The sequence below is a fragment of the Amycolatopsis thailandensis genome (genome assembly GCF_002234405.1).
GTDB lineage: Bacteria > Actinomycetota > Actinomycetes > Mycobacteriales > Pseudonocardiaceae > Amycolatopsis > Amycolatopsis thailandensis.
This window is the reverse complement of the sequence record NZ_NMQT01000162.1, coordinates 1-46,009: the sequence shown is the minus strand read 5'-3', so window position 1 is coordinate 46,009 and position 46,009 is coordinate 1. Positions and strand designations below refer to the sequence as shown.

At 68.8% G+C, this 46,009-nt stretch carries 52 protein-coding genes; 31 read left to right on the top strand and 21 right to left on the bottom strand.

Annotation, left to right across the window (positions count from 1 at the left end):
* Positions 1–66: 66 nt before the first annotated feature.
* From qcrB to ctaE, 4 genes are read right to left on the bottom strand one after another with little or no spacing between them, the layout of a single operon-like run.
* Positions 67–1,743 carry a cytochrome bc1 complex cytochrome b subunit gene (gene qcrB / locus CFP71_RS38010; RefSeq protein ID WP_093938737.1) on the bottom strand — a complete coding sequence of 559 codons (1,677 nt, stop codon included), beginning with the start codon at positions 1,741–1,743 and terminating at the stop codon, positions 67–69.
* The gene (qcrA, locus tag CFP71_RS38005) at positions 1,740–2,873 is read right to left on the bottom strand and encodes a cytochrome bc1 complex Rieske iron-sulfur subunit (RefSeq protein WP_093938736.1); all 1,134 of its coding nucleotides are present in this window, start codon (positions 2,871–2,873) and stop codon (positions 1,740–1,742) included. The genes qcrB and qcrA overlap by 4 nt, the downstream gene beginning before the upstream one ends.
* Positions 2,870–3,688, bottom strand: a complete 819-nt coding sequence (gene qcrC / locus CFP71_RS38000; RefSeq protein ID WP_093938735.1) for a cytochrome bc1 complex diheme cytochrome c subunit — start codon at positions 3,686–3,688, stop codon at positions 2,870–2,872. Before qcrC ends, qcrA begins: the two co-directional genes overlap by 4 nt.
* Before the next feature lie 55 nt (positions 3,689–3,743).
* Positions 3,744–4,367 (bottom strand): aa3-type cytochrome oxidase subunit III, encoded by a 624-nt coding sequence (ctaE, locus tag CFP71_RS37995; RefSeq protein ID WP_005164165.1) that lies wholly within the window; start codon positions 4,365–4,367, stop codon positions 3,744–3,746.
* A gap of 95 nt (positions 4,368–4,462) precedes the next feature.
* Here ctaE and CFP71_RS37990 point away from each other — a divergent pair, with 95 nt between their 5' ends.
* The 3 genes from CFP71_RS37990 (at position 4,463) to trpD (ending at position 6,381) form a co-directional block, all read left to right on the top strand.
* Positions 4,463–4,879 (top strand): hypothetical protein, encoded by a 417-nt coding sequence (locus tag CFP71_RS37990; protein ID WP_093938734.1) that lies wholly within the window; start codon positions 4,463–4,465, stop codon positions 4,877–4,879.
* Between the two features lie 61 nt (positions 4,880–4,940).
* Positions 4,941–5,351 (top strand): hypothetical protein, encoded by a 411-nt coding sequence (locus CFP71_RS37985; RefSeq protein WP_093938733.1) that lies wholly within the window; start codon positions 4,941–4,943, stop codon positions 5,349–5,351.
* A gap of 4 nt (positions 5,352–5,355) precedes the next feature.
* Complete coding sequence (gene trpD / locus CFP71_RS37980) at positions 5,356–6,381, top strand: anthranilate phosphoribosyltransferase (protein WP_093938732.1); 1,026 nt, start codon at positions 5,356–5,358, stop codon at positions 6,379–6,381.
* 484 nt (positions 6,382–6,865) lie between these two features.
* Here trpD and CFP71_RS37975 read toward each other — a convergent pair whose 3' ends face one another.
* On the bottom strand, positions 6,866–7,831 hold the full coding sequence (locus CFP71_RS37975; RefSeq protein ID WP_093938731.1) for a helix-turn-helix domain-containing protein: 966 nt from the start codon (positions 7,829–7,831) through the stop codon (positions 6,866–6,868).
* Between the two features lie 52 nt (positions 7,832–7,883).
* On the opposite strand from CFP71_RS37975, the gene CFP71_RS37970 reads away from it, so the two are divergent.
* Complete coding sequence (locus CFP71_RS37970; protein ID WP_093938730.1) at positions 7,884–8,279, top strand: cupin domain-containing protein; 396 nt, start codon at positions 7,884–7,886, stop codon at positions 8,277–8,279.
* Here the strand turns inward: CFP71_RS37970 and CFP71_RS37965 are convergent.
* Entirely contained in the window at positions 8,276–9,238 is a 963-nt protein-coding gene (locus tag CFP71_RS37965; RefSeq protein WP_093938729.1) for a GlxA family transcriptional regulator, read from the bottom strand. The two genes, CFP71_RS37970 and CFP71_RS37965, sit on opposite strands and share 4 nt — an antisense overlap.
* 82 nt (positions 9,239–9,320) lie before the next feature.
* Between CFP71_RS37965 and CFP71_RS37960 the strand changes: the two genes are divergently transcribed.
* Positions 9,321–10,208 carry a DMT family transporter gene (locus tag CFP71_RS37960; protein WP_167406417.1) on the top strand — a complete coding sequence of 296 codons (888 nt, stop codon included), beginning with the start codon at positions 9,321–9,323 and terminating at the stop codon, positions 10,206–10,208.
* A 64-nt stretch (positions 10,209–10,272) separates the two neighbouring features.
* On the opposite strand, the gene CFP71_RS37955 is transcribed toward CFP71_RS37960, so the two are convergent.
* Both CFP71_RS37955 and ctaC read right to left on the bottom strand, forming a co-directional pair.
* The gene (locus CFP71_RS37955) at positions 10,273–10,692 is read right to left on the bottom strand and encodes a cytochrome c oxidase subunit 4 (protein ID WP_093938727.1); all 420 of its coding nucleotides are present in this window, start codon (positions 10,690–10,692) and stop codon (positions 10,273–10,275) included.
* Between the two features lie 40 nt (positions 10,693–10,732).
* Complete coding sequence (gene ctaC / locus CFP71_RS37950; protein WP_167406416.1) at positions 10,733–11,671, bottom strand: aa3-type cytochrome oxidase subunit II; 939 nt, start codon at positions 11,669–11,671, stop codon at positions 10,733–10,735.
* Positions 11,672–11,865: 194 nt separating this feature from the next.
* Here ctaC and asnB point away from each other — a divergent pair, with 194 nt between their 5' ends.
* Both asnB and CFP71_RS37940 read left to right on the top strand, forming a co-directional pair.
* Positions 11,866–13,800, top strand: a complete 1,935-nt coding sequence (gene asnB / locus CFP71_RS37945; RefSeq protein ID WP_093938726.1) for an asparagine synthase (glutamine-hydrolyzing) — start codon at positions 11,866–11,868, stop codon at positions 13,798–13,800.
* A gap of 218 nt (positions 13,801–14,018) precedes the next feature.
* Entirely contained in the window at positions 14,019–14,678 is a 660-nt protein-coding gene (locus CFP71_RS37940; protein WP_093938725.1) for an alpha/beta fold hydrolase, read from the top strand.
* Positions 14,679–14,743: 65 nt separating this feature from the next.
* Here the strand turns inward: CFP71_RS37940 and CFP71_RS37935 are convergent, their stop codons facing one another.
* Entirely contained in the window at positions 14,744–15,733 is a 990-nt protein-coding gene (locus CFP71_RS37935; RefSeq protein ID WP_093938724.1) for a carbohydrate kinase family protein, read from the bottom strand.
* Positions 15,734–15,874: 141 nt separating this feature from the next.
* On the opposite strand from CFP71_RS37935, the gene CFP71_RS37930 reads away from it, so the two are divergent.
* On the top strand, positions 15,875–16,063 hold the full coding sequence (locus tag CFP71_RS37930; RefSeq protein WP_005164196.1) for a hypothetical protein: 189 nt from the start codon (positions 15,875–15,877) through the stop codon (positions 16,061–16,063).
* 87 nt (positions 16,064–16,150) lie between these two features.
* Here the strand turns inward: CFP71_RS37930 and CFP71_RS37925 are convergent, their stop codons facing one another.
* Positions 16,151–16,528, bottom strand: coding sequence for a HesB/IscA family protein (locus CFP71_RS37925; protein ID WP_005164197.1), 378 nt, complete (start codon positions 16,526–16,528; stop codon positions 16,151–16,153).
* A 143-nt stretch (positions 16,529–16,671) separates the two neighbouring features.
* Here CFP71_RS37925 and CFP71_RS37920 point away from each other — a divergent pair, with 143 nt between their 5' ends.
* Together CFP71_RS37920 and CFP71_RS37915 are read left to right on the top strand one after the other, a co-directional pair.
* Positions 16,672–17,328, top strand: coding sequence for a DUF3043 domain-containing protein (locus CFP71_RS37920; RefSeq protein WP_093938723.1), 657 nt, complete (start codon positions 16,672–16,674; stop codon positions 17,326–17,328).
* A 55-nt stretch (positions 17,329–17,383) separates the two neighbouring features.
* Complete coding sequence (locus tag CFP71_RS37915) at positions 17,384–18,373, top strand: aldo/keto reductase family protein (protein ID WP_093938722.1); 990 nt, start codon at positions 17,384–17,386, stop codon at positions 18,371–18,373.
* Between the two features lie 79 nt (positions 18,374–18,452).
* Here the strand turns inward: CFP71_RS37915 and CFP71_RS37910 are convergent, their stop codons facing one another.
* The 3 genes from CFP71_RS37910 to CFP71_RS37900 are packed head-to-tail and all read right to left on the bottom strand — an operon-like array spanning position 18,453 to position 20,270.
* On the bottom strand, positions 18,453–18,680 hold the full coding sequence (locus CFP71_RS37910; RefSeq protein WP_039795309.1) for a hypothetical protein: 228 nt from the start codon (positions 18,678–18,680) through the stop codon (positions 18,453–18,455).
* The gene (locus tag CFP71_RS37905) at positions 18,673–19,524 is read right to left on the bottom strand and encodes a phosphoribosylaminoimidazolesuccinocarboxamide synthase (protein WP_093938721.1); all 852 of its coding nucleotides are present in this window, start codon (positions 19,522–19,524) and stop codon (positions 18,673–18,675) included. Before CFP71_RS37905 ends, CFP71_RS37910 begins: the two co-directional genes overlap by 8 nt.
* Positions 19,521–20,270 carry a GntR family transcriptional regulator gene (locus tag CFP71_RS37900; protein ID WP_093938720.1) on the bottom strand — a complete coding sequence of 250 codons (750 nt, stop codon included), beginning with the start codon at positions 20,268–20,270 and terminating at the stop codon, positions 19,521–19,523. The genes CFP71_RS37905 and CFP71_RS37900 overlap by 4 nt, the downstream gene beginning before the upstream one ends.
* A gap of 170 nt (positions 20,271–20,440) precedes the next feature.
* Between CFP71_RS37900 and CFP71_RS37895 the strand changes: the two genes are divergently transcribed.
* Entirely contained in the window at positions 20,441–20,848 is a 408-nt protein-coding gene (locus CFP71_RS37895; protein ID WP_093938719.1) for a hypothetical protein, read from the top strand.
* On the opposite strand, the gene CFP71_RS37890 is transcribed toward CFP71_RS37895, so the two are convergent.
* Positions 20,845–21,513: an IspD/TarI family cytidylyltransferase gene (locus tag CFP71_RS37890; protein ID WP_093938718.1), complete on the bottom strand. Its 669-nt coding sequence runs from the start codon at positions 21,511–21,513 to the stop codon at positions 20,845–20,847. The two genes, CFP71_RS37895 and CFP71_RS37890, sit on opposite strands and share 4 nt — an antisense overlap.
* A 93-nt stretch (positions 21,514–21,606) precedes the next feature.
* Here CFP71_RS37890 and cobT point away from each other — a divergent pair, with 93 nt between their 5' ends.
* Positions 21,607–22,683 carry a nicotinate-nucleotide--dimethylbenzimidazole phosphoribosyltransferase gene (gene cobT / locus CFP71_RS37885; protein WP_093938717.1) on the top strand — a complete coding sequence of 359 codons (1,077 nt, stop codon included), beginning with the start codon at positions 21,607–21,609 and terminating at the stop codon, positions 22,681–22,683.
* Positions 22,684–22,992: 309 nt separating this feature from the next.
* Here the strand turns inward: cobT and CFP71_RS37880 are convergent, their stop codons facing one another.
* Positions 22,993–24,096, bottom strand: a complete 1,104-nt coding sequence (locus CFP71_RS37880; protein WP_093938716.1) for a branched-chain amino acid aminotransferase — start codon at positions 24,094–24,096, stop codon at positions 22,993–22,995.
* Between the two features lie 116 nt (positions 24,097–24,212).
* Here CFP71_RS37880 and CFP71_RS37875 point away from each other — a divergent pair, with 116 nt between their 5' ends.
* Positions 24,213–24,524, top strand: a complete 312-nt coding sequence (locus CFP71_RS37875) for a hypothetical protein (RefSeq protein ID WP_093938715.1) — start codon at positions 24,213–24,215, stop codon at positions 24,522–24,524.
* Between the two features lie 3 nt (positions 24,525–24,527).
* On the opposite strand, the gene CFP71_RS37870 is transcribed toward CFP71_RS37875, so the two are convergent.
* Together CFP71_RS37870 and CFP71_RS37865 are read right to left on the bottom strand one after the other, a co-directional pair.
* Positions 24,528–25,154 (bottom strand): ribonuclease FAU-1 family protein, encoded by a 627-nt coding sequence (locus tag CFP71_RS37870; RefSeq protein ID WP_093938714.1) that lies wholly within the window; start codon positions 25,152–25,154, stop codon positions 24,528–24,530.
* On the bottom strand, positions 25,147–26,001 hold the full coding sequence (locus tag CFP71_RS37865; protein WP_093938713.1) for a hypothetical protein: 855 nt from the start codon (positions 25,999–26,001) through the stop codon (positions 25,147–25,149). Before CFP71_RS37865 ends, CFP71_RS37870 begins: the two co-directional genes overlap by 8 nt.
* Before the next feature lie 133 nt (positions 26,002–26,134).
* On the opposite strand from CFP71_RS37865, the gene CFP71_RS37860 reads away from it, so the two are divergent.
* From CFP71_RS37860 to CFP71_RS37850, 3 genes are all read left to right on the top strand, one after another.
* Positions 26,135–27,637 carry a leucyl aminopeptidase gene (locus tag CFP71_RS37860; RefSeq protein ID WP_093938712.1) on the top strand — a complete coding sequence of 501 codons (1,503 nt, stop codon included), beginning with the start codon at positions 26,135–26,137 and terminating at the stop codon, positions 27,635–27,637.
* A 98-nt stretch (positions 27,638–27,735) separates the two neighbouring features.
* A complete protein-coding gene (locus tag CFP71_RS37855; RefSeq protein ID WP_093938711.1) occupies positions 27,736–28,719 on the top strand; it encodes an SMI1/KNR4 family protein in 984 nt (327 codons plus the stop codon).
* A 33-nt stretch (positions 28,720–28,752) separates the two neighbouring features.
* The gene (locus CFP71_RS37850; RefSeq protein WP_093938710.1) at positions 28,753–29,205 is read left to right on the top strand and encodes a GNAT family N-acetyltransferase; all 453 of its coding nucleotides are present in this window, start codon (positions 28,753–28,755) and stop codon (positions 29,203–29,205) included.
* 7 nt (positions 29,206–29,212) lie between these two features.
* On the opposite strand, the gene CFP71_RS37845 is transcribed toward CFP71_RS37850, so the two are convergent.
* Entirely contained in the window at positions 29,213–29,557 is a 345-nt protein-coding gene (locus CFP71_RS37845; RefSeq protein WP_167406415.1) for an oxidoreductase, read from the bottom strand.
* Positions 29,558–29,771: 214 nt separating this feature from the next.
* Here CFP71_RS37845 and lpdA point away from each other — a divergent pair, with 214 nt between their 5' ends.
* From lpdA to CFP71_RS37805, 8 genes are all read left to right on the top strand, one after another.
* On the top strand, positions 29,772–31,145 hold the full coding sequence (gene lpdA, locus CFP71_RS37840; protein WP_093938708.1) for a dihydrolipoyl dehydrogenase: 1,374 nt from the start codon (positions 29,772–29,774) through the stop codon (positions 31,143–31,145).
* Between the two features lie 59 nt (positions 31,146–31,204).
* A complete protein-coding gene (gene sucB, locus CFP71_RS37835; protein WP_093938707.1) occupies positions 31,205–32,974 on the top strand; it encodes a 2-oxoglutarate dehydrogenase, E2 component, dihydrolipoamide succinyltransferase in 1,770 nt (589 codons plus the stop codon).
* Between the two features lie 197 nt (positions 32,975–33,171).
* Positions 33,172–34,254 (top strand): serine hydrolase, encoded by a 1,083-nt coding sequence (locus CFP71_RS37830; protein WP_093938739.1) that lies wholly within the window; start codon positions 33,172–33,174, stop codon positions 34,252–34,254.
* A gap of 22 nt (positions 34,255–34,276) precedes the next feature.
* Entirely contained in the window at positions 34,277–34,768 is a 492-nt protein-coding gene (locus CFP71_RS37825) for an ArsR/SmtB family transcription factor (protein ID WP_093938706.1), read from the top strand.
* Between the two features lie 14 nt (positions 34,769–34,782).
* Positions 34,783–35,667 carry a TIGR01777 family oxidoreductase gene (locus CFP71_RS37820; RefSeq protein ID WP_093938705.1) on the top strand — a complete coding sequence of 295 codons (885 nt, stop codon included), beginning with the start codon at positions 34,783–34,785 and terminating at the stop codon, positions 35,665–35,667.
* Positions 35,664–36,278 carry a phosphatase PAP2 family protein gene (locus CFP71_RS37815; RefSeq protein WP_093938704.1) on the top strand — a complete coding sequence of 205 codons (615 nt, stop codon included), beginning with the start codon at positions 35,664–35,666 and terminating at the stop codon, positions 36,276–36,278. The genes CFP71_RS37820 and CFP71_RS37815 overlap by 4 nt, the downstream gene beginning before the upstream one ends.
* A 10-nt stretch (positions 36,279–36,288) precedes the next feature.
* The gene (lipB, locus tag CFP71_RS37810) at positions 36,289–37,032 is read left to right on the top strand and encodes a lipoyl(octanoyl) transferase LipB (RefSeq protein WP_093938703.1); all 744 of its coding nucleotides are present in this window, start codon (positions 36,289–36,291) and stop codon (positions 37,030–37,032) included.
* A gap of 58 nt (positions 37,033–37,090) precedes the next feature.
* A complete protein-coding gene (locus CFP71_RS37805; RefSeq protein ID WP_093938702.1) occupies positions 37,091–37,372 on the top strand; it encodes a hypothetical protein in 282 nt (93 codons plus the stop codon).
* A gap of 65 nt (positions 37,373–37,437) precedes the next feature.
* On the opposite strand, the gene CFP71_RS37800 is transcribed toward CFP71_RS37805, so the two are convergent.
* Together CFP71_RS37800 and CFP71_RS37795 are read right to left on the bottom strand one after the other, a co-directional pair.
* Positions 37,438–38,373, bottom strand: a complete 936-nt coding sequence (locus tag CFP71_RS37800) for an LLM class F420-dependent oxidoreductase (protein WP_093938701.1) — start codon at positions 38,371–38,373, stop codon at positions 37,438–37,440.
* 24 nt (positions 38,374–38,397) lie between these two features.
* Positions 38,398–39,015, bottom strand: a complete 618-nt coding sequence (locus CFP71_RS37795; protein WP_093938700.1) for a TetR/AcrR family transcriptional regulator — start codon at positions 39,013–39,015, stop codon at positions 38,398–38,400.
* A 132-nt stretch (positions 39,016–39,147) separates the two neighbouring features.
* On the opposite strand from CFP71_RS37795, the gene CFP71_RS37790 reads away from it, so the two are divergent.
* The 5 genes from CFP71_RS37790 to CFP71_RS37770 all read left to right on the top strand — a co-directional run bounded on the left by CFP71_RS37790 (position 39,148) and on the right by CFP71_RS37770 (position 43,317).
* The gene (locus CFP71_RS37790; protein ID WP_093938699.1) at positions 39,148–39,678 is read left to right on the top strand and encodes a hypothetical protein; all 531 of its coding nucleotides are present in this window, start codon (positions 39,148–39,150) and stop codon (positions 39,676–39,678) included.
* Positions 39,679–39,721: 43 nt separating this feature from the next.
* A complete protein-coding gene (locus tag CFP71_RS37785) occupies positions 39,722–40,678 on the top strand; it encodes an oxidoreductase (protein ID WP_093938738.1) in 957 nt (318 codons plus the stop codon).
* Between the two features lie 37 nt (positions 40,679–40,715).
* Positions 40,716–41,717, top strand: coding sequence for a lipoyl synthase (gene lipA / locus CFP71_RS37780; RefSeq protein ID WP_093938698.1), 1,002 nt, complete (start codon positions 40,716–40,718; stop codon positions 41,715–41,717).
* 61 nt (positions 41,718–41,778) lie between these two features.
* Positions 41,779–42,441, top strand: a complete 663-nt coding sequence (locus CFP71_RS37775) for a DedA family protein (protein WP_005163231.1) — start codon at positions 41,779–41,781, stop codon at positions 42,439–42,441.
* Positions 42,442–42,450: 9 nt separating this feature from the next.
* Positions 42,451–43,317: a patatin-like phospholipase family protein gene (locus CFP71_RS37770; RefSeq protein WP_093938697.1), complete on the top strand. Its 867-nt coding sequence runs from the start codon at positions 42,451–42,453 to the stop codon at positions 43,315–43,317.
* On the opposite strand, the gene CFP71_RS45210 is transcribed toward CFP71_RS37770, so the two are convergent.
* Positions 43,271–43,558 carry a hypothetical protein gene (locus tag CFP71_RS45210; RefSeq protein ID WP_244199983.1) on the bottom strand — a complete coding sequence of 96 codons (288 nt, stop codon included), beginning with the start codon at positions 43,556–43,558 and terminating at the stop codon, positions 43,271–43,273. The genes CFP71_RS37770 and CFP71_RS45210 overlap by 47 nt on opposite strands.
* On the opposite strand from CFP71_RS45210, the gene CFP71_RS37765 reads away from it, so the two are divergent.
* Positions 43,551–44,609 carry a L,D-transpeptidase gene (locus tag CFP71_RS37765; RefSeq protein WP_244199982.1) on the top strand — a complete coding sequence of 353 codons (1,059 nt, stop codon included), beginning with the start codon at positions 43,551–43,553 and terminating at the stop codon, positions 44,607–44,609. The genes CFP71_RS45210 and CFP71_RS37765 overlap by 8 nt on opposite strands.
* A gap of 16 nt (positions 44,610–44,625) precedes the next feature.
* Positions 44,626–45,378, top strand: a complete 753-nt coding sequence (locus tag CFP71_RS37760) for an SIR2 family NAD-dependent protein deacylase (protein WP_093938695.1) — start codon at positions 44,626–44,628, stop codon at positions 45,376–45,378.
* Positions 45,379–46,009: the final 631 nt, after the last annotated feature.

Sequence of the window (46,009 nt, the reverse complement as noted above, 5' to 3'; positions counted from 1 at the left end):
GTACTTGAAGGCCCCCTTCCTTGCGCCTGGCGCAAGGAAGGGGGCCTTCACGTACTTCTTGTCGAGCTAGTGCCCGGAGGTGATCTCCTTGCGCTCCTGCGAGGGCTCACCGCCGATGTCGTCGACCTTGCCGTTGCCGTTGGAGCCGTGCCCGTTGGCCCGGGCGCGCTCCAGCGCGATGGTCTCCTCGACCGGGTCCGGCGACCAGGTCGAACCGGCGACGGCGTGACCGGCCGAGCCGAGCTTGTTCATCTTCTTCGGGACCGACGCGCCCTGGTACTCGAGCGGCAGCGGGTGACCGTGGTCGTCCACCGGGCCGAGCGGCTGGTGGATCTCGATGAACTCACCGTGCGGCAGGCGCTTGATGATGCCGGTCTCGACACCGTGCTCCAGCACCTCGCGGTCGGCCCGCTGGAGACCCAGGCAGATCCGGTAGGTGATGTAGTACGCGATCGGCGGCAGCAGCAGCACGCCGATCCGGCCCGCCCACGTCGTCGCGTTCAGCGAGATGTCGAAGGCGAACGCGATGATGTCGTTGAAGCCCGACAGCATGATGACCGCGAAGAACGTCAGGGCCATGATGCCGAGCGAGGTCCGGACCGGGACGTCGCGCGGACGCTGCAGCAGGTTGTGGTGCGCGGTGTCCTTGGACAGCTTTCGCTCGATCCAGGGATACATCACCAGCAAGCCGATCAGCAGCGGCATCCCGACAGCGCCGGGGAAGAACACCGCCGGGACCGTGTAGTTCCCGAGGTAGAGCTCCCACGCGGGCCAGATCCGCAGCATGCCGTCGGCCCAGGCCATGTACCAGTCGGGCTGGGAACCGGCCGAGACCTGCGCCGCGTTGTACGGGCCGATGTTCCAGATCGGGTTGATCTGGAAGAGCCCCGACATCAGCGCGATGATGCCCGTGACCAGCGCGAAGAACGCGCCGCCCTTGAGCGCGAACACCGGCATGATGCGGACGCCGACGACGTTGGTCTCCTTGCGGCGCACGCCCGGGAACTGCGTGTGCTTCTGGTACCAGACCAGCGCGAGGTGCGCGGCCACCAGGCCGAGCATGATGCCCGGCAGCAGCAGGATGTGGATCGTGTACAGGCGCGGGATGATCTCGTTGCCCGGGAACTCCCCGCCGAACAGCGCCCAGTGGATCCAGGTGCCCATGACCGGCACCGAGAGCACGATGCCCGACAGGGTCGCGCGGATACCGGTACCGGAGAGCAGGTCGTCCGGCAGCGAGTAACCGAAGAAGCCTTCGAACATGCCCAGGACCAGCAGCAGCGCGCCGATGACCCAGTTCGCCTCACGCGGGCGCCGGAACGCGCCGGTGAAGAAGATCCGGAACATGTGCACCATCATCGAAGCCACGAAGATCAGCGCGGCCCAGTGGTGCAGCTGGCGGACGAACAGACCGCCGCGGACGTCGAACGAGATGTCCAGCGTGGTCGCGAAGGCCCGCGACATCTCGACGCCCTGCAGGCCGGTGTAGCTGCCGTTGTAGACGACCTCCTCCATGGAGGGGTCGAAGAACAGCGTGAGGTACACACCCGACAGCAGGAGGATGAGGAAGCTGTAGAGCGCGATCTCGCCGAGCAGGAACGACCAGTGGGTCGGGAACACCTTGTTGATCTGGTGCCGCATGCCCTTGGCCAGGTGATACCGGTCGTCGGCCCACTTCGCACCAGCGCCCACGGCCTTCTCGGCCGGGTTCGTCCCCTTGGTCGGGGTGGTGAGTGAACTCATGACTTACGCTCCCAAAAAGCCGGTCCGACGGCCTCGTTGAAGTCTCCGCGCGCGACCAGGTAGCCGTCCTTGTTCACTGTAATCGGCAATTGGGCCAGCGGCCGGGTAGCCGGTCCGAAAATCGGCTTGGCGTAGTGGAGCGCGTCGAACTGCGACTGGTGGCAAGGGCAGAGGATGCGGTTGGTCCGCTGCTCGTACAGGGAGGTCGGGCAGCCGACGTGGCTGCAGATCTTCGTGTACGCGTAGTAGTCGCCGAAGTTGTAATCCTCCTGGTTCGCCCGCTTGACGACCTTCGCGGCGTCGGTCGGGCGGAGGCGGATCAGCATGACCGGGTTGTCGACGCGCTTGAAGGCGGCCGACAGCGCGTGCTCGTCCTCCCGCTCGGACTCACGGAACGGGAACACCGTCTCCATGGCGCCCGCGTCGAGGTCCTCGACCCTGACCAGGGAAACCTCGTGCGGTCGGCCGGTGTTGCGGCGCAGGAAGACCTCTTCGTCCGGGAAGTTCTTCTTCCAGCCCGAGTGCCACAGCGAGTCGCGGTTCTCGGTGTCCTTCCACGGGTCCTTGATGAAGGACGCGACCGGCAGCGCCGCGACGGCGAGGCCGAGCACACCGGCGCCGGCGCCCGCGGACCGCTTGATCATCGAACGGCGCGCGATGGTGCTGTCGTTGCCCGAGTGGGCCAGCTGGGCGACGATGGTGGCCTTGTCGACCTCCTTGGAACCGCCGTCCCCGCGCTCCTGCACCGCGACCTCGGCCGGGATGAACTTCTTGGTGTAGAGGATCACCCCGATACCGAGGCTGAGCACGGCGAGCCCGAGGGAGACCCCGAGCAGCGGCGTGTACAGCGTGTACTTGGTGTAACCGGTCGTACCCGGCTCCTTGTACTCGAACCAGTGCGGCCACGCGATGAGGACCACGAACGCGAGGCCGGACAGCGCGGCCAGCACGAACCAGAGGGCGACAGTGCGCTCGGCGCGCTTCTCCGCCCGTGTCCCCTCGACCGGCCACGGCTTCGGGTACTCCACGATCTCGACCCCGTCGAGCGCGGTACCCAGCTTGACGAGCTGGTCGCGATCCATGTCCGCCAATTCCGCCTCTGTCGGCGGCTTCGGCCCTTCGGCGCTCATGCCTTCGATCCAATCCACAACGTCACGCCGATCAGCGCGGCGATCCCGACGATCCACGCGATCGCGCCCTCCGAGGCCGGGCCAAGACCGCCGAGCGAGCTACCGCCGGGTGCGTTGTTCCCGTGACTCACGGACTTCACGAACGCGATGATGTCCTTCTTCTCCTCCGGCGACAGCTGCCGGTCGGAGAACTTGGGCATGTTCTGCGGCCCGGTGAGCATCGCGGTGTAGATCTGCTCTTCCGTGGCCGGGTCCAGGTTCGGGGCGAACTTGCCCGACGAGAGCGCGCCGCCGCGGCCGGTGAAGCCGTGGCAGGAGGCGCAGTTGAGGCGGAAGAGTTCGCTGCCGCGCGCGACGTCCTCGCCGCGCAGCGCGTCACCCTTCTCGGCGGGACGCTGCGCGCCGCCACCGTTGGCCTGGATGTAGGCGCCCAGGGCGTTGATCTCGGCCTCGGACAGCTTCGGCGGCTTCCGCTGCGCCTGGGCTTCCTGGCGGACCGCCGGCATGCGGCCGGTCGAGGTCTGGAAGTACACGGCCGCGTCGCCGATGCCGATGAGGCTCGGGCCACGGTCGGTGACGCCTTCGAGCTTCGGCCCGTGACATTCGATACACGTGTTGTTGTAGAGCTTCTCGCCCTCACGCAGGAGGGCGGACTCGCCCTGCGCCTGCGCGGTCTGCGGCTCCGGCGCGAAAACGGCGTACAGCCCGCCCACGCTCAGGAGCGCGATCCCGAGCGCCAGCACGCCGGCGAACCGCCTGCGTGCCTTCGACCGCTTGCGGAAGCGGCGCTCCGTGTCGTTCTTGCTGGAGGTCATCTTGCGGCAACCCTTGCTGTCAGTTCAGGCCGATAGGTCGTGGTGGCGGCTTCGTTCACGGAAGGATGTAGATCACCGCGAACAGGCCCACCCACACGATGTCGACGAAGTGCCAGTAGTACGACACGACGATCGCCGAGGTGGCCTGGGCCGGGGTGAACTTGCTCAGCTTGGTGCGGATGAGCAGGTACACGAACGCGATGAGCCCGCCGATGACGTGCAGGCCGTGGAACCCGGTCGCGAGGAAGAAGACCGTGCCGAACGGGCCGGACGGGATCGTCATCCCCTCGTCGATCAGGTGGAGGTACTCGTAACCCTGGCCGCCGACGAAGATCGCGCCCATGATCAACGTGATGATGTACCAGCGACGCAAGCCGAAGACGTCACCCTTTTCGGCGGCGAACACGCCGAACTGGCAAGTGAACGAGGACGCCACGAGGATCACCGTGAACGGGATCGCCAGGGCGACGTTCAACTCGAAGGGCTCACCGTGCAGGGGCGGCGGCCACTGGCCGGTCGCGTTCTGCGCCTTCACGGTGAAGAACATGGCGAACAGTCCGGCGAAGAACATCAGTTCGCTGGACAGCCACACGATGGTGCCGACACTGACCATGTTCGGCCGGTTCAGCGAGTGGACCCGCTGGCTGATGGTGGGAGCTGCCGTTGTCACGCGTCGCATTATGTCCTCTCACGCACGGGGCCCGCCGGGTGGGTCCACGGCAAGTCGCGTGCGTGTCGGGTCACATCTGAACGAAAGTGGGAACAGGGCTACTCATGGGTTTACTAGATCGGCTTCGTGACCTGGTCAAGAAGCCGAAGATCCCAGGTCTGACCGTCGACACGCCCGGCGTGGAGATCGTCGCGGAGGCCTTCGATCCCGCCGAGGCGGATTCTTCGGTGCTCGCGAGATCACCCGCTTGGGTCGCCGAAGCGCCGGCGATCCTGCGCCACCACTTGAAACTTCCGCCCGAAAAGGTGGCGGAGGCGGCCTCGATCCTCGCCCAGGACGGCTGGGAGCTGCGGGAACAGGGGCCGGACGGCGATCTCACGCTGGCGCACGCCCTGCGCGTCCAGACCCTCGACGCGCTGCACTGCGCGCAGGAAAGGTCGCGGATGGCGGGGCTCGCGCAGCGGCTCGGCGGGGATTCGGTGGGCTGGGACGCGCTCCAGCCGTCGGGGGCGCCCACGTGATGTCGGTCATGGCGGATAACATCGCGGGGTCGACATGACTAGACGAGGCGGAGGCGCGCTCATGGGCGAGCAGGCGATGCGGATCCTGGTGTTCAGCCACAAGGCGGAGGTGCGCGAGGCGATCATCAACGCCGTCGGCCGCAGGCCCGCCGCCGACCTCGGCCGGGTGGACTACACCGAGGCGTCCGGCATCTCCGAGGTGCTCGTCGAGATGGACGCGGGCAACGTGGACCTGGCCATCCTCGACGGCGAGGCGCAGCCGACCGGCGGCATCGGGCTGACCCGCCAGCTGAAGAACGAGATCGAGGATTGCCCGCCGATCGTGGTCGCGGTGCGGCGCAAGGACGACCGCTGGCTCGCGACCTGGTCGCAGGCCGACGCGGTGCTGGTCCACCCGCTCGACCCGCTGACCGCCGCCGAGACCGTCGCCGACGTGCTGCGCGCCCGGCGGGTGCCAGTCGTGCACGGCTGAACCGGTGACAGCCAAGACTTGGCCGTTCCTGCTCAACCAGCTCATCGCGCGCGCGGATCTGTCCGAGGAGGACACCGCGTGGGCGATGGACCAGATCATGAGCGGGGCGGCGACGCCCTCCCAGATCGCCGGGTTCGCCGTCGCGCTGCGCGCGAAGGGTGAGACACCGGCGGAGATCTCCGGGATGGCCGACGCCATGCTGGCGCACGCCAAACGGGTGACCATCGACAGGCCGTCGGTGGACATCGTCGGCACCGGCGGCGACCGGTCCAATTCGGTCAACATCTCCACCATGGCCACGGTGGTGACGGCCGCGGCCGGTGCCCCGGTGGCCAAGCACGGCAACCGGAGCGCGTCGTCGAAGTCCGGCGCGGCCGACGTGCTGGAGGAGCTGGGCGTCACCATCGACCTGCCGCCCGAGACGGTCCAGCGCAGCGTGAACGAACTGGGCATCGGCTTCTGCTTCGCGCCGAAGTTCCACCCCGCGCTGCGCCACGCCGGCCCGACGCGCGGCGAGCTCGGCGTGCCGACGACGTTCAACCTGCTGGGCCCGCTCACCAACCCCGCGCAACCGCGCAGTTCGCTGATCGGCTGCGCGTACGAGGACAAGACGCGCGTGCTGGCCGAAGTGTTCGCGCGGCGCGGGATGACCGTGCTGCTCGTGCGAGGTGACGACGGGCTCGACGAGATCACCACCACGACCACCAGTTCGGTGTGGGTGGTCTCCGGCGGCGAGATCACCGAGCGGAGCTTCGACCCCTCGTCCCTGGGCATCGCCAGGGCGACCGCGGACGACCTGCGCGGCGGCGACGCGGCGCACAACGCCGAGGTATTCCGTCAGGTGATGAACGGGAAGACCGGGCCCGTGCGGGACGCTGTCCTGCTCAACTCGGCGGCCGCGCTGGCGGCTTTCGCCGGGTTCACGGGGTCGCTGGAAGACGATCTCGCGGCTGGACTCACGCGGGCGGCTTCGGCCATCGATTCGGGTGCGGCGGCCGATCTGCTGAACCGGTGGATCGCCTTCGCCTGACGCTCCGTCTCGCCGTTCGCCCTTGTTCCCGCTCGCGCCGCCCTCGTTCCCGCTCGCCCGGCCCTTGTTCCCGCTCGCCCGGCCCTTGTTCCCGCTCGCGCCGCCCTCGTTCCCGAGAGTGTCATGAGGGGTCCCCATGGGACATTTTTCGTCCCATGGGGACCCCTCATGACATCCGGCGCGGCCCCAGAGTGTCATGAAAGGGTCATTCAGGACGTTTTTCGTCTTGAACGCCCCTTTCATGACACCCCGCGACCGCCTGCGCGCCCGTACGGACGCCGCCCCTCCAGAGAGCGCTATGAAAGGTCCTTTCCTTGCAAATTTTGCAAGGAAAGGACCTTTCATAGCGTCCGGGAGCAGCACGGAAGCCGGCGAAGACACCTCCCGGCGCAGCACTCACGACCTGCAATGAAAGGCCCCTTCATAGCAAATTTTGCAATGAAGGGGCCTTTCATTGCACCGAGTCGACACCACCACCAACCGCCTACGAAGCGGTACTGAACCGCGCCCGGTAAGCCGTAGGCGTCAGTCCCGTAGCCCGCCGCAGCTGGGCCCGCAGGTTCGCCGCGGTACCGAACCCCGAAGCCCGCGCCACCAGGTCCAGCCGCTGCTCCCCGCGCTCGATCAGCCGGCACGCCAGCGCGATCCGTTCCGTGGTGAGCCACGCCAGCGGCGTCGTCCCGAGTTCGGCGCGGAAACGCCGGTGCAGCGTCGCCTGGCTGGCCGCCGCCCGTGTGGCGAGGTCGGCGACGGTGAGCGGCCGGTCCAGTCGTTCCCGCGCCCATTCGAGCACCGGCGCCAGCGAGGTGTCCGGTACCGGCGGCAGCGGCCGCTCGACGAACTGCCGCTGGCCGCCGTCGCGGTGTCCGGCGAACACGAGCCGCCTGCTCACCGCGTTGGCGATCTCGGCACCGTGGTCGCGGCTGATCAGGTGCAGCCCCAGGTCGAGGGCGGCGGCGCTGCCCGCCGCGGTCAGGACGTCGCCGTCGTCGACGAACAGCACGTCGGGCTCCAGGAGCACCTTCGGATACAACTCGTTGAAGAGCCCGGCCCATTTCCAATGCGTCGTCGCCCGCCGTCCGTCCAGAACACCCGCCTGCGCGAGCGTGAAGGCGCCGGTGCAGAAGCTCACCAGCCGGGCACCTCGCGCGGCGGCGGCGCGGATGGCCCTCAGCACCGAGTCCCGGGCCGGGCTCTCCGGGTCGGGCCGGTTGGGCACGATCACCGTGTCGGCGGTCTCCACGGCGTCGAGCCCGGCGACCCCGCTGAGGGTGAACATCCCCAGGTGCATCCGCACGGACGGCTCGGCGGCGCACAGGGTGAAGCCGTACCAGGGCCGGTCCAGTTCCGGCCGCCGCAGCCCGAAGAGCTCGGTCGCGACGCCCATTTCGAAGGGGTTCGACCCTTCGTCGACCAACACGGCGACCTCGTGCGAGGAATCATGCGACATATGCGATTCCTAGCACTCACTCCGTGGCCGGTCCAGTGGCCATGATCGGGACATGAGCAAGAAACCGATCGATCTGGAGACCGCGCTGGCCGGGTTCGACGAGATCTGGAGCCCGCGGATCGTCGCCCACGTCAACGACTACGACGTCCGTCTCGCCAAGGTCGCGGGCGAGCACGTCTGGCACGTCCACGAGAACACCGACGAGTTCTTCCTCGTCCTCGACGGCAGCCTGGACATCGCGTTGCGCGAAGAGGCGGGCGAACGGGTCGTCACGCTGCCGCGCGGCTCGGTGTTCGTCGTCCCGCGCGGCACTTTTCACAAACCGTCCTCAGTGGACGGTGCGTCGCTACTGCTGTTCGAGCCCACCGGAACGCTCTCCGTCGGCGACGAGCACGACGAGGTCCCCGACCATGTCCAGGTCACCGTCGGCCAGGAGATCTCCTTCTAGCCAACGGAAAACGTCCTGCGGTAGGCGCTCGGGCTGGTTCCCCGCAGCTTGCCGAACTGATGCCGCAGCGCTGCCGCGGAGGCGTATCCGCACGCGACAGCGATGTCCTCAATGGACAGTCGTCCCTCTTCGAGCAGCGACTGCGCGCGATCGAGGCGGCGTTCGGTGAGCCACCGGTGCGGGGTCGTCCCGGTGGCCGCCGAGAACCGGCGCAGGAACGTGCGCTCCCCCAAACCGCTTCGACGGGCGAGCTCGGCGACGGTGAACGGCTGATCCAGCCGTCGTTCGATCCATTCCAGCGCTTCGGCGAGCACGGTGTCGTCCGGCGCGGCGGTCTCCGGAACAGGCGCCTGGACGAACTGCGCCTGCCCGCCGACCCGGTGCGGCGCCGCGACCATCCGCCTGGCCAGCGTGGTGGCCGCGGCGACACCGCGCAGCTCGCGCACCAGATGCAGGCAAAGGTCGACGGCGGCGACGGTTCCCGCGCTGGTGAGAATCCCGCCGTCGTCGACGTACAACGCCTTCGGATCGACCTTCGCCGCCGGGAAACGCGACCGGAACTCCTGCTCGTAGACCCAGTGGACGGTGCAGTTACGCCCGTCGAGAAGGCCCGCGTAGCCGAGTGAGAAGACGCCGGCACAGAAGCCCGCGACCCAGGCGCCCCGGCTCGCCGCGTCGCGCAGGACCTCGATGACCGGTTCCGGCGGGGGCGCGCTGCGCGGCGCGCACGTCGGGACGATCAGCAGCTCCGCGGACGCCGCGAAATCCAGGCCCTCCAACCCGTCGAGCCCGAAACCGGACCAGCTCAGGACGTTGTCGCCACCCGGTGAGCAGACCGCGAAATCCCAGCCCTCGATGCCGTCGGCACTGCGATCGGTGCCGAAGACCTCGCACGCGACACCGAGTTCGAACGGCGAGACGTGGTCGGCGAGCACCACCGCGACCTTCTTCACATCCATCCGGGCAGTGTGTCACAAGTTTTGCGGTCGATGTCATCTCTGACACTGGTCGTGCGCGGGCGTGAAGGCGAAAGTGATGCCCATGAACAAGAACAACCCCCTGCTCCAGTGGACGGCCGCGATGGCGCTGTCCGGCACGATCGGCGCCGTCGTCCTGGAAAGCGGCGCCGACGCGCCCGCCGTGGCGTTCGCGAGGAGCCTCGTCGGCGGCCTGCTGCTCTTGGTGTGGAGCGCCGCGCGCGGCTGGCTCCGCCCCTGGACGCTCACCCGCCGCGACCTGCTGCTCGCCGTCCTCGGCGGACTGTTCCTGGTCGGGAACTGGGTGCTGCTCTTCGCCTCGTACGCGCTGTCGTCGATCTCGGTCAGCACCGTCGTCTACCACACGCAACCGCTGATGCTGGTCGGTCTCGCCGCGGCGTTCCTCGGCGAGAAAATGGCGAAGAGCCAGCTGGTCCGGGCACTGATCGCGTTCGGCGGCGTGACGCTCATCTCCCTGTCCGCGCACGGCGCCGACGGCGAACCCGTGCGGCTGGAAGGCATCGCGCTCGCCCTCGGCGCGGCCGCGCTCTATGCCGGCGCCTCATTCGTCGCGAAGCAGCTCAAACACCTGCGCCCGCACGTCCTGGCGGCCGTCCAGCTGGTGACCGGCACGATCGTGCTCGCCCCCGCGCTGCTCGTCACGCCGCTGCCCACGGACACCTCGGGGCTGCTGTGGCTGGTCCTGCTGGGGACGGTCCACACCGCGCTGATGTACGTCCTGATGTACGCGAGCATCGGGAAGCTGCCGACCACGACGGTGGCGCTGCTGTCCTACATCTACCCCGTGGTCGCCGTGGTGGTGGACGTCCTCGCCTACGGGCACCGGCCGACCTGGCCGGAGGGCCTGGGGATGCTGGCCGTCCTGGCCGCCGCCCTGGCGCCGAAGCGCACACCGGCACCCCAACCCGAACCCCAGCCCGCCCGCGTTTAGTCCTCTGAACGCGAAAAGCGGCGCCCGGTCCGAAGACCAAGGCGCCGCTTCCGGCGTCAAAACGTCAGTCGTGGTTCGGGCCGGTGTGGTACTCGAACACCAGCCCGCCGATGGCGACGATCACCAGGCCCAGCGCGATGATCAGCAGCCAGATGTGGAAGAACGCGAGGGCGACACCGGTCAGCGCGGCGGCCGCCGCGAGAGCGATCGGCCAGTAGCTGCCCGGGCTGAAGAAGCCCAGCTCACCGGCACCGTCGCTGATCTCGGCGTCTTCCCGGTCCTCCGGCCGCGGCTCGATGCGCCGCGCCACGAACTGCAGGTAGCTCCCGGCCAGGAAGGCCAGGCCACCGGTGAGGATCAGGGCCACCACACCGACCGGCTCGACGCCGTCGCGGGTCATCGTTCCGGTCATGTACGCGTAGATACCCGCGACGATGACGGAGAAGACCGCGACGAGGAAGAAAATCCGTCCTTCGACCTTCATGGACGTTGCCTCACTCCTGTTTCGGGCTCGAACAGCCGGGTCAGTTGGACGCGACCCGCGCGGTGCGGTCGGTGTTGAACGGGGTGGTGGTGACGGCGTAGGGCGCGCACAGGTCGCCACAGTTCATCGCCGTCAGCGCCTCGGAAGCCGTGTTCGGCTTGCCGCTCTTCGGGTTCACCGTGCCGCGGAGCTGGATGTACTGCGCGTACTTGTCCGGCGACAGGGCCCTGACCTCGAAGTTCATCCCCGAGTGGTAGGTGCCGCACAGTTCGGCGCAGCGGCCGACGAACGAACCTTCCTTGTCGATCGAGTTCTGGAAGGTGAAGTCCTGGTTGTTCTTCTCCGGGTCCGGCATGACGTCCCGCTTGAAGTGGAACTCCGGCACCCAGAACGAGTGGATGACGTCGGCCGACCGCAGGTTGTACTGGATCGTCTTGTTCGTCGGCAGGACGAGCAGCGGGATCTCGGTCGAGCTGCCGACCGTGGTGATCTCGGGGTCGTCGTGGTTCTTGGAGTCGCTCTTGTACTTGAACTCCCAGTTCCACTGGAACGCGACGATGTCGACCGTGACGTCCGGGTTCTCCGTCTCGGCGAGCACGCGGTTCTCGGTGGTCGCGGTGAAGAAGAACAGCACGCAGACCATGATCGTCGGGACGACGACCGTGAAGATCTCCAGCGGGATGTTGTACTGGAACTGGCGGGGCAGTTCCTCTTCAACGCCGTCGGCGGTCTTCTTCTTGCGGTGGAAGATCGCGGTCCAGAAGATCAGCGCCCAGACGATGACACCGACGACCAGCGCGGCGACGACCGTCCACGTCCACAGGGTGCGCATGTCGTGCGCCTGCGGGGTCACCCCGACCGGCCAGCCGAAGCGGAGGATCTCGTCCCCGGAACAGCCCGTCGCGGTCAGCATCACCAGCGCGGCGAGCGCTGCGATGCGACCAGCCCGCTTAACCGGGATGCGCTCTGGATTTCCCACTGCGCCTTGCCCTTTCACCCAGAGCCTCCTAGACCGATCTTTGTGACAGGGCGGAGCCTAGCCGAGTTGTGGCGCCGCGCTGACTAAGGGGTAACCACAACACGCGTATCCCCCACCACATCCGGGTGTACGTACACCCGGGCATACTGGGCCCTTCTCCCCCGCTCGGCCAACAAGAGGTGTGTGAACTAGACGTGTGCGGCCTGCTTGGACTGATCTGTTCGACCGAAGCCGACGCTGCGAGCGCCCGTGACGCCGTCGACGCGGCCATGCGCTGCCAGCGGCACCGCGGCCCCGACGAGCACGACACCTGGGCCGACGCCGAGGTGGTCTACGGCTTCAACCGGCTCGCCTTCATCGACGTCGACCACGCCCACCAGCCGCTGATCTGGGGTCCGCCGGAGGCGCCCGAGCGCTACACGCTGAACTTCAACGGCGAGATCTACAACTACAAAGAACTGCGCGACGAACTGGCCGCCGAGCACGGTGCGAAATTCGCCACAGAGGGTGACGGCGAGGCGATCGTCGCGGCGTACCACTACCTCGGCGACGACGCGGTGAAGAAGCTGCGCGGCATGTTCGCCTTCATGATCTGGGACTCCCAGGAGAAGGTCGTCTTCGGCGCGCGCGACCCGTTCGGCATCAAGCCGCTGTTCTACTCGGCGGGCCCCGGCAAGATCGCCTTCTCCAGCGAGAAGAAGAGCCTGCTGGAGCTCTCCGGCGTGCTCGGCGTCGAGGACGAGCTGGACAAGACGGCGCTGCAGCACTACCTGGTCCTGCAGTACGTGCCGGAGCCCGAGTCGATGCACACCGGCGTCCGCCGCGTCGAGTCCGGCACGTCGTTCCGGGTGGTCCCGGGCGGGAACGTCGAGTTCACCCGCTACTTCCACCCGCAGTTCAACGCGAAGCCGGTCAACAACCAGGCCGAGGCCGACGAACTGTACGAGCGCATCGCCGATGTGATGCGCGACTCCGTCGGCAAGCACATGATCTCCGACCCGGACGTCACCGTCGGTGCGTTCCTCTCCGGCGGCATCGACTCCACCGCGACCGCGACGCTGGCCAAGGAGCACAACCCGAACCTGATCGCGTTCACCACCGGGTTCGAGCGCGAGGGCTACTCCGAGGTCGACGTCGCCGCCGAATCGGCCGCCGCGATCGGCGTGAAGCACGTGGTCCGCACGGTTTCCGCGGACGAGATGATGGAAGCGCTGCCGCTCATCGTCTGGTACCTCGACGACCCGGTGGCCGACCCGGCGCTCGTGCCGCTGTGGTTCATCGCCCGCGAAGCGCGCAAGCACGTCAAGGCGGTGCTGTCCGGCGAAGGCGCCGACGAGCTCTTCTGCGGCTACACGATCTACAACGAGCCGATCTCGCTGGCGCCGTTCGAGAAGATCCCGGGCGGGATGCGGAAGATCATCGGCAAGGTCTCCACGAAGATCCCCGAGGGCACCCGCGGCAAGGACCTGCTGCGGCGCGGGGCGCTGCCGCTGGAGGACCGCTACTACGGCAACGCGCGCAACTTCCGCGACGACCAGCTCCGCAAGGTGCTGCGCACGTACGAGGAAGGCATCGGCTTCAAGGACGTCACCGCGCCCTGGTACAAGATCTCGGAGAACTGGGACCCGGTCGCGCGGATGCAGCACGTCGACCTCTACACCTGGCTGCGCGGCGACATCCTGGTCAAGGCCGACAAGGTGACCATGGCGAACTCGCTGGAACTGCGCGTGCCGTTCCTCGACGCCGAGGTGTTCAAGGTCGCCTCGACCATCCCGCTCGACCAGAAGCTCGCGCACGGCACCACGAAGTACGCGCTGCGCCAGGCGCTGGCGAAGATCATCCCGGGGCACGTGCTGAACCGGCGCAAGCTCGGCTTCCCGGTGCCGATCCGGCTCTGGCTGCGCAACGAGATGTACGACTGGGCCAAGGGCATCATCTCGGACTCGCAGACCGACGCGCTGCTCGACAAGAAGGCCGTCCTGGCGCTGCTCGACGAGCACAAGGCCGGGCAGCTCGACCGCAGCCGCCAGCTGTGGGCACTGCTGGTGTTCATGCTGTGGCACGGGATCTTCGTCGAGAACCGCATCAAGCCCGAGATCCCGGAACCCGTCTACCCGGTGAAACTCTAGGTCGTGTCCGGCGAGTCGGTTCGATGGGCTCCGTGATCCAGGTGGTTCCTGACGGTGCGGCCGGTTCGGACTCGTACCGGGTTGTACTCGACCGGACCGGCCGTGCCGTCAGGGGCCGCCTGGGCGCGGAGACCGCGGACTGACTCGCCGGACACGGCCTAGTCACGACTCGACATGCTGGCCTTCACCGTTCACGCGGTGGAGGCCAGCATGGACCGATGGACTTCGTCCTCGTGCACGGCACGACGCAGAGCCCGGCGGGCTGGGACCGGGTGGCCAAGTTGCTCAGGGCCGCCGGGCACCGCGCGATCGCGGTGGACCTGCTGACCCCGGCCGATCTGCCCGTCGAGGGCTACGCGCAGCACGCGCGGGACCAGTACGACGGCGAGCGGCCGGTCGTGGTGGCGCATTCCGGAGCCGGGGTCCTGCTCCCGGCGATCGCCGAGGCGCTCGACGCGCGGGCGATGGTGTGGGTGGCCGCCTACATCCCCGATTTCGCCGGTGGCCGGCGCTTGCGCGACGAGGTCCTGACCGTGTTCGCCCCGGAGTGGATCGGCGTGGACCCGACCGCGGATCCCGCGAAGGCGTCGGAGTTCCTGTTCCACGATTGCGATCCCGAGACCGAACATCTGGCGTTGGACAGCCTGCGGCTGTTCAGCCCCGCCGTGCTCGCCGCCCATCCCGCCGGGCCGGCGCCGGAGATCCCGTCGACGGTGATCATCCCCACGCGTGACCGCACGCTGAAACCGGAGTGGATGCGCCAGGCCGCCAGGGAACGGCTCGGCGTCGGCGCGATCGAGATCGACGCCGGGCACTGCCCGCACATGTCCCGCCCGGCCGAGGTCGCCGCCATCCTGACCGGACACGGCACGGCGTAAGTCCGTGAAGGCCTCCTTGAGGGACTCTGGGTCCCTCAAGGAGGCCTTCACGGACTTACCAAGGCTTAAGCAGGCAGGATCGCCGCGATCTCTTCGGCCGACTCCGGACCGAAGGCCTCCTTCAGGCGGCCCAGCACGTCGGCGCGGTCGAAGGACCACTCCTGCGTGCCCACGGTCTCCAGCACCAGCACGGCGATCAGCGAGCCCAGCTGCGCCGAACGCTCCAGGCTCAGCCCGCCGTCGATCCCGGCGATGAACCCGGCGCGGAAACCGTCGCCGACGCCGGTCGGGTCGACCTTGCCGCGTTCCGGGACGGCGCCGATCTGCAGCGCGAGACCGTCCTTGCCGATGATCTCGACGCCCTTTTCCCCGAGCGTGGTGATCCGCATGCCGACGCGGTCGAGGACGTCGGCCTCGGTCCAGCCGGTCTTCTGGAGCAGCAGTTCCCATTCGTAGTCGTTGCTGAACAGGTACTTCGCGCCGTCGACGAAGGCGCGCACCTGCTCGCCGTCCATCCGCGCGAGCTGCTGCGAGGGGTCCACGGCGAAGGTGTAGCCGCGCTGGCGGCACTCCTCGGCGTGCCGGACCATGCCTTCGGGGTCGTCCGGGCTGATCAGCACGAGCGACAGCTCGCCGGCGTGCGCGGCGACCGGCGCCAGTTCGATGTTGCGGGATTCGGCCATCGCCCCGGCGTAGAAGGTGGCGATCTGGCAGAGGTCCTCGTCGGTGGTGCAGACGAAGCGCGCGGTGTGCGCGACCTCGGAGACCAGCACGCCGGCGGTGTCGACGCCGTGCCGTTCGAGCCACGAGCGGTAGTCGGCGAAGTCGGAGCCCACCGCGCCGACCAGGATCGGGCTCTTGCCGAGCACGCCGAGCCCGAAGGCGATGTTGGCGCCGATCCCGCCCCGCCGGACGACGAGGTCGTCGGCCAGGAAGCTCAGGGACACGCGGTGCAGCTGCTCGGCGATGAGCTGCTCGGCGAACCTGCCCGGGAAGTGCATGAGATGGTCGGTTGCGATACTGCCGGATACTGCGATCCTGGCGCTGTCTGCCACCGGTTCTCCTTGATCGGTCGGCCTCGCGAAAGCGAGGACGGCTAAGTTACCCGCAGGTCATGCCCCATACGGGTTGCTTCAGGCACGGCCATCAACACTACCGGTTGGTAGTGGTGTCCTACTGGAACACGAGTCATTAACTTGTCGTTCGTGACCACTCCCGCGTATCACCTCGAACCGGAATCGATCGGCGAACTCATCGCCGACTGTGCCGGCATCCCGTCGTCCCTCCAGGCCGAGAACCTGCCCCTGCCCCGGCAGATCGCTCCGCCCTGGACCGTGGACGAGCGGTGTCTCGCCCAGGTCGCCGATCTGGACGCCTACGTCTGATCCCGCCGCGATGTGACGCACCACGGGCATGAAGAAGGGCCGCGACCTGGGTGAGGTTCGCGGCCCTTCCTCGTGCCTCGACGCGGATCAGTGGAAGCTGTCGCCGCAGGCGCAGCTGCCGGTCGCGTTGGGGTTGTCGATCGTGAAGCCCTGCTTCTCGATCGAGTCGACGAAGTCGATCACGGCGCTCGACACGTACGGCGCGCTCATCCGGTCGACGGCCACGCGAAGCCCGTCGAAGTCACGGAACAGGTCACCGTCGAGCGTGCGCTCGTCGAAGAACAGCTGGTAGCGCAGGCCCGCGCACCCACCGGGCTGGACGGCGATGCGCAGGTGCATGTCGTCGCGGCCCTCCTGCTCGAGCAGGGCCTTCGCCTTGACGGCGGCGGCGTCGGTCAAGGTGACGCCGTGCGTCTCCTCGGCGGTCTCGGCCTGAGCTGCGGCTGCCTGCTCAGCGGTCGTCATGGTTCTCCCTCTGGTCGAACTCGCTGCGGGTACTCGTCTTGCACATGGTCCAACACGTCGGAGTCCCGATCTGTTCCCCTCCATGGTGACATATCGCTCGGCCTGGTGCGTGGCACCGTGACGCCTGCAACTACCCTGGTGAGGTGAGGTTCCTGCGCCGTAGCACCACAGACTCCGCCACGACGGACACCGAGACGCCCGACAGCGAGGCCGTCGAGGTCCAGGCCAAGGCGTATACGCCCGGCAAGGGCAAGGCCACGCCCAAGCGGCGTGAGGCCGAGGCCAAGCGCCGCGGCCCGGTGGCGCCCCCGCCCACCACCATGCGCGAGGCGATGAAGCGCAACAAGGAACTGCGCAAGTCCGCGAAGTCCGACCCGGAGTACAAGGCGAAGCAGCGCAACGCCGCCAAGGAACGCCGCGAGCGGATGATGGCGGGTGAGGACAAGTACCTGCTCCCCCGTGACCGCGGCCCGGTCAAGGCCTACATCCGCGACCTGGTCGACTCGCGGCGCAACCTGCTCGGGCTGTTCATGCCGCTGGCGATCCTGGTGTTCGTCGCGCTGATCCTCCCGTACCCGGAGGTGCAGCGGTACGCGACGCTGCTGTGCACCGTGATGCTGCTCGGCATGATCGTCGAGGGCGTGCTCAGCGGGCGCCGGATCGCGAAGATGGTCCGGCTCAAGTTCCCCAACGAGGCCGTCAAGGGCACCTCCGTCGGCTGGTACTCCTTCATCCGCGCGAGCCAGATCCGCAAGCTGCGCGTCCCCAAGCCGCGGGTCAGCCCCGGCGACAAGGTCTGAGCAGGCGAAACCCAGGTCGTTAGCGTGGCTAACGGCCTGGGGTAGAGTCGCGCTCATGGAGTTTCGACGCCTCGGCCGCAGCGGCCTCAATGTCAGTGAGATCTCGTACGGCAACTGGCTCACCCACGGGTCCCAGGTGGAAGAGGACCAGGCCCAGGCCTGCATCAAGGCGGCGCTCGACGTCGGCATCACCACGTTCGACACCGCCGACGTCTACGCGAACACCGCCGCCGAATCGGTGCTCGGCCGCGGCCTGAAGGGCCTGCGCCGCGAAAGCCTGGAGATCTTCACCAAGGTCTACTGGCCGACCGGCCCCAAGGGCCCCAACGACAAGGGCCTCGGCCGCAAGCACATCATCGAGTCGGCGAACGCCTCGCTCAAGCGGCTCGGCACCGACTACGTCGACCTCTACCAGGCGCACCGGTTCGACCGGACCGTCCCGCTCGAAGAGACGTTCCTCGCCTTCGCCGACCTCGTCCGCCAGGGCAAGGTGCTCTATGTCGGCGTCTCCGAATGGAACGCCGAGCAGATCACGCAGGGCGCGGCGATCGCGCGTGAGCTGAAGGTGCCCCTGATCTCGAACCAGCCGCAGTACAGCGCGCTGTGGCGGGTCATCGAGGCGCAGGTCATCCCGGCCTCCGAGCGTGAAGGGCTCAGCCAGATCGTCTGGTCCCCGATCGCGCAGGGTGTGCTCACCGGCAAGTACAAGCCCGGCCAGGCGCTGCCCGAGGGCTCCCGCGCGACGGACGAGAAGGGCGGCGCCAACATGGTCGCCCGCTTCCTCGCCGACGACGTCCTCGAGCGCGTCCAGCGGCTTCAGCCGCTCGCGGACAAGGCGGGCCTGACGATGGCCCAGCTCGCCGTGGCGTGGGTGCTGCAGAACCCGAACGTCGCCTCGGCGATCATCGGCGCTTCGAGGCCGGAGCAAGTGCACGAGAACGTGAAGGCGGCCGGTGTGAAGCTGGACGCGGATCTGCTCGCCGCGATCGACGAGGCCCTCGACGGCGTCGCCGAGACCGACCCCACCCTCACCCGCTCGCCCTGATCCCCCTGAACGCATTTAGTCGACTAATTGCGGATGCTTTTCCCGCAATTAGTCGACTAAATGCGACGTTCGCCTTGCGTCAGTCGCCGTGCACCCGTGACTGGTACGCGATCTGACCATCGAGGTCGAGGGCGTCACCCGGAGCGCGCAACGGGTCGATTCCCAGGCCCCGCAACAACCTGCTCGCGCCGGCGACGCGGTCGCCCGTCCGGCCGTCGAGCCGCTCCGGCCGGTGGCCCCGCTGGATCAGCAGGCCCTCGACGTCGTCTATCAACCGGTACGGGTCGTAGACCTGCTGTTCAGGCATGGTCGCCGCCCGATACCCAGGTCTTCCCGGTGATCCTTTCGTAGACCTCGGTGTAGCGCTTGCGGGTCGCTTCGACGATCTCGTCCGGGATGGCGGGGCCGGGTGGCGTCTTGTCCCAGCCGGTGGTGGTGGACCAGTCGCGGACGAACTGCTTGTCGAACGCGTGCTGCGTGCGGCCCGGCTCGTAGTCGTCGGCGGGCCAGAACCGCGACGAGTCCGACGTGAGGACCTCATCCCCGAGCGTCAGCACGCCGTCGGCGTCGAACCCGAACTCGATCTTGGTGTCGGCGATGATGATGCCGTTCTTCGCCGCGTGCTCCGCGCCCTTGGTGTAGACCTCGAGCGTCAGGTCCCGGATGCGGTCCGCGGTCTCCTGGCCGATCTCGTTCACGACGTCGGCGAAGGTCATGAACTCGTCGTGACCGGTGTCGGAGATCTTCGTGGTGGGCGTGAAGATCGGCTCGGGCAGCTTGTCCGCCTCGACCAGACCGGCGGGCAGTTCGACGCCGGAAACCTTGCCGTCACGCCGGTATTCGCGCATGCCGAGACCGGTGAGGTAGCCGCGCGCGATGCATTCGACCTGGATCATCTTCAGTGGCTTGCAGCGTGTGGCGCGACCGGCGAATTCCGCGGGGACGTCGGTCGTGGAAATGACGTGGTTCGGCACCACGTCGGCCATCTTTTCGAACCACCAGGCGGAAAGCTGGTTCAGCAGCGCGCCCTTGTCCGGGATCGGGGTCGGCAGCGAGACGTCGTAGACCGAAACGCGATCCGACGCGACGAGCAGAATGTCGCCGTCGATTTCGTAAAGGTCCCGGACCTTACCCGCGTGAATGTGCTTCATGCCCCGTCCTCGATGTTGTATTCGTAGAAAATCCAATGGTCCGGCAACGCCGCCGATTCGCCGTACTCGAGTACGTCTCCCTCGGCGGACAAGAACCTGTTACGGCTCAACAAAATCGCCGAACCTTCGGCCACGCCGAGTTCCTTCGCCTCCTCGGCACCCGCCAGCCCCGCGGCGTGCTGAGAATGGGTCGACGTCAGAACCCGTCCTGTCCGGTCCGCAACATATTTGACCGTTCCTTCGACGATCCGCACCGGCTCGAACAGCAAGGGCGCCTTCGACGCGACAGTGCCGTCGAACCACGAAACGGACGTCGACACCGGCACGTCCTGGCCCGCGTACGTGGTCCGCCGCCGCCGTATCGCGGGAGAACCCTGGTCGATCCCCAGGGCGCCCGCCACCCGCTCCGGCGCCGGGACGAGCCCGGCCTCACGGATTTTCGCGTAGTGGCCCGGCGGATAGACCTTGCCGGTTCGCGCGATCGAGATCGTCCGATCGTGCGCGGAGCGGTGCAGCGCCCTGGTCTGCACCACTGTCCCGATCCCGCGAACCGCGCGGACCAGACCTTCCGCCCGGAGCGTGGAGAGCACCTTCATCGCCGTCGCCATCGCGACGTTCCAGTTCCTGGCGATCTCCCGTGCGGACGGGACCGCGTCGCCTTCCTTGAGCCTGCCCGAAACGATGTCGTCGCGAATGTTTCCCGCGATCTGGAGATACGGCGGTTCAGGTCGGTCGACGGCGGGCAAGGTGACTCCTCACAAGGTCGCGCGGTGCGCACAAGCGTTCTAGCACACCAATGGGCGAGCACCAAGGATCCTGCTCACACCCCATTATTACGTACTAGTACACATTCTGGACGGTGCTCTAGTACACCTGTTACTCTCCGCAGAGTTCCCGAAACCCGTTGGGGGGCTCGATGAACCATCTGAGCATCGACGAACTGCTCGAAGAGCTTCGAAGACGCCGGTGGGTCGTCTACATCTTCGGCCCCCGCGAGGAGCCGGAGGTCTGTGCCGCGGTGTTCCAGTGGGACACCTGCGCCGATGTCCTCGTCCTCCGCGGCGAGGAACGGGCGAGCGCCTTCCGGGTCACCACAGTCCCCGACACGGACGTCTTCCGCCCGGCGCTGGTCTCGTGGCAGTACCACTCGACGGCCGACTGGACCCTGCGCGCGGTGCTCACCATCCCGCCCCCCGGCGACGCCGCCGCGCCGATCCAGTTGCTGCAACCACATCCGGACTGCGTCATCCCGATGGAGGCGCGCCAACCGGTCACCATCCTGCCCGCCAACGGAGCCAAGGCCGACAACCAGGGAGATCCCTAACCGCGGCCGATCACCTGCTCGGCGACAACGAGGTCGTGCGGGTAGGTGATCTTGAGGTTCTCCGCGCTGCCCGGAACCCACCGCACCGGCAGCGCGGAGAACCTTTCCATGCACGAAGACGTGTCCGTGCCGACGAAACCCTCGCGCTCCGCCGTTTCGTACGCCTCCAGCAACGGGGCCGCACGGAAACCCTGCGGCGTCTGCACCCGGATCGCTCCCGGCAGCGCGCCGGAAACGGTGTCGCCGTCGACCCGCACGATGTCGTCGGCCGCGACCCCGGGCACCGCTCCCCCGTGCAGCCGCGTGTCCGCGAGGACGTCCGCGATCAGGTCCGGGGTGACGAGCGGACGGGCCGCGTCGTGCAGCAGCACCGCGTCGATCTCGCCGCTCTCGATGCGGGAAGTCAAGTGGCGCAAGGCGTTCAGCTCCGAACCCTGACGTGTCGCGCCACCGTGGACGAGTTCGACCTCACCCGGATGCGCGGCGAGCACCTCGCGCGCGAGTTCGGTGTCCTGCGGCCGGATGACCAGCACGAGCACGTCGATACCGGGCACCCGGGCGAAGGCGTCGAGCGACCACGCGACGACCCGTTTGCCCGCCACCGGCAGATAGACCTTGTTGAGCTTGGCGCCGACCCGGGTACCCGCTCCGCTCGCGAGCACCACCCCGGCGGCCTTCGTCTGAGCCACAGGCAACTCTGACACAGGCGGGTGGGTAGGTTGGGCGCGGCCACCGAAGCGATCCGAAGGGGCAGGGCGTTGACCGACGAAATCCTCGAGTTCTCCGAAGTCGAGCAGCCTGATGAACACGCGCGCTCGGCGGCGATCGCCTTGCACTCGAAACTGATCAAACCCGCGGGCTCGCTGGGCAGGCTCGAAGAACTGGGCGTATGGGTCGCGGCCTGCCAGGGCCAGTCGCCACCGCGCCCGTTCACCCGACCCCGGGTCTTGGTGTTCGCCGGGGACCACGGCATCGCCGCGAAGGGTGTCTCGGCCTATCCGGGCGAGGTCACCGCGCAACTCGTCGGCAGCATGCTGACCGGAGGCGCCGCCATCAACGTGCTGGCGGCTTCGGCGGGCGCGAGTGTCCGGGTGGTCGACATGGCCGTCGACAGCGACGCCCCCGCCACACGGTCGATCGGCGAGTTCAAGGTGCGGCGCGGATCCGGCTCCATCGACGTCGAAGACGCGCTCACCGACGACGAGGCGCGTGCCGCTCTCCTCGCGGGCAGGACGATCGCCGACGCCGAAGTCGACGGCGGGGCCGACCTGCTCATCGCGGGCGATCTCGGGATCGGGAACAGTACCCCGGCCTCCGTGCTGGTCGCGGCGCTGACCGGCAGCGAACCGGTGGCCGTCGTCGGCCGCGGTTCGGGGATCGACGACAACGCCTGGATGCGCAAGGCCGCGGCGGTCCGGGACGCGCTGCGGCGGGCGCGGACCGTGCTGTCCGACCCGGTCGCGCTGCTGCGGACGTCCGCCGGCGCCGACATCGCCGCGATGGCGGGCTTCCTCGCGCAGTCCTCGCTCCGGAAGACGCCGGTGATCCTGGACGGTCTGGTCGCGTCCGCGGCCGCGCTGGTCGCCGAGGAACTCGTCCCGGGCGCGCGGCAGTGGTGGACCGCGGGCCAGCGCGGCGGCGAACCCGCGCACGCGCTGGCGCTGGAGCACCTCGATCTGGAGCCGATCCTGGATCTGGACGTGCGCCTCGGCGAGGGCACGGGCGCTGTCGCGGCGCTACCGCTGGTGTTCATGGCGACCCGGGTGCTCGCGGAGATGGCGACGCACGAGCAGGCCGGGGTAAGCGGGCCGCTGATCGAGGCCCCCGCTTCCTGACGCGCCGGGATGTCGTGTTGGCACCGCCCAGCGTCCTGGGGTGCCTGCCGGATGTGGCCGGCAGTCGATCGGCAAGTCCGTGAAGGCCTCCTTACCTACCCTGAAGGTAGTGAAGGAGGCCTTCACGGAATCCGCGATCGTCACAGGTGCACCAGCAGTCACAGCAGTAACAGCGGCGGTGCCGAAAGACCCCGTCGCTCGGCACCGCTGAGGGAACTCGCCCCAGTACGTGAAGGCCCCTTCATTGCGCCTAGCGCAATGAAGGGGCCTTCACGTACTTCAAGCGACCGAAGCTCGGTGACGCCTGGCTCAGCCCAGCGGGTACATCCAGCCTTCCGGAGCGGGCCGGGTGCCCTCCTGGATCCCGGTCAGCGCGCCGCGCAGCTTCATCGTCAGCTCACCCGGCTGCCCGCCGGCGACGGAGAACTCGCCACCCGCGTGCTTCACGTGCCCGACCGGCGTGATGACCGCCGCGGTCCCGCAGGCGAACACCTCGGTCAGCTCGCCCGAGGCCGCCGCCTTCTCCCACTCGTCGGTGGAGACGCGCCGCTCCTCGACCTGGTGCCCGAACGACTTCGCCAGCTCCAGCAGCGACTTGCGGGTCACGCCGGGCAGCAGCGAGCCGGTCAGCTCCGGGGTCACGACGCGGGCCTCGTCACCGGAACCGAAGACGAAGAACAGGTTCATCCCGCCCATCTCCTCGACCCAGCGCCGCTCGACCGCGTCGAGCCACACGACCTGGTCACAGCCCTTCTCCACGGCCTGCGCCTGCGCCAGGAACGACGCCGCGTAGTTGCCGGCGCACTTCGCCTCGCCGGTGCCGCCGGGGACCGCCCGCACGTACTCGGTCGAGAGCCACACCTTGACCGGCTTGACGCCACCCGAGAAGTACGAGCCCGCGGGCGAGCCGATCAGCGCGTAGAGGTACTCGTTCGCGGGCCGGTTGACGCCGAGCCCGGCTTCGGTGGAGATCATGAACGGCCGCAGGTACAGCGACTCGCCCGGCTTCGTCGGCACCCAGCGGCTGTCGACCGCGATGAGCTCGCGGATCGAGTCGAGGAAGACCTCGACCGGCAGCTGCGGCATGGCGAGGCGCTCGGCCGAGTTGCGGAACCGGATCGCGTTCGCGTCGGGCCGGAACGCCGCGATCGTGCCGTCGGGCTGGCGGTAGGCTTTGAGCCCCTCGAAGATCGCCTGGCCGTAGTGCAGCACGGAGGTCGCCGGGTCGAGCGTCAGCGGCGCGTACGGTCCGACGGTCGCGTCGTGCCAGCCCTTCTCGGCGCTCCACTTCACGGTCACCATGTGATCGGTGAAATGCAGCCCGAAACCGGGTGCGGCCAATACGTCCGCGACGCGTTCCGGGCTCGCGGGGCTCGGGTGCGGGAGGTGGGTGAACTGCGTCGAGGTCGTCATGTGTAGACGATAACGCTTGGTCGGACCCACGTTAGTCGGACGTCCGCATATCTTTACCCCCGTCGAACTGTCCGCTAGGACGAACACGTGAGGCCTCGCGCCCCTAGAATGGCGGCGTGACGTACAACCAGATGCAGCCCGCCGGCCCGGCCCAGCCCGCCACCCCCGGCGCGGGGGCCGACGTGAAGACCTTCGTGACGGCGGTGCTGCTGACCTTCGGCGTCGGCCTGCTCATGATGGACGGCTGGGCCCTGCTGAGCAGCGGCTTCGGCGCGTTCCTCGGCTTGGTCGGCGGCGGCTTCGGTGTCTTCTGGTGGCGCCACATCCACGGCAAGGTGTTCCCGCGCGAGCTGTCCACCAAATCGGTGGTCGTCCTCGCGGTGATCAACGTCGCGCTCGCGCTGCTGCTGTTCCTGGTCGCGGGCTAGCCGCTAGAGCAGTCCGTCGGGGAGACCGGGCGCGGGCCAGTCCGGGTCCGGCCGGAAGTCGGTCCACGTCCCGTCGAAGGGGAACCGCCCGGCCGCGGCGAGCGCCCCGACCCGTTCGCCCTCCGCGCGCAGCCGCTCCAGCTGACCGGTGGTGATGCGGCCCGCGAGGACGGCCTCTTCGGCCTCGTCCTCGTCCTTCCACTGCCAGCGTCCGCCGGGCTCGACGGCGACGTCGAGGATGCCGTCGATCCGGTCCGGCCCCGACGGAGTGCGCCCCAGCGGGACTTCGAGGTTGACGTACCAGTTCAGGAAGCGGCCGCCGGCGTCGAAGAACCACCAGACCGACGACCATTCGTCGTCGGCGATCCGGCGCAGGGTCGAGGTGTCGCGCCAGAAATCGGCCACGCGCACCCGCGGCACCCGGAACCGTTCCTCCAGTGGCGCGTCACGGAAGAGCCGCCCGTCGGCGAGCCTGCTGCCGATGATCGGGGTGTCCGCGGGAAGCCAGCCGAGCAGCACGGTGCCGTCGTCGGCGAGGACCCGCAGCGGGTGATGCTGGCCGATCGAGCCGTCCGGTCGCAGGAACCGCTCGACGACCGTGTCGCCCGGGGCCCAGAGAGGATCACACACTCCTCGAACGGTACCGACGGGCGCGGACCCGCAGAACCAGTTCGGCGAGCGTTCCCACTCCCGCGAGCCCGAGGGCCACGACCGGCCCAGCGAAGGCGGCGGCGACGGCCACGATCAGTCCACAAGCGAGTGTCGTCTTCGGACGTTCCGGGGAAAGCCGCTCCCGGCCGTCGGTGAAGGCGTCCACCGCGACGGGAACGGTCGCCACGGCGACCACCACGGTCAGCACCGGGAGCAGCGAGACCGCGTCGGCCGCGGCGAGGAGCTCACGGAACGACGTCGCCGAAAGCCCCAGCCGGACCGGCCCCAGCTGGTAGAGGGCGACGGCGATGATCGCCACGGCCACCGCGCCCACCGCGGCCGCGCGGCCGGCGCCGGGACGCCGGGGCAGCAGGAACGGCAGCAGGACCAGCACGGCGAGGCCGAGGCCGGGCACGGACGGCGGATCCGGCGCGATGAACTGCGCCAGGGGCGGGATGCCGACGCAGATCGCGATCAGGGACGCGGCGGCGGCCAGCAGCAGACCGGTGACCCAGCGGGCGGCGTAGTCCCCCAGGCGGACCCCGGCCAGGTCGGCGACGGCCGCCATCACGGCGAACACCGCGGCGGCGACGCCCGGCGCGGTGGGGAAAAGGTACTGCCCGAACGTCGTCGCGAAGACCAGGACCAGGCACAACCGTGAAACGGAGCCCGCGATCCGCTCGGGCCGGGTGTCCCCAACCGGTGGCAGCAGCGCCTCCGCCGCGACGGCGAGCACGGCCGCGACCACGGCGGCGAGAAGTACCCAGTAGTCCGCTCCGGAGGTGCCCACCGCCAACGCGATGAGCAGACCGCCAGCCAGTCGCACGCTGTCTCCCTTCCAGTTCGTCCAGCTACCCGGTCGGCCCCGCTGTTCCCCCAGGTCCCGCTGTCATTAGCATGGCTCACGATCCAACCGGGCTCCCCGCCCGGTACCACCGCGAACGCGCGAGGAGCCAGAAGTGACCGTGCCGAAGCTTGCCCTGACCGAGAACGCCGAAGCGGCGCTTGCCAAGACGCGCGCCGACGTCGTCGTCATCGGAACTTTGCAGGGCGAAGACGGCCTGGCGCTCGCCGCCGGCTCCTCCGTCGCCGACGCCGCCTTCGACGGCAAGCTCGCCGAGGTCCTCGGCACCCTCGGTGCTTCCGGCAAGGCCGACGAGGTCGTCAAGGTACCGACGCTGGGCAAGCTGTCCGCCGGTGTCGTGCTCGCCGTCGGCCTCGGCAAGGCGGGCGCGGACGGCGTCACCGCCGAGCAGGTCCGCCGGGGCGCCGGTGCCGCCGCGCGGGCGCTGAGCGGGATCGACCGCGCGTTCGTCACGCTGTCGGCGATCGACCTGCAGGCCGCCGTCGAGGGCACCGCGCTCGGCGCCTACAACTTCACCGAGTACCGCTCCGAGAAGGGCGACGGCCCGGTCGCGAAGGTCGACTTCGTGAGCCCGGAAGAGGGCGCCGCCAAGGACCACAAGGCGACGCTGAAGGCCGCGACCCTCATCGCGGAGTCGGTCATCATCGCCCGCGACCTGATCAACACCCCGCCGAACGACCTGTTCCCGGCCTCCTTCGCCGACCGCGCGAAGACGCTGGCCGAGGCGAGCGGCCTCGACTTCGAGGTCCTCGACGAGAAGGCGCTCAAGCGCAAGGGCTTCGGCGGCATCCTCGGCGTCGGCGGCGGTTCGTCGCGGCAGCCGCGCCTGCTGCGCGTCGCCTACAAGCCGGCGAAGGCGTCGAAGAAGGTCGCGCTGGTCGGCAAGGGCATCACCTTCGACTCGGGCGGCATCTCGATCAAGCCCGCCGCGAACATGGACCACATGACCTCGGACATGTCGGGCGCCGCCGCCGTGCTCGCCTCCGTGGTGCTGGCCGCGAAGCTGAAGTACCCGCTCGAGGTCGTCGCGCACATCCCGCTGGCGGAGAACCTGCCCTCGGCCACCTCGTACCGGCCGGGCGACGTGCTCAGCATGTACGGCGGCAAGACCGTCGAGGTGCTGAACACCGACGCCGAAGGCCGCCTCGTGCTGGCCGACGCGATCGTGCGCGCGGGCGAGGAGAACCCCGACTACCTGATCGAGACCTCGACGCTGACCGGCGCGCAGGTCGTCGCGCTGGGCAATCGCACCGCGGGCGTCATGGGCTCGGACGAGTTCCGCGACCGCATCGCCTCGATCGCGCAGGCGACCGGTGAGGGTGGCTGGGCCATGCCGCTGCCGGAGGAGCTGCGCGCCGACCTCGACTCGCGGCTCGCCGACCTGGCGAACGTGACCGGGCACCGCTGGGGCGGCATGCTCGCCGCGGGCATCTTCCTGCGCGAGTTCGTCACCGAGGGCCTTCCCTGGGCGCACATCGACATCGCGGGCCCGTCGTTCAACACCGCCGGGCCGTGGGGCTACACCGGCAAGGGCGGCACCGGCGTCCCGGTCCGCACCATCGCCGCGGTCCTCGCGGACATCGCCGCCAACGGCTGATCTTCATCGCGTGTGAAGGCCCCCTTCCCTCGGCCACGGTCTCAAGTGACCAGCCGGGGAAAGGGGGCCTTCACGCGCTTTGTGGCAAGGTCGGTGCCGTGGACAGGGACGCGTATCTCGAAGGCGCGATCAGGGACGTGCTCAGCGGCGACGACGCGACGCTCGACGACCGGATCGGGCACGCGGCGCTGCTGTTCGCCGCCTCCGGTGACCTGGCGGAAGCCGACAGGCTGGTCACACATTGGCACGCGCTCACCGAACGTCCCGTCACGGCGCTGGTCCCCGGCGCCGTGCAGGCCCGCGCGTGGGCGATGCTCTTCGAAGCGCGAGGAGCGCGCCCGGAGTGGGCCGCGGCGATGATCCCGCTCGATCTCGACGCCGAGGAACGCGCCCACGACGAGTACCTCGCCCGGCGAGTGTCCGATCTCGACGGGTTGCTCGGCGGCTCCCCGATCGGCGAGGCCGTCTCGCACCTCGGGCCGTCGCGGCCGGATCGGTTGCGCGAGGCCGTTGCGCGAGGCGACCTGGACGCCTGGACCGAGATCGCGTCGCGACAGGACCGCCCGGACGTCGCCGTCCTCGCCGCGACACGCCGCCTCGCGCCGCTGCTCGCCGGCGGGGCGGACCCGCTCGGGCTCGGCGACTGGTCCGGGCTGTGCGCCGGGGCGCTGGTCGCGGCCCTCTACGAGCGCTACCCGCCCGACACCGGCTCCTGGCGCGAGCTGATCGCGGGCATCCTCCGGCTTCGCGGCGGCGGCACCACGCCCCCGGCGGCGTCACTCCGCACCATCGGCGCGGCCGAAGCGCGGCTCGGGCTCCGGCTGCCCGACGACTACCGCGAGTTCCTCCAGACCTGCGACGGCCTGCCCGCCGACGTCGTCTTCCCCCGGCTGCTCGGGACGGCGGAACTCCGCGCGGAGGGCGGTGTCGTCGTGATCGCGGATCCGGCCGTCGTGCTGCTGACGGCCGCCGGCGAACAGTGGCGCACGGTCGAGATCGACCCCGCGCTCGGCACGACCGTCCATCCGACGTTCCGCGCGCTGCTGGAGCGGCACTTGCTCCTTTTGGCCCAATCCGCGTGAAATCCGGCGGAGCGCGTCGCTAGCTTCGCGACCATGCCCTCTCTCACGCTCGCGAAGATCACCCGGGACAACGTCGGCGCCGCCTGTTCGATCGCCGTCGAACCGCGTCAGGAGTCCTATGTGGCTCCCGTCGCCCGGTCACTCGCCGAGGCTTACGCCCAGCCCGAAATCGCCTGGCCGCGGCTGATCCTCGACGATGGCGAACCGGTCGGGTTCGTGATGGGCGGGTTCGACCCGGACTGCCCGATCGACTACTTCCGCTGCGGGATCTGGCGGCTCAACGTCGCGGCGGGACGGCAAGGCAAGGGCTACGGCCGTTTCGCCGTCGAGGCGGTCCTGGACGAGGCACGACGACGTGACCAGCGCCGGGCGACCGTCCTCTGGATCCCGGGCGAGCACGGTCCGGAGGCGTTCTACCTCCGGCTCGGCTTCCGTGACACCGGCACGGTCCACGATGGACAGCACGTCGGCGAGATCGACCTCTGACCCCGCCTCAGGCTTCGCCGCGCTTCTTCCGCTCGGTGTACTCCCGCATCCGCTTCGGGTAGCCGACCCTCGCCACCTCGTACACGGGGATCGACCGTTTGTGACCGAACTGCTGCGCCGCGTCCAGGCTCTCGATCCGGCGCCGGGTCCACTCACCGTCATGGGCGATGAGGACGACCGTGGTCTCGGTGACGTTGGTCTTCGGCTCCACATAGGCCTCGACACCGGTCCGTGTAGAGGCCCACTCCTCGAGATGCTTGAAGTCGGTTGAAGAGGCTTTCCGCAGCGTACCGGGCTTTTGCCCGCCTTTAGAGCGCCGGCGCAGCGAGTCGAACAGACCCACTCCGACCACCTCACTTCCCATTCGCGTCCGATGTCCATTATCCCGACGCGGGCGTGTGCTCAGCGTGGCGGTCCGCGCGGGGCGTGTCCCGTGGGTCACACGACGCGGCCTAGGTCGCAGCCTCTCCACACGTAGTGACAAGATGGCAAGTGTCCGCGCGCGCGTATACCGCGCGGAGCGGCGCCAGAGCACCACCCCTACCGCTTGCCGAGGAGTTATTGAAGTGACCGACACCTCCGCCGACCTTGTGATCCTGGGTGGCGGATCGGGCGGCTACGCCGCCGCGTTCCGCGCGGCCGAGCTGGGCCTTTCCGTCACCCTGATCGAAAAGGACAAGCTTGGCGGGACGTGCCTCCACCGAGGCTGCATCCCGACCAAGGCCCTCCTGCACGCGGCGGAGGTCGCCGACGAGACCCGCGACGCCGAGACCTTCGGCGTCAAGGCCGTGCTGGAAGGCATCGACATCGCCGGGGTCAACAAGTACAAGGACGGGATCGTCTCGCGCTTGTACAAGGGCCTCCAGGGCCTGGCCAAGGCGCACAAGGTGAACCTCGTCGAGGGCACCGGAACGTTCGTCGGCGGCACGACCGTCGAGGTCGACGGCACCCGCTACACCGGCAAGAACGTCATCCTCGCCACCGGCTCGTACTCGAAGACGCTGCCCGGCCTGGAGCTCGGCGGCCGCATCATCGCGAGCGAGCAGGCGCTTTCGCTGGACTACATCCCGAAGAAGGCCATCGTTCTCGGCGGTGGTGTCATCGGTGTCGAATTCGCGTCCGTCTGGGCGTCCTTCGGCGTCGACGTCACCATCGTGGAGGCGCTGCCCCGCCTGGTCCCGAACGAGGACGAGTACGCGTCCAAGCAGCTCGAGCGCGCTTTCCGTCGTCGCAAGATCGGCTTCAAGACCGGCGTCCGATTCACCGGTGCCAAGCAGGACGACAACGGCGTCAGCGTGTCGCTGGAGTCCGGCGAGACGCTGGAAGCCGACCTGCTGCTGGTCGCCGTGGGCCGCGGCCCGAACTCGGCCGGGCACGGGTACGAGGAGGCCGGCGTCAAGATGGAGCGCGGCTTCGTCCTCACCGACGACCGCCTGCGCACGAACCTGCCGAACGTCTACGCCGTCGGTGACATCGTCCCTGGTCTCCAGCTCGCGCACCGCGGGTTCCAGCAGGGCATCTTCGTCGCGGAAGAGATCGCCGGCCAGGAGCCGCGCGTGATCGACGAGAGCGGCATCCCGCGCGTCACCTACTCGCACCCCGAGGTCGCTTCGGTCGGCCTGACCGAGTCGCAGGCGAAGGAGAAGTACGGCTCCGACGTCACCACCTTCACCTACGACCTCGGTGGCAACGGCAAGAGCCAGATCCTCAAGACCTCCGGTGGGGTCAAGCTGATCAAGGCTCCGGAAGGGCCGGTCGTGGGCGTGCACATGGTGGGCGACCGCGTCGGCGAGCTGATCGGTGAAGCGCAGCTGATCTACAGCTGGGAGGCGTTCCCCGAGGACGTGGCCCCGCTCATCCACGCGCACCCCACCCAGACCGAGGCCCTCGGTGAAGCGTTCCTCGCCCTGGCGGGCAAGCCGCTGCACGTCCACAGCTGACGTCTCACCGTCGAAGAACCAGAAGACCAAGCAAGACATATCAAGGGAGTCAGCGAACGATGGCCTACTCCGTCACGTTGCCGGAGCTCGGTGAGAGCGTCACCGAGGGCACCGTCACCCGGTGGTTGAAGCAGGAGGGCGACACCGTCGAGGTCGACGAGCCGTTGCTCGAGATCTCCACGGACAAGGTCGACACCGAGGTCCCGTCCCCGGTCGCCGGCAAGGTCGTGAAGATCAGCGCCCAGGAAGACGAGACCGTCGAGGTCGGCGGCGAGCTCGCCGTCATCGACGACGGGACCGGCGGGGTGCCGGAGTCCTCCGGTTCCGCCGAGCCCGCCGCCGAAGAGGCGCAGCCCGAGCCCGAGCCGGAACCCGCGAAGGAAGAGGCCGCCGCGCCGTCCCAGCCGGACACCGCGCCCGCCTCCGGCGGCGAAGGCACCGAGGTGAAGCTGCCCGAGCTGGGCGAGAGCGTCACCGAGGGCACCGTCACCCGGTGGCTCAAGCAGGTCGGCGAGAGCGTCGAGGTCGACGAGCCGCTGCTCGAGATCTCCACGGACAAGGTCGACACCGAGGTCCCGTCCCCGGTCGCCGGCACCGTGCTGGAGATCCGCGCCGGCGAGGACGAGACCGTCGAGGTCGGCGGGGTGCTCGCGGTGATCGGTGCCGCCGGTTCCGCCCCGGCCCCGAAGGCCGAGCCCAAGCCGGAACCCAAGCCCGAGCCGAAGCCGGAGCCCAAGCCGGAACCGAAGCCCGAGCCCAAGGCCGAAGCGGCTCCCGCACCGAAGCCCGCCCCGGCTCCGCAGGCCGCCCCGGCTCCCAAGGCCGAAGCGCCGAAGCCCGCCGCGGCGAGCTCCGACAACGGCTCGGACAACGCGCCGTACGTGACGCCGCTGGTCCGCAAGCTCGCTTCGGAGCACGGCATCGATCTGTCGTCGCTGACCGGCAGCGGTGTCGGTGGCCGCATCCGCAAGCAGGACGTGCTCGCGGCCGCCGAGGCCAAGCAGAAGGCCGCTCCGGCTCCCGCCGCGCAGCCCGCTGCCGCCGCCCCGGCCGCCGCCGCCCCATCGGCTCCGCGCAAGGCCGCGGTTTCGCCGGAGCTCGCGGCCCTGCGCGGCACCGTGCAGAAGGCCAGCCGGATCCGTCAGATCACCGCCACGAAGACCCGCGAGTCGCTGCAGCTCTCCGCGCAGCTCACGCAGGTCCACGAGGTGGACGTCACGAAGATCGCCAAGCTCCGCCAGCGGGCGAAGGCGGCCTTCAAGGAGCGCGAGGGCGTCAACCTGACGTTCCTGCCGTTCTTCGCGAAGGCCACCGTCGAGGCGCTCAAGCAGCACCCGAACGTCAACGCGTCCTACAACGAGGACACGAAGGAGATCACCTACCACGGTGCGGTGCACCTGGGGATCGCGGTGGACACCGAAAAGGGTCTGCTGTCGGTGGTCATCCACGACGCGGGTGAGCTGAGCCTCGCCGGTCTCGCGCACCGCATCGCCGACCTGGCGGGCCGCGCGCGTTCGGGCCAGATCAAGCCGGACGAGCTGTCGGGCGGCACCTTCACGATCACGAACATCGGCTCCAACGGCGCCCTGTTCGACACGCCGATCATCGTGCAGCCGCAGTCCGGCATGCTCGGTACCGGCGCGGTCGTGAAGCGCCCGGTCGTGATCGCGGACGCCGACGGCAACGACACGATCGCCGTCCGGTCGATGGCGTTCCTGCCGCTGACCTACGACCACCGCCTGGTGGACGGGGCCGACGCGGGCCGCTTCGTCACGACGATCAAGCAGCGTCTGGAAGAGGGCAACTTCGAGGACGAGCTCGGTCTCTGATCCTCCTGTGGTCCGTGAAGGCCCTCGTCCCGCTTCGGCGGGGCGGGGGCCTTCGCCTTTCTCCCCGCGTTTAGTCCTCTGGATGCGGTAGTTGGCACCACGAACTACCGCATCCAGAGGACTAAACGCGGCGTTTGACAGCCACCTCGAACTCTAGTATTCCGGAATTACGGAAAATAAGAGGGAGGGTGTTGACCATGCTGACCAGACGTCATCTGCTGGCCGGAGCCGCCGCCGGATCGGCCGCGTTGCTCCTGCCGGGAATCGCGAGCGCGGCCCAGCCGGACACGACGACACAACAGGGCTGGCTCGACTGGATCGCCGCGCACCGGCGCGACGTCTCCGTCCTGATCGACGACGGCGCGGGCCGTCGTGCCGCTCACAACGCCGACACCGGACGCCTGCTGGCGTCCTCGGTCAAGGTCGTGCACCTCAGCGCGTACGCCGTCGCGGTCGCCGAAGGCAGGCTCGATCCGGACGAACAGATCCGGGTGGGCGACTGGGACGCACACCACCCGTTCGTTTCCGACGGTCGCGCACATTTCCAGGCGCTCAACTGGCTGGGTGTCCCCTGCGACGACTACGGCATCGCCAAGGATCCCGAGCGACGCGTCCCGCTGGCGCGGATTCCCGAAGCGATGATCTTCTTCAGCGACAACGCGGCCACGGACTACCTCCGCACCCGCCTCGGCGACCCCGCTCTCCGGCGCGCGGCGGCGCGGGGTGGCTGGGCGAGGCCGGACACCCGTTCGCTGGGCGGCGAAGTGCTGATGCTGATGCTGCCGGAGTACGCGCCCCCGCCCGGCAGTCCCGTCGCGGTCCGGCGGGCGATGGGCGACGCGGTGGCACGGCGGTTCGTGGCCGATCCCGCCTTCCGGGCCGAAGCGTTCGAACGCGTCCCGGACATGCCGTCGACACCGGACGCGCAATGGCCCTGGGTCAAGGGCCACGCCCGAGGTTCGGCCTCGGAACTGTTCTCGCTCCACCGCGGTATCGCCAGGGGGCTCTACCCGCAGGCCAGGGAGATCCTCGCTCGCCCGCTTTCCGGCCGCGTCCCACCCGGCGCGAGCGAGGTGCTCATCAAGGACGGGGCGCTGCCGCGTACGCTCACCATGGGACTTTCCGTCCGCTGGCCAGGCGGTCGTTCCGGCACGGCGGCCGTCCTGCTCCACGGCGTGACCGATCAGGACGTCCAGAACGAGCTACCGCTGATCGACCTCGTGCTCGCGGCGTTGTCCGATCCCGCGCGGTTCGCCGCCCTCGAACGAGCACTCTGCTGAGGCGAAGGTATAGATATCCGGTATGGACGCTGAGCTCGCCGACCGGATCGCCGCCCTCGAAGCCCGGGTCGCCGCGCTCGAAGGACAGGGGCAGCCCGAACCGGTGGCGAGCCCCGGCGGGCTGGTCGGCTACCACGGTGAGCTGACCGACCCGCTCGAATTGAACTGGGCGATCAACGTCACGCCCGGGCCGATGCTGGCGTTCGCGGACGGGCCGCGGGTCGAGGTGCTCGCGGCCCTGTCCAGCACCGCGCGGGTGGCGCTCGTGCGGACGCTGGCCGAGAAGGGCGCGCAGACCGCCCCCGCCTTGCAAGAGGCCGCCGAACTGGGGTCGCCGGGCCAGCTGTACCACCACCTCAAGGCGCTGACCGGCGCCGGGATCGTCGAGCAGGACAAGCGCGGCAGCTACCGGCTCAAGCCCACCGCGACGATCCCGGTGCTGGTACTGCTCACCGCCGCGTCCGACGTCGCCGGGCAGCTGAAGAACCTGAGCGTGCGACCGGATCGCGGATAGGCAACGATCGGATCATGCGAGTTCTGATCGCGGGTTCGAGCGGACTGATCGGCACCTCCCTGACGAAGCGGTTGCGCGGCTCCGGGCACGAAGTGGTCCGCCTGGTGCGCCGAGAGGAGCGAAGCGGCGACGAGCGCCGCTGGGATCCCCCCGCCGGGGAGATAGCCGACGGCGCGCTCGACGGCGTCGACGCCGTGGTGAACCTCGCGGGCGCCCCGCTGCTGCCCGGACGCTGGAGCGCGGCCCGCAAACAGGTCCTGCTCGACAGCCGGGTCGAACCGACGGAGGTGCTCGCGGAAGCCGTCGCCGAACACGAGATCCCCGTACTGGTCAACGCTTCCGCCGTCGGCTACTACGGCGACCCCGGTCCGTCCCTTGTGGACGAATCGACTCCGGCGGGACGCGGGTTCCTCGCCGAACTCTGCACCGCTTGGGAGGGCGCCACCGAGACCGCGGCCACCGCGGGCGCCCGGGTCGTGCGCATCCGCACCGGGCTGGTGCTCGCGCGCAAGGGCGGTCTCCTCGACGTCCTGCGGCCACTGTTCCGCCTGGGACTCGGGGGAAAGCTCGGCGACGGCAGGCAGTACATGCCGTGGATCTCGCTCGACGACGAGGTCGGCGCGATCGTCTTCGCGCTGGAGAACGAGTCGCTGTCCGGCGCGGTGAACCTCTCCGGGCCTCAGCCCGCCACCAACGCGGCCTTCACCAAGGCCTTGGGGCACGCCGTGCACCGCCCGGCGTTCTGGCAGGTTCCCGGGTTCGCCATGAAGATCGCCCTCGGACAGGCGGCCGAGGAGATGGCGCTGTTCGGGCAGCGCGCCATGCCCAAGGCACTGGAGGAAGCGGGGTACGAGTTCCGCCACCCGACCCTCGAGGACGCTCTGGCCGCCGCGACATGACCGCGCGGCGCGGTCTGTACATCCTCGCCGGAACCCTTCTGCTGATCGGCTTCGTCATCCTCGGGCTGTCCGTCGGCAAGCGGCCGCCGCCGGTGGACGTCGCCCTCGCCGACGCCTTCCGCGGGCAGTACACCCGGCCCCTCGGGCAGGTGGCCGATCTGGTGACGAACGTCCTCGGCCCGGTCCTGCCGTTCGCGCTGGGCGCGGTGCTGGCGGTGATCGCGCTGCGCCACCGGGAACTGACCGCGTTGTGCGTCAAACTGGCCGTCGTCCTGGTGCTGTGCCGCCTGACCAGCCTGATCGCCAAGCCGCTGTTCTACCGCGACCGACCCCGCGAATTCCCCGATCCGAGCTACCCGAGCGGGCATGTGGTCGCCGTCGCCTGCACCGGGTTCGTCGCGGTACTGCTGTGCGCTTGGACACGTCCCCGGCTGCGGCGTCTCGCGGTCACGATCGCCGTCGCGGCGACGCTCGTGGGTGCCCTCTGCCGCATCGTGCTGGGTGTGCACTGGCTGACCGACACCGCGGGATCCGTACTCGCGGTGGGCGGTGTGGGCCTGATTTCGGCGGCCGGGCTGGGGCTGCTGCCCCGGCCGGAAGACCCGGCGTAGTGTCGCTCAGGTGAGCTCTTCGACCACGTCATGCCGTGCCGCCACCGAGCCCGTCGACGTCCGCGAGATCGGGACGATCGACTACACCGAAGCCTGGGAACTCCAGCGCCGGCACGTGACAGCCCGTGCCGACGACGAAGGCCCCGACACCATGCTCCTGCTGGAGCACCCTTCGGTCTACACCGCGGGAAAGCGCACCGAAACCGAGGACAGGCCGACGGACGGCACCCCGGTGATCGACGTCGACCGCGGCGGGAAGATCACCTGGCACGGTCCCGGCCAGCTGGTTGGGTACCCGATCATCAAACTGGCCGACCCGATCGACGTCGTGCACTACGTGCGGCGTCTCGAAGAGGCCCTGATCACCGTCTGCGACCAGCTCGGCGTGCACACCGGCCGGGTCGAGGGCCGCAGCGGCGTGTGGATCCCCGCCGACGACCGCGGTGTGGAGCGGAAGATCGCCGCGATCGGCATTCGTGTGCAGCGCGGCGTGACCATGCACGGTTTCGAGCTGAACTGCAATCCCGATCTGGGCGCCTTCGACAAGATCGTCCCGTGCGGCATCCGGGACGCGGGCGTGACGTCGCTGTCCTACGAACTCGACCGCGAGGTCACCGTGGCGTCGGTGCTGCCGATGGCGCGCGAAGCCGTGCTCGCGGCGCTGGAAGGCGACCTGCCGGTGAGCGACGAGCGCTGGTTGGCGCGCCCCGAGGCACCCGCCGCCCCCGGCGTCACTTTCGCTCTCCAGAACTGAGACCTGTGCCAAGCTCCTGGTAGGGCCGCGGAAACGCCGCGGCTCACTGGGAGGAATCATGCGCGGATTCGCGTACACCGCCGCGGTCGTGGCCGCTGTCGGCGGATTACTGGCCGCACCCGGCGTCGCTTCGGCGGTGCCGCCGAGCTGCTGGACCGAGACCAACGGCTCGACCTGGGCCGCCGGCTTCTGCCCGAGCGGCACCTACAAGGTCGTCGTCCAGTACTGCCGTCCGAACTGCCATCGGGAAGAGGGCTACCCCGCCGTCAACGGCAATCCTTCGGGGATCTCGTTCAGCCCCGGGGGCTCCATCGCCAGCGTGGACGTCGAGTACGTCTAGAAGACCGTGAAGGCCTCCTTCCCTACTCTGAAGGTAGGGAAGGAGGCCTTCACGGCATCCCGGCTTCAGTCCAGCTGAGGTGCGACCTCGGAAGCGATCAGCTCGACCTGGTCCAGATCCGAAAGGTCCAGCAACTGCAGGTAGAGCCGGGTGATCCCGGTCGTCTCCCGCCACTGCCCGATCTTCTCGACGACCTCCGACGGCGTCCCCGCCAGGCCGTTCTCCCGCAGCTCGCCCACCTCGCGCCCGATGACACCGGCGCGCTTCGCGACCTCGGCCTCGTCACGGCCGACGGCGACGACGAGCGCGGCCGAGCGGATGATCTCCTTGGGGTCGCGCCCGATCTCACGCGCGGCGTCATCGACGCGGCCGAACTGCTCGACGGCGAACTCCGGGCCCACGAACGGCAGGTTGAACTCGTCCGCGTAGCGAGCGGCGAGCGCCGGGGTGCGCTTCTTGCCGCCACCGCCGATGATCACCGGCGGCCGCGGCCGCTGCGCGGGCTTGGGCAGGCCGGGCGAACCGTCGAGCTTGTAGTGCTCGCCGTCGAAGGAGAACGTCTCCCCTTCCGGCGTCTCCCACAGGCCGGTGACCACCGCGAGCTGCTCGGCGTAGCGGTCGAAGCGCTCCTTGAGCGGCGGCAGGTCGAGGCCGTAGGCGGTGTGCTCGTCGTCGTACCAGCCCGAACCGAGGCCGAGTTCGACCCGGCCGCCGGACATCTGGTCCACCTGCGCGACCGAGATCGCGAGCACCGACGGGTGCCGGAAGGTGGCGGCGGTGACGAGCGTGCCCAGCCGCACCCGGCTGGTCTCGCGGGCGAGACCAGCGAGGGTGATCCACGCGTCGGTCGGCCCCGGGAGCCCGGTCGCCGACCCCATCTTCAGATAGTGGTCGCTGCGGAAGAAAGCGTCGTAACCCGCGTCCTCGGTGGCCTTGGCCACCCGGAGCAGGTCTTCGTAGCTGGCCCCCTGCTGGGGCTCGGTAAAGATCCTGAGGTCCACGCCGTCACCATATCGACGGAGTGCTCAGCTCGCCTTCCCGTGCTCGGCGGGCGGGACACGGCGGAAGCCGACGAGCAGCCGCACCAAGACCTCTTCGACCTGGGCGCTGACCTTCTTCGGCTCCGGCGAGCTCGCGATCTCGATCGCGGCGCTCGACAGCGCGCCGAACAGCAGCCGCGCGGTGACGTCGACCGGGACGTCGTCGACCTCGCCGACCTCGATGAGCGACTGGATCCCGGTGCGGACCAGGCCGAAACTGCACCGCTCCTCGGCCTCGCGCCAGCGCTCCCAGCCCATCACCACCGGCGCCTCGTGGATCGCGATGCGCTGATACGCCGGGTCGAGGCAGCTTTGCAGGAAACCGCGCAGCCCGGCGAGCGCCCGTTCCCATGGCGAGTCCGGCCCGTTCATGATCTTTTCGAGCCTGTCGAACACCTGGCTCTCGACCGTGTCGAAGGCGGCCTCGAAGAGCGCCTGCTTCCCACTGAAATGGTGGTACAGCGCGCCTTTCGTCACCCTGGCCCGCTTGGCGATCTCGTCGAGAGACGTGCCGGCGTATCCGCGTTTGGTGAACAGCTCCACGGCACTCTCGACGAGCGCCGACCGGGTGGACTCGGAATAGTCCAGCCGCCTTGACCTCATTGTCGCCACCTTCACAACTTTACGCCGCCGGTCCCGCTCCATACCCATGGTATGTTGACTGCTGTCAGGTCCGTACCGGGAGTATGCCGCAAACCTGCGGTATGAACCGGGTCACGGAGGGGAGCCCACATCATGAGCTGGAACGACTTCTACCAGCGGCGCGACATCCTCGAAGCCGCACTGCGCCAGGCGGGTCATCACCCGTCCGACGCGATCTCACTCGAAGAAATCCCTGGCGCCACCAAGTACTTCGCGACCGAAGAAGAGCTTTTGCTCGCGCTTCGGTACAAGTGGAACCAGGTGTTCTCCGGTCGCCTCCGCGCCGAGATGACCGACCCGGATTACGCCGACCAGGACCTCGCGCTCGACCGCGTCGAAGCCGTCACCCGCGCCTGGAACAGCGCCATCGCCGAACACGAGACCCTCCGCGCCGTTCTCGACGCGGCGCTCGAGCGGTGCCCGGCGCTGATCCCGTCGCACGAGGCCGAACTGCGCACTCTCGCGCTGACGGCGGGACTGGCCGACGGCGAGGAGCCGCGCGACGAGATCACCAAGGTCGGCAGCGCGTTCGCCACCCTGCTCCGGCACGGACGGCACGCGAAGCCCGCCCGCCGCCGCAGCCCGATGGGTCACCTGCTCCGGTTGCTCGCGCCGAGCGCCTGACCTGCTTTGGCGGCACCGCCGACGATGTAGTTAGGTGACCGACATGGCTGCTCACGCGCGCTGGACCGAGGCCGACATCCCGGATCAGACCGGCCGGACGGTGTTCGTCACCGGTGCGAACTCGGGGCTCGGACTGCGCATGTCCGAGGTGCTCGCGGGCAAGGGGGCCCGCGTGCTGCTCGGCTGCCGGTCACCGGAGCGCGGGGCCAAGGCGCTGGAGCAGGTGCGCGCGGCCGCGACCGGCGAAGCGCCCGAGCTCGTCCGGCTGGATCTCGCCGACCTCGACTCGGTGCGCGAAGCCGCGAAGAAGGTCCAGGAACTGTCGGGCGGCAAGCTCGACGTCCTGGTCAACAACGCGGGTGTGATGGCGACGCCGCGCGGCCACACCAGGGACGGCTTCGAGACCCAGTTCGGCACGAACCATCTCGGGCACGCGGTGCTGACCTGGCTGCTGATGCCGTCGCTGCGCGGCGGCTCGAAGGCCCGTGTCGTGACCTTGTCGAGCGTCGCGGCGACAGGCGCGCGCATCGACGTCGCCGACCCGAACTTCGAACGCCGGATGTACAACCCGGGTTCGGCCTACGGCCAGTCGAAACTCGCCAATCAGGTGTTCGCGCTCGAACTCGACCGCAGGCTGCGCGCCGCGGGCGAGGACGTCGTCAGCGTGGCGGCGCACCCCGGCTACACGTGGACCGGACTCGGTTCGGGAATGGCCCGTTCCTACCGCAACCGGATGGTGCGCGCGCTCGTCGGCGCCGGCAACCGGATCGGCGAGATCTTCATCGCGCAGAACGCCCGCCAGGGCACGCTTCCGCAGCTGTTCGCGGCGACGTCCCCCGAGGTCGAAGGGGGCGACTACATCGGCCCCCGCGGGCTCGGCGGGCTCCGTGGTGCCCCGGTCAAGGTGCGGCCGCTGACCCCCGCGAGGAGCGAATCGCTCGGTGCCGCGCTGTGGGACGTGACCAGCAACTTGACGGGCGTCACCCCCGACCCCGCGTGAGCGGCCACCACTACTCCGGCGGGCGTAGGGTGAGGGTGTGAGTGCTGCCCCAGATGGCCGCAAACTGTTGCGGCTCGAGGTCCGGAATTCCCAGACTCCCATCGAAAAGAAGCCGTCGTGGATCAAGACGCGCGCCCGGATGGGACCGGAGTTCACCGAACTCAAAGGCCTGGTGCGCCGCGAAGGCCTCCACACCGTCTGCGAAGAAGCCGGTTGTCCCAACATCTACGAGTGCTGGGAAGACCGTGAGGCGACCTTCCTGATCGGTGGCGACCAGTGCACCCGTCGGTGCGACTTCTGCCAGATCGACACGGGCAAGCCCGCCGAGCTGGACCGCACCGAGCCTCGCAAGGTCGCCGAGAGCGTCCAGGCGATGGGGTTGCGCTATTCGACGGTGACCGGTGTCGCGCGTGACGACCTCGAAGACGGTGGCGCGTGGCTCTACGCGGAGACTGTCCGTCAGATTCACGCGCTGAACCCGGGTACCGGTGTCGAGTTGCTGATCCCGGACTTCAACGCCGATCCCGACCAGCTCGCCGAGGTGTTCGGTTCCCGCCCCGAGGTGCTCGCGCACAACGTGGAGACGGTGCCGCGGATTTTCAAGCGGATCCGGCCTGGTTTCCGGTACGCGCGGTCGCTGGAGGTCATCACGAAGGCTCGTGAGGCCGGCCTGGTGACGAAGTCGAATCTCATCCTCGGCATGGGCGAGACCCCCGACGAGGTCGCGCCCGCGATGCAGGACCTGGTCGACGCGGGCTGCGAAATCCTCACGATCACCCAGTACCTGCGGCCCTCGCCCCGGCACCACCCCGTGGACCGCTGGGTCAAGCCCGAAGAGTTCGTCGAGCACTCGAACGCGGCCGAGGCCATGGGCTTCGCCGGCGTCATGGCGGGGCCGCTCGTCCGGTCCTCGTATCGCGCCGGGCGTCTCTTCGCGCAGACGAAGGCCCGCCGCGGTGAGCCGCTGTCGGAGAACCTGGCGCACCTCGCCGCCGAAGGCACCGCGGCACAGGAGGCCAGCTCGCTGCTGGCTCGGTGACTCCGGTCACCCTGTCCGCGACATCGCCACCCACCAGGTCACGAATCAGTAAAGTGACCTGGTGGCGTTGGTGACGGATCTTCTTAATTGGCTGCAGGGACTCCCGGAACCGGGACTGGTCGCGGCGACCGGCGGACTGGTGTTCGCCGAATGCACCATCGGGCTCGGCTTCATCGCGCCCGGCGAATCGGGGCTGCTGATCGCGGCCACGACGGCGACGTCGGTCTCCCGTTTCCTCACCCTGTGGGCGGTCGTGACGGTCTGCGCCGCGCTGGGCGACTCGCTCGGCTACGCGATCGGCAAACGCTTCGGCCCGCGCCTGCGCGAAACGAAGCTGATCCGCAAGTACGGCCTCGACGCCTGGGACAAGGCGACGGGCGTGCTCGAACGGCGGGGCGCGTGGGCGGTGTTCTTCGCGCGATTCCTGCCGGTGATCCGCACGCTGACCCCGGCCGCGTCCGGGACGTCGGGCCTGCCGTTCCGCAAGTTCCTGCCCGCCGCCGCGGCGGGCGCGGCCTGCTGGTCGGCCATCCACATCGGCATCGGCGCCGCCCTCGGTGAGGCCGCGAAGAAGGTCGAAGGCGTACTGAACACCGGTGGCTTGGTCATCGTGGGCGTCCTCGTCGGCGTCGCCGTGTTCTTCCTGCTGCGTTACAAGAAGAAGAAAGCGCTCGCCGTCACAGCCGAAGAAGCCACCCCGGCGAAGATCGGCGCCGACGACTAGATTCCGGGCATGGCCGCCCTGAACCTGCCCCAGCCGATCGGTTTCGTCCTCGGCGGTGGCGGCAGCCTCGGCGCCATGCAGGTCGGGATGCTGCGAGCCCTCACCGAAGCCGGAATCACGCCAGACCTCGTCGTCGGCACGTCGGTGGGTTCGCTGAACGCCGCCGTCCTCGCGCTCGGAGGCGAATCGGGCGACCGGCTGGACCGGATCTGGTCACGGATGACGCGGCACGAGGCGTTCCCCGGCGGCGTGCTCAGCCAGGTGCGGACCCTGCGGCACAGCAAGACCAACCTGTTCCCCAACACCGGGCTCGCCGCGATCGTCGACGAGCACATCGGCGAGGGCGTCCGGTTCGAGGATCTCGCGCTGCCGCTGGGAGTCGTCGCCACGGACGTCGACACCGCCGAGCCGCTTCTCATTCGGTCAGGGCCCGTTCTGGCGCCCTTGCTGGCCAGTTGCGCGATCCCCGGGATCTACCCGCCGGTGCCGTTCGGGGAGCGCATGCTCTACGACGGCGGCCTGGTCGCGAACGTGCCGATGCGCCAAGCGCTCGCGATGGGAGCGAAGTCGCTCGTCGTCCTCGACTGCGCCTTCCCCGGCAAGATGCCCGGCACGCCGCAGACCTTCGCCGAGGTGATGATGTTCACCGCGATGATCAGCATGCGGAACCAGGCGGTGCTGGAGGCGCCGATCGCCGCGGCGGAAGTACCCGTGGTCTACGTGCCGGGGCCGAAGCCCGTGCGGGTCAGTCCGCTGGACTTCAGCCACACCGCGGCACTGACCACCGAGGCCTACGCCGCCGCGAAGACCTATTTGGGTGAATTGAGCGTCAATGGCCCTGGTCTTTACGGTGCACCGGGTCTCGTTGTGGCGTGACAAGCAACCAACCGGCATCGATCACGTCTTCTTCGTCGCGTACTTTTGAAAGAGAACTTTCCGCTGATCGAGCGACGTAAAAAGAGAATCTCATGTTTCCCAAGAAGACATTACTTTCGACGGCCGGAATACTCGCCGCACTACTGCTGATCTCGGCCTGCTCGTCCTCCGGTGGCACCGGTACTTCGAATTCCTCCGGCCCGAGCGCCGGATCGGACGAAACTCCGGTTTCGGTGACCATCGATCCGGCGGGCGGGACGAACGTCAATCCGGCGACCCCGGTCGTGGTCAAGGCCGAGCACGGCAAGCTGACCGACGTCACCGTCAGCAACGCCGACAAGGGCAACCAGGTGAAGGGCGAGCTCGCGAGCGACGGCCTCAGCTGGAAGACCACCGAGCCACTCGGCTACGGCAGCACCTACAAGATCGTGGCGCATGCCCAGGGCACCGACGGAAAGCCTGTCGAGCAGCAGAGCAGGGTCTCCACCCTGAGCCCGAAACAGCAGGCGAACCCGAACCTGATCCCGGCGCCCGCGGCGGTCGCGTCGGGCGGGGTCGGCGTCGGGCAGCCGATCGTGTTCGCCTTCGGCCAGCCGGTGAAGAACAAGGCCGAGGTGGAGAAGAAGCTGTCGGTGGAGTCCACGCCGAAACAGGAGGGTTCCTGGTACTGGATCGACGACAAGAACGTCCACTACCGGCCCAAGACGTACTGGCAGGCGGGGACCACGCTCAAGGTGTCGGCGATGATCTACGGCGTCGATTTCGGCAATGGCGTCTACGGCGCCACCGATCGCACCGAAACGTACAAGGTGCACGATTCCTGGGTCGCGAAGGCCGACGGCAACACCGAGCAGATGCAGATCTTCCACAACGGCCAGATGGTGAAATCGATGCCCATTTCGATGGGCAAGGACGCGACGCCGACACATTTGGGCGCGCACGTCATTTCGGACAAACACGAGAATTACACGATGGACTCGTGCACTTACGGTGTCTGCCAGGGCCAGCCGGGGTACTACAAGTCGAACGAAAAGTGGTCGCTCCGGATCTCGAACGACGGTGAGTTCGTCCACGAGAACCCGAACAGCGTCGGCTCGCAGGGCAGCGCGAACGTGTCGCACGGCTGCATCAATCTCAACGCCGCCAACGCGCAGTGGTTCTACCAGAACATGGGGCTCGGCGACGTCGTCGAGGTGACCAACTCCGGTGGCCCGCAGCTGCCGGTCTGGGACCTCTACGGCGACTGGTCGAAGTCCTGGGCGGACTGGCAAGCGGGCAGCGCGGTCAAGTAACGGTCATCATGGGACGGTGACCACCGATCCCCGACTGGACGAGGCCCGTTCGCTCGTCACCGGCGCCGGCCGGATCGTCGCACTGACCGGCGCCGGGATCTCCACCGATTCGGGGATCCCCGATTTCCGCGGCCCGCAGGGCCTGTGGACCCGCGATCCGGGCGCGGAGAAGATGTCGAACCTCCAGGCGTATCAAGGCAGTCGTGAGGTCCGGGAACGGACTTGGCAGGCACGGCTGGTGCACCCGGGTTGGGATGCGGCGCCGAACGCCGCGCACTACGCCCTCGAACGTCTGTCGCCGACGCACATCGTCACCCAGAACATCGACCGGCTGCACCAGAAGGCGGGTTCCCCGCCGGAGCGCGTGCTGGAACTGCACGGGACGATGTTTGAGTCAGTTTGTTTGTCCTGTGACGACCACCGGGACATGCGCTCGACTCTGGAGCGCGTCCGCGCGGGCGAGACCGACCCGCCCTGTCTGGTGTGCGGCGGCATCCTGAAGTCGGCCACCGTCTCTTTCGGCCAGCACCTGGACCAGAGCCTGCTCCGGGCCGCGCGTGCCGCGGTCTCCGAAAGCGATCTCCTGCTGGTGGCCGGGTCATCCCTGAGTGTGCAGCCGGCCGCTTCGCTGGTGAGTGTGGCCTCTCGCGCCGGAGCCGACGTGGTGATCTGCAACGGCTCCGAAACGCCCTATGACGCCATGGCGACCGTCGTGATCCGCGGTCCCCTCAGCGAGACCCTCCCCGCCCTCACCACTCCCCGCATTTAGCCGACTAAATGCATAGCGGGATGGCGTGCGGTCTCGCCCGGCCCGTAACTCACGTGCCCGAACTCGTCGCTCGCGTGCCCGGCCCCGGTGACTTTGTGTCCCCCCGTGACTCGCGTGTCCGGAGCCGGATCTCGCGTGATCAGCGCCGTGACTCGCGTGCGCGAACTCGTCACTCGCGTGCTCAGAGCCGTGACTCATGTGATCAGAGCCGTGACTCGTGTGATTAGAGCCGTGACTCATGTGATCAGAGGCGGATCTCGTGTGTGCGGGGACGGATCTCGTGTCCGGCCGGGTGTCTCGTGTGCTTGAGTGGACGGCTCGGGTGGTTGAGGGGACGACACGTGTGCTCAGACGGACGACACATGTGCTCGGGTGGACGGCACGGCACCCCGGGATGCCGGCGGCGTCGTGTGTTCCGGCTCTGATCACGCGTGTCACGGGCTCGATCACGGGTGTGACGGGCTCGATCACGGGTGTGACGGAGTCGGGCACGTGAGTCACGAGGTGGGGCGTGAGTGGGGCGGGGTGCGGGCATGAAGAAAAGAGCCGAGGGGCTGGGAGAACTCTCGGTTCTCGACCAGGCCCTCGGCCCTCTTCTTTTTCTTTAATTTTAGTCCGGCGGTGTCCTACT

What these genes read in the sequence shown, in the direction of transcription:
- qcrB (WP_093938737.1), bottom strand. Translation starts at nt 1,743, where the DNA reads ATGAGTTCACTCACCACCCCGACCAAGGGGACGAACCCGGCCGAGAAG.
- qcrA (WP_093938736.1), bottom strand. Translation starts at nt 2,873, where the DNA reads ATGAGCGCCGAAGGGCCGAAGCCGCCGACAGAGGCGGAATTGGCGGAC.
- qcrC (WP_093938735.1), bottom strand. Translation starts at nt 3,688, where the DNA reads ATGACCTCCAGCAAGAACGACACGGAGCGCCGCTTCCGCAAGCGGTCG.
- ctaE (WP_005164165.1), bottom strand. Translation starts at nt 4,367, where the DNA reads ATGCGACGCGTGACAACGGCAGCTCCCACCATCAGCCAGCGGGTCCAC.
- CFP71_RS37990 (WP_093938734.1), top strand. Translation starts at nt 4,463, where the DNA reads ATGGGTTTACTAGATCGGCTTCGTGACCTGGTCAAGAAGCCGAAGATC.
- CFP71_RS37985 (WP_093938733.1), top strand. Translation starts at nt 4,941, where the DNA reads ATGGGCGAGCAGGCGATGCGGATCCTGGTGTTCAGCCACAAGGCGGAG.
- CFP71_RS37975 (WP_093938731.1), bottom strand. Translation starts at nt 7,831, where the DNA reads ATGTCGCATGATTCCTCGCACGAGGTCGCCGTGTTGGTCGACGAAGGG.
- CFP71_RS37970 (WP_093938730.1), top strand. Translation starts at nt 7,884, where the DNA reads ATGAGCAAGAAACCGATCGATCTGGAGACCGCGCTGGCCGGGTTCGAC.
- CFP71_RS37965 (WP_093938729.1), bottom strand. Translation starts at nt 9,238, where the DNA reads ATGGATGTGAAGAAGGTCGCGGTGGTGCTCGCCGACCACGTCTCGCCG.
- CFP71_RS37960 (WP_167406417.1), top strand. Translation starts at nt 9,321, where the DNA reads ATGAACAAGAACAACCCCCTGCTCCAGTGGACGGCCGCGATGGCGCTG.
- CFP71_RS37955 (WP_093938727.1), bottom strand. Translation starts at nt 10,692, where the DNA reads ATGAAGGTCGAAGGACGGATTTTCTTCCTCGTCGCGGTCTTCTCCGTC.
- CFP71_RS37940 (WP_093938725.1), top strand. Translation starts at nt 14,019, where the DNA reads ATGGACTTCGTCCTCGTGCACGGCACGACGCAGAGCCCGGCGGGCTGG.
- CFP71_RS37925 (WP_005164197.1), bottom strand. Translation starts at nt 16,528, where the DNA reads ATGACGACCGCTGAGCAGGCAGCCGCAGCTCAGGCCGAGACCGCCGAG.
- CFP71_RS37915 (WP_093938722.1), top strand. Translation starts at nt 17,384, where the DNA reads ATGGAGTTTCGACGCCTCGGCCGCAGCGGCCTCAATGTCAGTGAGATC.
- CFP71_RS37910 (WP_039795309.1), bottom strand. Translation starts at nt 18,680, where the DNA reads ATGCCTGAACAGCAGGTCTACGACCCGTACCGGTTGATAGACGACGTC.
- CFP71_RS37905 (WP_093938721.1), bottom strand. Translation starts at nt 19,524, where the DNA reads ATGAAGCACATTCACGCGGGTAAGGTCCGGGACCTTTACGAAATCGAC.
- CFP71_RS37895 (WP_093938719.1), top strand. Translation starts at nt 20,441, where the DNA reads ATGAACCATCTGAGCATCGACGAACTGCTCGAAGAGCTTCGAAGACGC.
- CFP71_RS37880 (WP_093938716.1), bottom strand. Translation starts at nt 24,096, where the DNA reads ATGACGACCTCGACGCAGTTCACCCACCTCCCGCACCCGAGCCCCGCG.
- CFP71_RS37850 (WP_093938710.1), top strand. Translation starts at nt 28,753, where the DNA reads ATGCCCTCTCTCACGCTCGCGAAGATCACCCGGGACAACGTCGGCGCC.
- sucB (WP_093938707.1), top strand. Translation starts at nt 31,205, where the DNA reads ATGGCCTACTCCGTCACGTTGCCGGAGCTCGGTGAGAGCGTCACCGAG.
- CFP71_RS37830 (WP_093938739.1), top strand. Translation starts at nt 33,172, where the DNA reads ATGCTGACCAGACGTCATCTGCTGGCCGGAGCCGCCGCCGGATCGGCC.
- CFP71_RS37825 (WP_093938706.1), top strand. Translation starts at nt 34,277, where the DNA reads ATGGACGCTGAGCTCGCCGACCGGATCGCCGCCCTCGAAGCCCGGGTC.
- CFP71_RS37820 (WP_093938705.1), top strand. Translation starts at nt 34,783, where the DNA reads ATGCGAGTTCTGATCGCGGGTTCGAGCGGACTGATCGGCACCTCCCTG.
- CFP71_RS37815 (WP_093938704.1), top strand. Translation starts at nt 35,664, where the DNA reads ATGACCGCGCGGCGCGGTCTGTACATCCTCGCCGGAACCCTTCTGCTG.
- CFP71_RS37805 (WP_093938702.1), top strand. Translation starts at nt 37,091, where the DNA reads ATGCGCGGATTCGCGTACACCGCCGCGGTCGTGGCCGCTGTCGGCGGA.
- CFP71_RS37795 (WP_093938700.1), bottom strand. Translation starts at nt 39,015, where the DNA reads ATGAGGTCAAGGCGGCTGGACTATTCCGAGTCCACCCGGTCGGCGCTC.
- CFP71_RS37790 (WP_093938699.1), top strand. Translation starts at nt 39,148, where the DNA reads ATGAGCTGGAACGACTTCTACCAGCGGCGCGACATCCTCGAAGCCGCA.
- CFP71_RS37785 (WP_093938738.1), top strand. Translation starts at nt 39,722, where the DNA reads ATGGCTGCTCACGCGCGCTGGACCGAGGCCGACATCCCGGATCAGACC.
- CFP71_RS37770 (WP_093938697.1), top strand. Translation starts at nt 42,451, where the DNA reads ATGGCCGCCCTGAACCTGCCCCAGCCGATCGGTTTCGTCCTCGGCGGT.
- CFP71_RS45210 (WP_244199983.1), bottom strand. Translation starts at nt 43,558, where the DNA reads ATGGTCACCGAAACCGGAGTTTCGTCCGATCCGGCGCTCGGGCCGGAG.